The 56,812-nt window shown below is 70.4% G+C and carries 55 protein-coding genes (1 of these 55 cut by a window edge); 38 read left to right on the top strand and 17 right to left on the bottom strand.

All coding sequences use genetic code 11. The features are described 5' to 3' along the window. Positions 1–401, top strand: the 3' portion of a protein-coding gene (locus BM424_RS00280; RefSeq protein ID WP_093412768.1) for an SAM-dependent methyltransferase. Its footprint begins 832 nt before the window's first position; the window shows 401 of its 1,233 coding nt (coding positions 833–1,233); its start codon lies off the left edge, out of view; the stop codon is at positions 399–401. Positions 402–473: 72 nt separating this feature from the next. Further along, positions 474–956, top strand: a complete 483-nt coding sequence (locus BM424_RS00275) for a VOC family protein (RefSeq protein WP_093412766.1) — start codon at positions 474–476, stop codon at positions 954–956. A 30-nt stretch (positions 957–986) separates the two neighbouring features. On the opposite strand, the gene BM424_RS00270 is transcribed toward BM424_RS00275, so the two are convergent. After that, a complete protein-coding gene (locus BM424_RS00270) occupies positions 987–2,375 on the bottom strand; it encodes a lipase maturation factor family protein (RefSeq protein WP_093412763.1) in 1,389 nt (462 codons plus the stop codon). Between the two features lie 58 nt (positions 2,376–2,433). Here BM424_RS00270 and BM424_RS00265 point away from each other — a divergent pair, with 58 nt between their 5' ends. Then, entirely contained in the window at positions 2,434–3,261 is an 828-nt protein-coding gene (locus tag BM424_RS00265; RefSeq protein ID WP_245775510.1) for a putative RNA methyltransferase, read from the top strand. A gap of 7 nt (positions 3,262–3,268) precedes the next feature. Here BM424_RS00265 and BM424_RS00260 read toward each other — a convergent pair whose 3' ends face one another. Beyond that, a complete protein-coding gene (locus tag BM424_RS00260) occupies positions 3,269–4,738 on the bottom strand; it encodes an aldehyde dehydrogenase (NADP(+)) (protein WP_093412758.1) in 1,470 nt (489 codons plus the stop codon). A 194-nt stretch (positions 4,739–4,932) separates the two neighbouring features. After that, entirely contained in the window at positions 4,933–6,093 is a 1,161-nt protein-coding gene (locus tag BM424_RS00255) for an RsbRD N-terminal domain-containing protein (RefSeq protein WP_093412755.1), read from the bottom strand. A 74-nt stretch (positions 6,094–6,167) separates the two neighbouring features. Between BM424_RS00255 and ureA the strand changes: the two genes are divergently transcribed. From ureA to BM424_RS00235, 4 genes are read left to right on the top strand one after another with little or no spacing between them, the layout of a single operon-like run. After that, positions 6,168–6,743: an urease subunit gamma gene (ureA, locus tag BM424_RS00250; RefSeq protein WP_093412752.1), complete on the top strand. Its 576-nt coding sequence runs from the start codon at positions 6,168–6,170 to the stop codon at positions 6,741–6,743. Then, positions 6,740–8,413, top strand: coding sequence for an urease subunit alpha (locus BM424_RS00245; RefSeq protein ID WP_093412749.1), 1,674 nt, complete (start codon positions 6,740–6,742; stop codon positions 8,411–8,413). Before ureA ends, BM424_RS00245 begins: the two co-directional genes overlap by 4 nt. A 13-nt stretch (positions 8,414–8,426) precedes the next feature. Next, complete coding sequence (locus tag BM424_RS00240; RefSeq protein WP_093412747.1) at positions 8,427–10,055, top strand: amidohydrolase; 1,629 nt, start codon at positions 8,427–8,429, stop codon at positions 10,053–10,055. A 14-nt stretch (positions 10,056–10,069) separates the two neighbouring features. Beyond that, the gene (locus tag BM424_RS00235) at positions 10,070–11,356 is read left to right on the top strand and encodes an MFS transporter (RefSeq protein WP_093412744.1); all 1,287 of its coding nucleotides are present in this window, start codon (positions 10,070–10,072) and stop codon (positions 11,354–11,356) included. Between the two features lie 274 nt (positions 11,357–11,630). Here the strand turns inward: BM424_RS00235 and BM424_RS00230 are convergent, their stop codons facing one another. After that, complete coding sequence (locus tag BM424_RS00230) at positions 11,631–12,980, bottom strand: FAD-dependent oxidoreductase (RefSeq protein ID WP_093412741.1); 1,350 nt, start codon at positions 12,978–12,980, stop codon at positions 11,631–11,633. A 417-nt stretch (positions 12,981–13,397) separates the two neighbouring features. Here BM424_RS00230 and BM424_RS00225 point away from each other — a divergent pair, with 417 nt between their 5' ends. From BM424_RS00225 to BM424_RS00205, 5 genes are all read left to right on the top strand, one after another. After that, complete coding sequence (locus tag BM424_RS00225; protein WP_245775509.1) at positions 13,398–15,476, top strand: putative bifunctional diguanylate cyclase/phosphodiesterase; 2,079 nt, start codon at positions 13,398–13,400, stop codon at positions 15,474–15,476. Positions 15,477–15,624: 148 nt separating this feature from the next. Next, a complete protein-coding gene (locus tag BM424_RS00220; RefSeq protein ID WP_093412738.1) occupies positions 15,625–16,434 on the top strand; it encodes an SAM-dependent methyltransferase in 810 nt (269 codons plus the stop codon). A 187-nt stretch (positions 16,435–16,621) separates the two neighbouring features. After that, the gene (locus BM424_RS00215) at positions 16,622–18,733 is read left to right on the top strand and encodes a putative bifunctional diguanylate cyclase/phosphodiesterase (protein WP_093412736.1); all 2,112 of its coding nucleotides are present in this window, start codon (positions 16,622–16,624) and stop codon (positions 18,731–18,733) included. 157 nt (positions 18,734–18,890) lie between these two features. Next, the gene (gene thrS, locus BM424_RS00210; RefSeq protein ID WP_093412733.1) at positions 18,891–20,888 is read left to right on the top strand and encodes a threonine--tRNA ligase; all 1,998 of its coding nucleotides are present in this window, start codon (positions 18,891–18,893) and stop codon (positions 20,886–20,888) included. Between the two features lie 17 nt (positions 20,889–20,905). Beyond that, positions 20,906–21,448 carry an HIT family protein gene (locus BM424_RS00205; RefSeq protein ID WP_093414483.1) on the top strand — a complete coding sequence of 181 codons (543 nt, stop codon included), beginning with the start codon at positions 20,906–20,908 and terminating at the stop codon, positions 21,446–21,448. 65 nt (positions 21,449–21,513) lie between these two features. Here the strand turns inward: BM424_RS00205 and BM424_RS00200 are convergent, their stop codons facing one another. After that, positions 21,514–22,038, bottom strand: a complete 525-nt coding sequence (locus BM424_RS00200) for a YceI family protein (protein WP_093412731.1) — start codon at positions 22,036–22,038, stop codon at positions 21,514–21,516. Between the two features lie 215 nt (positions 22,039–22,253). Between BM424_RS00200 and pgsA the strand changes: the two genes are divergently transcribed. After that, positions 22,254–22,856 carry a phosphatidylinositol phosphate synthase gene (gene pgsA / locus BM424_RS00195; RefSeq protein ID WP_093412728.1) on the top strand — a complete coding sequence of 201 codons (603 nt, stop codon included), beginning with the start codon at positions 22,254–22,256 and terminating at the stop codon, positions 22,854–22,856. Positions 22,857–22,971: 115 nt separating this feature from the next. Here the strand turns inward: pgsA and BM424_RS00190 are convergent, their stop codons facing one another. Then, the gene (locus BM424_RS00190) at positions 22,972–25,080 is read right to left on the bottom strand and encodes an elongation factor G-like protein EF-G2 (protein ID WP_093412726.1); all 2,109 of its coding nucleotides are present in this window, start codon (positions 25,078–25,080) and stop codon (positions 22,972–22,974) included. A gap of 199 nt (positions 25,081–25,279) precedes the next feature. Between BM424_RS00190 and pdxS the strand changes: the two genes are divergently transcribed. The 12 genes from pdxS to BM424_RS00130 all read left to right on the top strand — a co-directional run bounded on the left by pdxS (position 25,280) and on the right by BM424_RS00130 (position 37,324). After that, positions 25,280–26,182 carry a pyridoxal 5'-phosphate synthase lyase subunit PdxS gene (gene pdxS, locus BM424_RS00185; protein WP_093412723.1) on the top strand — a complete coding sequence of 301 codons (903 nt, stop codon included), beginning with the start codon at positions 25,280–25,282 and terminating at the stop codon, positions 26,180–26,182. Between the two features lie 60 nt (positions 26,183–26,242). Continuing rightward, complete coding sequence (gene pdxT / locus BM424_RS00180) at positions 26,243–26,887, top strand: pyridoxal 5'-phosphate synthase glutaminase subunit PdxT (RefSeq protein WP_093412720.1); 645 nt, start codon at positions 26,243–26,245, stop codon at positions 26,885–26,887. Positions 26,888–26,922: 35 nt separating this feature from the next. Beyond that, on the top strand, positions 26,923–27,675 hold the full coding sequence (locus tag BM424_RS00175; protein ID WP_093412718.1) for a YebC/PmpR family DNA-binding transcriptional regulator: 753 nt from the start codon (positions 26,923–26,925) through the stop codon (positions 27,673–27,675). Between the two features lie 104 nt (positions 27,676–27,779). Continuing rightward, positions 27,780–28,247, top strand: coding sequence for a DUF4262 domain-containing protein (locus BM424_RS00170; RefSeq protein ID WP_093414482.1), 468 nt, complete (start codon positions 27,780–27,782; stop codon positions 28,245–28,247). Between the two features lie 110 nt (positions 28,248–28,357). Next, positions 28,358–28,960, top strand: coding sequence for a crossover junction endodeoxyribonuclease RuvC (locus BM424_RS00165; RefSeq protein WP_093414481.1), 603 nt, complete (start codon positions 28,358–28,360; stop codon positions 28,958–28,960). Next, a complete protein-coding gene (gene ruvA / locus BM424_RS00160) occupies positions 28,957–29,556 on the top strand; it encodes a Holliday junction branch migration protein RuvA (protein ID WP_093412715.1) in 600 nt (199 codons plus the stop codon). Before BM424_RS00165 ends, ruvA begins: the two co-directional genes overlap by 4 nt. Positions 29,557–29,564: 8 nt before the next feature. Further along, positions 29,565–30,644, top strand: coding sequence for a Holliday junction branch migration DNA helicase RuvB (ruvB, locus tag BM424_RS00155; protein ID WP_093412711.1), 1,080 nt, complete (start codon positions 29,565–29,567; stop codon positions 30,642–30,644). A gap of 163 nt (positions 30,645–30,807) precedes the next feature. Further along, complete coding sequence (yajC, locus tag BM424_RS00150) at positions 30,808–31,188, top strand: preprotein translocase subunit YajC (protein ID WP_093414480.1); 381 nt, start codon at positions 30,808–30,810, stop codon at positions 31,186–31,188. Positions 31,189–31,527: 339 nt separating this feature from the next. Further along, positions 31,528–33,084: a protein translocase subunit SecD gene (gene secD, locus BM424_RS00145; protein ID WP_093412708.1), complete on the top strand. Its 1,557-nt coding sequence runs from the start codon at positions 31,528–31,530 to the stop codon at positions 33,082–33,084. Beyond that, entirely contained in the window at positions 33,081–34,253 is a 1,173-nt protein-coding gene (gene secF, locus BM424_RS00140) for a protein translocase subunit SecF (protein ID WP_093412706.1), read from the top strand. The genes secD and secF overlap by 4 nt, the downstream gene beginning before the upstream one ends. Then, a complete protein-coding gene (locus BM424_RS00135) occupies positions 34,253–34,810 on the top strand; it encodes an adenine phosphoribosyltransferase (RefSeq protein ID WP_093412703.1) in 558 nt (185 codons plus the stop codon). The genes secF and BM424_RS00135 overlap by 1 nt, the downstream gene beginning before the upstream one ends. A gap of 201 nt (positions 34,811–35,011) precedes the next feature. After that, positions 35,012–37,324 carry a RelA/SpoT family protein gene (locus tag BM424_RS00130; RefSeq protein ID WP_093412701.1) on the top strand — a complete coding sequence of 771 codons (2,313 nt, stop codon included), beginning with the start codon at positions 35,012–35,014 and terminating at the stop codon, positions 37,322–37,324. A gap of 210 nt (positions 37,325–37,534) precedes the next feature. On the opposite strand, the gene BM424_RS00125 is transcribed toward BM424_RS00130, so the two are convergent. After that, complete coding sequence (locus BM424_RS00125) at positions 37,535–38,362, bottom strand: peptidylprolyl isomerase (protein WP_093412698.1); 828 nt, start codon at positions 38,360–38,362, stop codon at positions 37,535–37,537. A 157-nt stretch (positions 38,363–38,519) separates the two neighbouring features. On the opposite strand from BM424_RS00125, the gene BM424_RS00120 reads away from it, so the two are divergent. From BM424_RS00120 to BM424_RS00110, 3 genes are read left to right on the top strand one after another with little or no spacing between them, the layout of a single operon-like run. After that, complete coding sequence (locus BM424_RS00120) at positions 38,520–39,203, top strand: MBL fold metallo-hydrolase (protein WP_093412696.1); 684 nt, start codon at positions 38,520–38,522, stop codon at positions 39,201–39,203. A gap of 21 nt (positions 39,204–39,224) precedes the next feature. Beyond that, the gene (gene hisS / locus BM424_RS00115) at positions 39,225–40,493 is read left to right on the top strand and encodes a histidine--tRNA ligase (RefSeq protein ID WP_093412693.1); all 1,269 of its coding nucleotides are present in this window, start codon (positions 39,225–39,227) and stop codon (positions 40,491–40,493) included. After that, positions 40,490–41,122: a hypothetical protein gene (locus tag BM424_RS00110; protein WP_093412690.1), complete on the top strand. Its 633-nt coding sequence runs from the start codon at positions 40,490–40,492 to the stop codon at positions 41,120–41,122. The genes hisS and BM424_RS00110 overlap by 4 nt, the downstream gene beginning before the upstream one ends. Positions 41,123–41,140: 18 nt before the next feature. On the opposite strand, the gene BM424_RS00105 is transcribed toward BM424_RS00110, so the two are convergent. Genes BM424_RS00105 through BM424_RS00095 form a run of 3 tightly spaced genes read right to left on the bottom strand, consistent with a single transcriptional unit; the run spans position 41,141 to position 43,568 of the window. After that, complete coding sequence (locus BM424_RS00105) at positions 41,141–41,530, bottom strand: hypothetical protein (protein WP_093412688.1); 390 nt, start codon at positions 41,528–41,530, stop codon at positions 41,141–41,143. A gap of 38 nt (positions 41,531–41,568) precedes the next feature. Continuing rightward, positions 41,569–43,134 (bottom strand): YibE/F family protein, encoded by a 1,566-nt coding sequence (locus tag BM424_RS00100; RefSeq protein WP_245775508.1) that lies wholly within the window; start codon positions 43,132–43,134, stop codon positions 41,569–41,571. A gap of 47 nt (positions 43,135–43,181) precedes the next feature. Continuing rightward, positions 43,182–43,568, bottom strand: a complete 387-nt coding sequence (locus BM424_RS00095) for a winged helix-turn-helix transcriptional regulator (RefSeq protein ID WP_093412685.1) — start codon at positions 43,566–43,568, stop codon at positions 43,182–43,184. A 96-nt stretch (positions 43,569–43,664) separates the two neighbouring features. Here BM424_RS00095 and BM424_RS00090 point away from each other — a divergent pair, with 96 nt between their 5' ends. Next, a complete protein-coding gene (locus BM424_RS00090) occupies positions 43,665–44,522 on the top strand; it encodes an SDR family oxidoreductase (RefSeq protein WP_093412683.1) in 858 nt (285 codons plus the stop codon). 15 nt (positions 44,523–44,537) lie between these two features. On the opposite strand, the gene BM424_RS00085 is transcribed toward BM424_RS00090, so the two are convergent. Next, on the bottom strand, positions 44,538–45,023 hold the full coding sequence (locus BM424_RS00085) for a DUF4188 domain-containing protein (protein ID WP_093412680.1): 486 nt from the start codon (positions 45,021–45,023) through the stop codon (positions 44,538–44,540). Between the two features lie 67 nt (positions 45,024–45,090). Here BM424_RS00085 and BM424_RS00080 point away from each other — a divergent pair, with 67 nt between their 5' ends. After that, positions 45,091–45,678: a TetR/AcrR family transcriptional regulator gene (locus BM424_RS00080; protein WP_093412677.1), complete on the top strand. Its 588-nt coding sequence runs from the start codon at positions 45,091–45,093 to the stop codon at positions 45,676–45,678. Here the strand turns inward: BM424_RS00080 and BM424_RS00075 are convergent. From BM424_RS00075 to BM424_RS00065, 3 genes are read right to left on the bottom strand one after another with little or no spacing between them, the layout of a single operon-like run. Next, complete coding sequence (locus BM424_RS00075; protein ID WP_093412675.1) at positions 45,644–46,213, bottom strand: dihydrofolate reductase family protein; 570 nt, start codon at positions 46,211–46,213, stop codon at positions 45,644–45,646. The two genes, BM424_RS00080 and BM424_RS00075, sit on opposite strands and share 35 nt — an antisense overlap. 9 nt (positions 46,214–46,222) lie before the next feature. Next, on the bottom strand, positions 46,223–46,612 hold the full coding sequence (locus tag BM424_RS00070) for a DUF6157 family protein (RefSeq protein WP_093412672.1): 390 nt from the start codon (positions 46,610–46,612) through the stop codon (positions 46,223–46,225). Between the two features lie 39 nt (positions 46,613–46,651). Then, positions 46,652–47,101: a DUF6194 family protein gene (locus BM424_RS00065; RefSeq protein ID WP_093412670.1), complete on the bottom strand. Its 450-nt coding sequence runs from the start codon at positions 47,099–47,101 to the stop codon at positions 46,652–46,654. Between the two features lie 46 nt (positions 47,102–47,147). On the opposite strand from BM424_RS00065, the gene BM424_RS00060 reads away from it, so the two are divergent. Next, entirely contained in the window at positions 47,148–47,849 is a 702-nt protein-coding gene (locus BM424_RS00060; protein ID WP_093412667.1) for a MerR family transcriptional regulator, read from the top strand. A gap of 3 nt (positions 47,850–47,852) precedes the next feature. Here BM424_RS00060 and BM424_RS00055 read toward each other — a convergent pair whose 3' ends face one another. Beyond that, a complete protein-coding gene (locus BM424_RS00055; protein WP_093412664.1) occupies positions 47,853–48,071 on the bottom strand; it encodes a hypothetical protein in 219 nt (72 codons plus the stop codon). A 104-nt stretch (positions 48,072–48,175) separates the two neighbouring features. Next, positions 48,176–48,841, bottom strand: a complete 666-nt coding sequence (locus tag BM424_RS00050; RefSeq protein WP_093412662.1) for a TetR/AcrR family transcriptional regulator — start codon at positions 48,839–48,841, stop codon at positions 48,176–48,178. Positions 48,842–48,965: 124 nt separating this feature from the next. Here BM424_RS00050 and BM424_RS00045 point away from each other — a divergent pair, with 124 nt between their 5' ends. From BM424_RS00045 to BM424_RS00015, 6 genes are all read left to right on the top strand, one after another. Further along, the gene (locus BM424_RS00045) at positions 48,966–50,189 is read left to right on the top strand and encodes an oxygenase MpaB family protein (RefSeq protein WP_093412659.1); all 1,224 of its coding nucleotides are present in this window, start codon (positions 48,966–48,968) and stop codon (positions 50,187–50,189) included. Positions 50,190–50,284: 95 nt separating this feature from the next. Next, on the top strand, positions 50,285–51,436 hold the full coding sequence (locus tag BM424_RS00040) for a beta-ketoacyl synthase N-terminal-like domain-containing protein (protein WP_175547880.1): 1,152 nt from the start codon (positions 50,285–50,287) through the stop codon (positions 51,434–51,436). Between the two features lie 277 nt (positions 51,437–51,713). Further along, on the top strand, positions 51,714–52,301 hold the full coding sequence (locus BM424_RS00030) for a RelA/SpoT domain-containing protein (RefSeq protein ID WP_139273973.1): 588 nt from the start codon (positions 51,714–51,716) through the stop codon (positions 52,299–52,301). Positions 52,302–52,441: 140 nt separating this feature from the next. Next, positions 52,442–52,717, top strand: a complete 276-nt coding sequence (locus BM424_RS00025) for a hypothetical protein (RefSeq protein WP_093412652.1) — start codon at positions 52,442–52,444, stop codon at positions 52,715–52,717. A 186-nt stretch (positions 52,718–52,903) separates the two neighbouring features. Further along, entirely contained in the window at positions 52,904–53,164 is a 261-nt protein-coding gene (locus tag BM424_RS00020) for a radical SAM family protein (protein WP_245775507.1), read from the top strand. Between the two features lie 73 nt (positions 53,165–53,237). Then, positions 53,238–54,290, top strand: coding sequence for an Rv2578c family radical SAM protein (locus BM424_RS00015; protein ID WP_245775506.1), 1,053 nt, complete (start codon positions 53,238–53,240; stop codon positions 54,288–54,290). A 253-nt stretch (positions 54,291–54,543) separates the two neighbouring features. On the opposite strand, the gene BM424_RS00010 is transcribed toward BM424_RS00015, so the two are convergent. Further along, positions 54,544–55,515: an HNH endonuclease gene (locus tag BM424_RS00010; protein ID WP_139273972.1), complete on the bottom strand. Its 972-nt coding sequence runs from the start codon at positions 55,513–55,515 to the stop codon at positions 54,544–54,546. 95 nt (positions 55,516–55,610) lie between these two features. Here BM424_RS00010 and BM424_RS00005 point away from each other — a divergent pair. Beyond that, positions 55,611–56,770 (top strand): IS3 family transposase gene (locus BM424_RS00005; protein ID WP_093412644.1). Its coding sequence is split into 2 segments (ribosomal slippage): positions 55,611–55,883 and positions 55,886–56,770, totalling 1,158 coding nucleotides; the frame shifts between segments, so codons are not numbered across the junction. Positions 56,771–56,812 lie beyond the last annotated feature (42 nt).

Raw genomic sequence — 56,812 nt, 5'->3', positions numbered from 1 at the left:
TGGTGCCGGGCGGGCGGATGCTCAACCACTGCATCACCCGGCCGCACGGTCACCAGAAGGCCAAGCCGGGCAAGTTCATCGGCCGCTACGTGTTCCCCGACGGCGAGCTGGAGCCGGTGGGCACGCTGGTGTCGGCGATGAATGACCACGGGTTCGAGGTGCGCCACGAGGAGAACTTGCGCGAGCACTACGCGCTGACGCTGCGCGACTGGTGCCGCAACCTGGAGCGCAACTGGAAGTCCGCGGTCGCCGAGGCCGGTCTCGCGCGGGCGCGCGTCTGGCGGCTGTACATGGCCGCGTGCCAGCTGGGCTTCGAGCGCAACAACGTGCAGCTGCACCAGGTGCTGGGCGTCAAGCTCGACGGCACCGACGCGGGGATGCCGCTGCGCCCGGCGTTCTAGTTGCGATGAGTTCCGCTGCGTGAGCGGGTCTATCCCTTCAACCTGGTTCTCCCGGGAGGAAGGGATAGACCCATGTACGAGTTCACCCAGAAGATCACGCCGAACCTGTGGTTCGACGACCAGGCCGAGGAGGCCGCGCAGCACTACTGCTCGATCTTCCCGGAGTCGCGGATCGTGCACGTGATGCACCACGGCGAGGCCGGCCCGGGCGAGCCGGGCACGGTGCTGGTGGTGCAGTTCGAGCTGCACGGGCAGCAGTTCGTCGCGCTCAATGGCGGCCCGCAGTTCCACTTCACCGAGGCGGTGTCGCTGGAGGTGCTGTGCGAGTCGCAGGAGGAGGTCGACCGGCTCTGGGACCGGCTGGGCGAGGGCGGCGAGCACGGCCCGTGCGGGTGGCTCAAGGACCGCTACGGCCTGTCCTGGCAGATCACCCCGCGCCGCCTGCTGGAGCTGATCACCTCCGCCGATCCGGCGGTCGCCGACCGCACCATGAAGGCCATGATGCAGATGGGCAAGATCGACATCGCCGAGATCGAGGCCGCTGCTCAGGGGTGAGTGTCAGTTTTCATGAAAACTGCACCCCCATCACCCCACGTCGTCGAGGGAGGTCGGGGGGATGAGGTCTGAGGATCTGGTCCTGGTCCAGTGGTTCCCGGTGGCGCGGCGCTCGGCGCGGGTGGTGAAGCGGTAGCGGTGCAGATCGGCCCGGACCAGCTTCGGCGGCGCGTCGGGGAACGGGTTGTGCCGCAGCAGGCCCAGCACCTCGGGTTCGCCGCGCAGCAGGGCGCGCAGGAAGGCCGGTAGCCAGCCGCGGCCGTAGGACGGGTTGATCGCGACGAACCACATCAGCCAGTCCAGCCGCAGGTGGTACGGCGCGATCTGCGGCGGCCTCCGGGCGGGATCGCCGGGCTTGGCCGGGAACTCGTACTCCCGCCACGGCCCGTCGGGGGAGTGCGCGCCCAGGACGATCACCTCGTAGCGGACGCGCGTGACGCTGCCGAAGGCGCCGTAGGTGTTGCCGAGGTGCAGCCGGTTGAAGCTGCGGTTCATCACCTGGTCGCGGCCCAGCATGTTGCGGATCGGCCAGTACGCCAGCACCACGAACAGGACCGTCACCGCCAGCACCGGGACCGCGAACCAGCCCGGCGGGTCCGGGCGGACGACCGGCGGGGCGCTGATCGCCGCGCACGCCAGGGTGATCGTCAGCAGGTTCAGCCAGGCGAAGTTGCCGCTGAGCATCAGCCACAGCTGCGTCACCACGACGATCACCGCCGCGACGCTCGCCACCGGTTGCGGGGCGAACAGCAGGAACGGCGCCACCAGCTGCGTTCCGTGGTTGGCCAGCACCTCGACGCGGTGCAGCGGGCCCGGCAGGTGGTGGAAGGCGCGGCTCAGCGGTCCCGGCATCGGCTGGGTCTCGTGGTGGTAGTGCAGCGCCGTGAGGTCGCGCCAGCAGGAGTCGCCGCGCAGCTTGATCAGCCCGGCGCCGAACTCGACCCGGAACAGCAGCCAGCACAGCAGCCACAGGATCGGCGCGGGCGCGGCAAGGTGCGCCGGGCCGAGGAAGATCACCAGGAAACCGGCCTCCAGCAGCAGCGACTCCCACCCGAAGCCGTACCAGACCTGGCCGACGTTGACGATCGACGAGTACAGCACCCACAGCAGCGTCCACAGCACCAGCCACGCCCACAGCGGTGCGAGGTCGGCGAACTGGGCCAGCAAGCTCGCCACGACGCCCGCCCAGCCCGCGCCCGCCAGCCAGCGGTCGGAGCTGCGCAGGTGGAACAGGCTCGGAGCCCGCCGGAACGGCACCCGCTCGACGAACCGGGCGACCGGGGTGAGACCGCGCTCGCCGAGCAGACCGCGGAACTGGCGCAGGAAGCAGGCGAAGCCGATCAGGTAGGTCAAGGCGATCAGGTGGGTGACGGCGAACCGCGCCGCCTGGTACTCGGGTGCGCTCAGCCAGTGCCCCATCGCCGCACCTCCTCTCGCCCGGGGCGCCCCCGACTAGAATCGCGCATCTGCGAGCGGTGTGGAGGGCAAGGCTGTGCTGGACGACGTGGTGGAGCTGCTGGCCTGCCCGCACTGCGGCGGTGACCTGGGGCGGGACGGCGGCGCGCTGCGGTGTCCCTCGAACCACGCGTTCGACTTCGCCCGGCAGGGCTACGTCAGCTTGCTCTCCGGCCGCAGCAAGGTCGTCGGCGACACCGCCGAGATGGTCGCGGCCCGCGCCGGGTTCCTCGAAGCCGGGCACTACGACCCAATCGCGGACGCGGTCGCCGACGCGGTGACCGGCGACGGCCCGGTCGTGGACATCGGCGCGGGCACCGGTTTCTACCTGAACCGGGCCCTGGGCGAGCGGCTCGGCGTGGCGCTGGACGTCTCCAAGTACGCCTGCCGCCGCGCCGCCAAGGTCCACCCGCGCATCGGCGCGGCCGTCGCCGACGCCTGGCAGCCGCTGCCGATCCGCACCGGTGCCGCGGGCACCGTCCTCAACGTCTTCGCACCGCGCAACGCCCCGGAGATGCGCAGAGCCCTGCGCCCCGGCGGCGAACTGGTCGTCGTGACCCCCGAGCCCGGTCACCTGACCGGGCTGGTCGACCGGCTCGGGCTGCTGCACGTCGACGAGTCCAAGCAGGACCGGCTCGCCGACCGGCTCGCGGGCCACTTCACCCCGGTCGACCAGCGTGCGGTGGAGTTCCGGCTCCACCTGACCCGCGACGAGGCCCGCGCCGCGATCGCGATGGGACCCAACGCCTGGCACACCACGCCCGAGGCGCTCGACGCCGCGATCGCGGAGCTGCCCGCCCCGCTCGTCCCGGCGGTGGCGGTCACGGTCGCCCGCTACCGCCGGGTCTGAGCATTGGTCAGCGCGGGGTGTGGACCGCGCGCGGCAGGTTCCAGGGGTTGTCGTCCCGCAGCGCCGGCGGCAGCAGCGCGGCCGGGACGTTCTGGTAGGTGACCGGGCGGAGGAAGCGGTCGAGCGCGGCCGTGCCGACCGAGGTGAAGCGGGCGTCCGTGGTGGCCGGGTAGGGGCCGCCGTGCTGCATCGCGGGGGAGACGGCCACGCCGGTCGGCCAGCCGTTGAACAGCACGCGACCGGCGCGGTCCCGCAGCAGCGGCAGCAGGGTCGCGACGAAGTCGGTGTCGGCGTCGTCCGCGTGCACCGCGGCCGTCAGGTTGCCCTCGAACGCCTCCGCCGCGCGCCGGGCCTCGTCCTCCGAGGAGTAGGTGACCACGATCGACAGCGGCCCGAAGACCTCCTCCAGCAACGCCTCCCGGTTCGCCAGCAGCGTGTCGACGTCGGTGGCCAGCAGTGTCGGCACCGCGCCGTCCGCCGCGTCACCGGCGGCGCCCTCGGCCAGCACCCGCACGCCCGGGACCTCGGTGACCGCCGCGCGGCGTGAGCAGTAGCCCTCGTGCAGCCGGTCGTTGAGCAGCCGGTGCGCGGCCACCGCGGCCGACTCCTCAGCGAGTGCGGTCTCCAGGCCGTGGTCGGCGGGCAGGAACAGCAGGCCCGGCTTGGTGCACAGCTGGCCGGCGTTGCCCGAGTAGGAGGTCACGTAGCCCTTCGCGATGTCCGCGCCGCGCGCGGCCACCGCCCCCGGGGCCGCGAACACCGGGTTGAGGCTGCCCAGCTCGCCGAAGAACGGGATCGGCTTCGGCCGCGAGTTCGCGATGTCGAACAGAGCCCGCCCGGCCGGGACCGAGCCGGTGAACGCCGCCGCCTTGATCCGCTCGTCGCGCAGTGCGGCCGTGCCGATCTCGAAGCCCAGCACGACGCCGAAGGTGCCCTCCGGCGCGCCCGCCGAGCGCAGCGCGTCGGCGACGATCTCGCCGGTGCGCACCGACAGCTCCGGGTGGCCGGGGTGGCCCTTGAGCACCACCGGGCACCCGGCGGCCAGCGCGGCGGCGGTGTCGCCCCCGGCCACCGAGAACGCGAACGGGAAGTTGCTGGCGGCGAACACCAGCACCGGGCCCACCGGCAGCAGCATCCGCCGCAGGTCCGGCTTCGGGCCCAGCGCGAAGTCTGCGTCGGCCTGGTCGAAGGTGACCCGCAGGTGCTCGCCGGTCTCGATGGTCTCGGCGAACAGGCGCAGCTGGAACGTGGTCCGCTTGAGCTCGCCGGTCAGGCGGCCCTCCGACAGGTGCGACTCGCTGATGGCCAGCGGGATCAGCTCACCGGCGGCCGCGTCCAGCGCGTCGGCGACGGCCCGCAGCTGGCGGGCCCGCTCGGCCGGGGGCTGCGCGCCGAACGGCTCGGCGGCCTCGGCCGCCCGCTGCAGCGCGGCGTCGAGTTCGGCCTGGGTGGTGTCCGGGATCTGCGTCGCGGTCAACGTCCCATCCTTTGCGCGATCGAGAGAAGTCCGCCACCACCGTAGTACGCCGGACAACCGACACGCCGCACACCGTTCGGCATGACGTATGGGCGTCCGACATCCCGCATGGGCGTCAGGCATGACGTAAGGGGGTCCGACATCCCGCATGGGGGTTCGTGGGAGGTGACAGTTTTCATGAAAACTTCGAGGTCTCACGGACCGCACTCGCGTGCCACCGCGAACAGCGCCGCCTGCTCCGGGCGGGTGAGGTCGCAGCCGGTGAGCTCGGCGATCCGGCGGAGCCGGTTGAGCACGGTGTTGCGGTGGCAGTACAGCTCGGCCGCCACCGCCCCCGCCGACCCGGTGCGCAGGTAGCACGCGGCGGTCTCCAGCAGCCGGGCCCGCTCGCCCGCGCCGATGCCGCGCACCCGCCCGAACACCTCCGCCGCCAGCGCGTCGCCGGTCTCGCCCAGCCGTCCCGCCACCACCGACGCCCACGCGTCGGTGAGCCCGCGCGGACCCGCCTCGGCCACCTCGGTCCCGGCGAGCTCGGCGGCGATGCGGACCGCGCGCGGCACGCCCGCGAGGGTGCGCGCGACCGGTGCCAGTCCGCAGGGGACGTCGCGCAACCAGCGCGACGGCACCGCGGTCGTCCCGGCGGGCAGCTGCGCGATGAGCACCGGGCGCCGGTCGACGTCCTGCAGGTGCACCGCGATACCGCGCTCCGCCAGCTCGTCGACGGCGTCGCGCAGCGGCCGGGTCGCGGCCAGGGGAGCGGCGGCGACCGCGAAATCGGCCTCGGCGGAGACGTCCAGCGCCGTCGCGACCTGCGCGACGACCTGCGGGTCGCGGGCGTCGGTGGTCAGCAGCCGCGCCACCAGCTGCGCGCGCTCGTGCTCCTGCTCGCGCGCGACCACCGCGGCCTCGGCCAGGTAGGCGAGGTGGATGCGGGTGGTGTGGTGGTCGACCGCCGCCCATACCCGCGAGGCGCTGCGCACCAGCGAGGGGAGTTCGTCGTCGGACACGCGGCGGGTGAAGGCGTCCCACAGCACCCGGAAGTCGAAGCGCACCGCGTGCAGCAGCACTTCCAGCGGCACCCCGGCCTGGGCGCGGTTGCGCCCGACCCGCTCGCACAGGTCGGCCAGCCGGTCCGGCACCGGCATCCCGCCGATCAGCCGCAGCAGCAGCTCCATGCTGCCCTCGGCGTGCTCGCGCAGCTCGGTCCAGGGCACCGCGTCGCTGGCGTAGGGCTCCATCGAGCGCAGCTCGGCCAGGAACACCGCGACCAGCTCGTCGAGGTCGTCCAGGCAGGAGTGCACGAGCCTGCGCAGCGGGCCGTCGGGTGTGACCGGCGCGTGAAGGGAACTGTGCATCCGCCCAATCTAGGGCGATCAAGTGGCGTCGATCCATCATTGTGCTGGGCCGGTGACCAGAGGACCGTGCTCTCATGCACCTGACGCCCCGCGAGCAGGAGCGGCTGACCCTGTTCGGCGCCGCGGAGCTGGCCCGCCGCAGGCTGGCGCGCGGCGCGCTGCTCGGCGCCCCCGACGCCGTGGCCTACGTGTGCGACGAGATCTGCGAGATGGCTTGGGACGGAACGGATCTCGACGAGATCGTGGATCGCGCGGGGGAGCTCCTCGCCCCCGATCAGCTCCAGCCCGGCGTGGCCGCCGCGGTCCCGTCGATCCAGGTCGAGGCGCTGTTCCCGCACGGCAGCTCGCTGGTCCACGTGCCGCAGCCGTTCGGCCCGCCCGGCCCCGACGCGCCCGGTGCGGTGCGTCCCGCGCGCGGCGAGATCGAGCTGGCCGCCGGCCGGGAGCAGCGGACGGCGCGGCTGCACAACACCGGCGAGCGCCCGGTGTGGATCTCCTCGCACTTCCCGCTGGAGAAGCTCAACCCGGCGGTGCGCAGCGACGTCGACCTCACCGGCTTCCGCCTCGCCGTCCCGGCCGGGACCGCGGTGCAGCTGGAAGCCGGGGAGCGCAAGGAGATCACCGCCGTGGCGCTGGGAGGGCACCGATGACGAGCATGTCCCGCGAGCGCTACGCCGCGCTCTACGGGCCGACCACCGGTGACCTGGTGCGGCTGGCCGACACCGACCTGTGGGTGCGGGTCGAGGCCGACGACTCCGAGCCCGGCGAGGAGCTGCTCGGCGGCTGCGCCAAGACCACCCGCGACGGGCTGCTGGTGGCGCCCAAGGCGGGCCGGGACAGCGCGCTGGACATGGTGATCCTCGGCGTGCTGCTGCTGGACCCGGTGCTGGGCGTGCGCAAGACCAACATCGGCATCAAGGACGGCCGGATCGCCGGGGTCGGCCGGGCCGGGAACCCGCACGTCATGGACGACGTGGAGCTGGTCGTCGACTCGCACACCGGCATGATCACCGGCGAGGGGCTCATCGCCACGCCGGGTGTCGTCGACTCGCACGTCCACCTGTCCAGCCCGGAGGTGGTGCCGGCCGCGCTGGCCGCGGGGGTGACCTCGCTGGTGGGCATGGGCATGGGTGGCGTGTGGGACGTCGGCGCCAACCCGGCGACCAACCTGCGCACGATGATCGAGGCCTGGCGGGACGTGCCGATCAACGTCGCGTTCCTCGCGCGCGGCTCGTCGTCCTCGAACGACCTGCTGGAGCGGGCGGTGCTCTCCGGCGCGGGCGGGTTCAAGATCCACGAGGACTGGGGCGCCACCCCGCACATCGTCGACACCTGCCTGGGCGTCGCCGAGCAGGCGGACCTGCCGGTCGCGCTGCACACCGACACGCTCAACGAATCCGGTTTCCTGGCCGACACCCTCGACGCCACGCGGGGGCGCACGGTGCACGCCTACCACGTCGAGGGCGGTGGCGGGCATCCCGACCTGCTGGAGGTCGTGGGCAGCCCGCACGTGCTGACCTCCTCGACGACCCCGACGCTGCCGCTGACCCCGGCGACGGTCTCGGAGCTGCTGCCGATGACCATGACGGTCCACAGGGGACACTCCATGATGGACAGCGACCGGGGCATCGCGGGCAGCCGGGTGCGGGAGCACGGCATCGCCGCGGAGAACGCGCTGCACGACTCCGGGGCGATCAGCATCGTCAACTCCGACTCGATGGGAATGGGCCGCATCGCCGAAACCGCCCGCCGCACCTGGCAACTCGCCCACGTCCAGGCCGCGCTCGCCGGGGAGGCCGGGCCCGAGCACGCCGACAACGAGCGCGTGCTGCGCTACCTCGCCAAGATCACCCTGAACCCGGCGATCGCGCACGGCATGGCCCACGAGGTCGGCTCGCTGCAACCCGGCAGGCTCGCCGACGTCGTGCTGTGGCAGCCGTCCTGGTTCGGCGCCCAGCCCGATCTCGTGATCAAGTCCGGGTTCGTCGCGTGGGGCGCCGGCGGGTCCGGATCCGGGTCCACCCGGCTCACCCAACCGAGGGTCATGCGGCCCTTCTTCGGCGGACTCGGGGCCGCAGCCCGCAGGCTGTCGACGGTGTTCGTCGCCGACGCCGCCGACCGCGCGCACCTGCCCAGCGGCCCGAACTACGCCTCCGCCCGCCGCAGCAGAGGCCTGACCAGGGCGGACATGGTGCGCAACACCGCGACCCCGCGCGTGGAAGTCCCGCGCGAACCGGGGCCGGTGATGGTCGACGGGGTTGCGGTCGACGTGCACCGGGCTGCCACGCTGCCGTTGACCCGAACGCACCACCTGGCCTGAAGAAGGGAACGACGTGCTCGATCTAGTCCTGCGCGACGTCCGCGCGCTGACCATGAACCCGGACCGCCCCACCGCGCACACCATCGGCGTGCTCGGCGGGCGCATCGTCGGGGTGGACGAGGAGATCGCCGACCTGCCCGCGCGCCGGGTGGTCCACGGCGACGGCGCGGTCGCCGCACCCGGCTTCGCCGACTCGCACAACCACATGGTCTGGTACGGGCTCTCGCTGGCGGAGCTGGACCTGTCCGGCTGCCGGAGCGCCCAGGAGCTCTACGACCTCGTCGCCTCCCAGGCCGCGTCGCTGCCCTCGGACGGCTGGGTGATCGGATCGGGCTACGACGACTTCGTCATCGGCGGGCACCCCGACCGCGCCGCGCTGGACCGGGCGGGCGGCGGCAGGCCCGTGTGGCTCAAGCACCGGTCGGCGCACATGTGCGTGGCCAGCAGCGCGATCCTGGACCAGGCGGGCGTTCTCGACGGATCGGCCCGCGTCCCGGAGGGCGGCGTCGTCGAGCGCGACGCCGACGGGAACCCGACCGGACTGCTCGCCGAGCAGGCCCAGCAGCTGGTCGACGCGCTGGTCAAGCCCTACCCGGTGGAGGAGCTGGCGGCCGCGATCGCCCGCGCCGCCAAGCGCTACGCCGCCGAAGGCCTCACCCACGTCACCGAGGCCGGCATCGGCGGCGGCTGGATCGGGCACAGCCCCGCCGAAGCCGCCGCCTACCAGCTCGCGCGCTCGCGCGGGGACCTGCTGCAGCGGGTCGAGCTGATGCCGGCGACCGAGGTGCTGCACCCGGTCGGACCCGACGCGTTCGGCCTGGATCTGGGGCTGCGCACCGGTTTCGGCGACGAGTTCCTGCGCATCGGGCCGATGAAGATCTTCACCGACGGCGCCCTGTCGAGCCGCACCGCCGCGGTCACCGAGCCGTTCCACGGCCACGGCGGGCACGGCGTGCTCGGCGACGACCCGGACGTGCTGCGCGAGCGCATCCTGGCCGCGCACCGCGGCGGCTGGCGGATCGCCGCGCACGCCATCGGCGACCGCGCGATCGACCTGACGCTGGAGGCCTTCGAGGCCGCGCAGCGCGAACTCCCGCGCCCGGACGCGCGGCACCGCATCGAGCACTCGGCGATGGTGCGGCCCGACCAGCTTCCCCGGATGGCCGCGCTGGGCGTCATCCCGGTGCCGCAGTCGCGGTTCCTCCACGAGATCGGCGACACCATGATCGAGGCGGTCGGCGACGAGCGGGAACCCTGGCTGTACCGGCAGAAGTCCTTCGTCGACGCCGGTCTCGTGGTGCCCGGCAGCTCCGACCGGCCGTGCGTGTCCAACGGCGCGCCGCTGCTGGGGATGCGGGCGATGGTCGACCGCACCACCAAGGCCGGGCGCGTGCTCAGCCCCGACGAGCGGGTCGACGCGACCGAGGCGCTGCGCGCCTACACCACCCACGCGGCGTTCGCGGCGGGCCAGGAGAACGAGCGGGGCCGCATCGCCGCGGGCATGTTCGCCGACCTCGTGCTGCTCGACGCCGACCCCACCACCGCCCCCACCGCGGAGATCGGCGACATCGGCGTGCGCGCCACGTTCGTCGCCGGGCATGCGGTGCACGGGGCCGAGGAGTTCGCAGCAGATCCCACCTGATCCAGGGAGGCTCCGTGGCCGAGTTAGCGAGCACGGCACGCATCGAACCCACCGAGGCGCGCAAGGTCGCGTTCGCCGCTTTCGTCGGTACCGCGCTGGAGTGGTACGACTACTTCCTCTACGGCACGGCCGCGTCGATCGTGTTCGACCGGCTGTACTTCGCCACCGAGGACCCGGCGGTGGCCACGCTGGCCGCCTTCGCGTCGTTCGCGATCGGTTTCGTCGCCCGGCCGGTCGGCGGGGTGATCTTCGGGCACCTCGGCGACCGGATCGGGCGGCGGCGCTGCCTGCTCGTCACGGTCACGCTGATCAGCGTCGTCACGGGCCTCATCGGTCTGCTGCCGGACTTCGTGTCGATCGGGCTGGCGGCGCCGCTGCTGCTGACCGCGCTGCGGGTGCTGCAGGGCATCGCGGTCGGCGGCGAGTGGGGCGGCGCCGTCACCCTCGCCGTCGAGCACGCGCCGCCGGAGCAGCGCGGGCGGTTCGCCGCGCTGCCGCAGATCGGCTCGCCCGTGGGCACGCTGCTGTCCTCGGGCGGGTTCTACCTGGTGGCGATGCTGCCGGACTCGTCGTTCGACGCGTGGGGCTGGCGGCTGCCGTTCCTGGCGGCGTTCCCGCTGCTGGGCGTGGCGCTGTACCTGCGTCGCCGGGTGGGGGAGTCGCCGCTGTTCGAGCGGATGCTCGCCGAGCACGACCGCGCCTCGGTGCCCGCGCTGGAGCTGTTCCGCACCGCCTGGCGGCAGGTGCTGATCGGCGTCGCGGCGTCGCTGATCGGCATCGGCGGCTTCTACCTGCTGACCACGTTCGTGATCAGCTACGGCTCGGGGACGCTGGGGCTGCCGAAGTCGCTGATGCTGATCGCGACGCTGGTGGCCGCGGCGGCCGAGGTGGTGACGCTGATCTTCGGCGGCAGGCTCGCCGACCGCTTCAGCCCCGGCAAGGTCTGCCTGTGGGGCGGCGTGGTCTCCGCGCTGGTGGCGTTCCCGGTGTTCTGGATGATCGACACCCGCAACCCGGTGCTGGTGGTCATCGCGGTGACGCTGGGCATCAACTGCCTGTCGATCCCGTACGCGGTCTCGGGTTCGCTGCTGGCGGGCCTGTTCCCGGTGCACCTGCGCTACAGCGGCGTCGCGATCTCCTCCAACCTCAGCGGCACCCTCAGCGGCTTCGTCCCCCTCGCGGCCAGCGCCCTGCTCCTCGCAGGCGACCACCGCTCCTGGCCAGTGGCCGCCCTCCTCCTCACCCTCGCCCTCATCACAGCCCTGGGCGGCCTCCTCGGCCACCAACACACCCGCCCCTGACCCGCGTCAACCCCCGGAACCTCATCCCACCGAAAAACCCCTCCCCCCACCCGATCCCGTAACCCCGCGAAACCCGCGGTTTTCATCGGGTCAAAACCTGCGGTATTCGACCGGTCGAATCCTGCGGTTTTTGACCCGACAAAACCTGCGGTATTTGACCCGGGTCGCGGTCGCGGGCCTGCGGGTGCCGGTGGTCTGCGGGGTGGGGACGTGAGAACGCCCCTGCTCTCCCGGGGGAGGGCAGGGGCGTTCTCGGGGGTGCGGGGAGGTTCGGTCACTCGGCTCGGGAGATCTTGACCATGTCCTCGCGGGGGACGACCTTGATGCGCTCGCGGCCGTGGGGTTCGCCGAGGGACTTCTCGTGCGCGTCCAAGCGGGTCCAGCCCTCCCACGTGGTGTAGGAGACGCCGCGCTCCTCGAGCAGCTCGATGATGCTGTCGGAGGTGGGCTGCTCCGGCTTGGGCAGCGCGTCGAGGTCCTCGAGCAGGTTGTTGATCGTCTCCAGCGCGTCGCCCTTGGTGTGGCCGATCAGGCCGACCGGGCCGCGCTTGATCCAGCCGGTCGTGTAGACGCCCGGGATGTGCTCGCCGTCGAGGTCGAGCACCCGGCCGCCCGCGTTGGGCACCGTGCCGGACTTGGTGTCGAAGGGCAGGTCGGCGACCGGGGAGCTCAGGTAGCCGACGGCGCGGTAGACCTGCTGGACCGGGTAGGTCTCGTACTCGCCGGTGCCGCGGACGTTGCCGTCACCGGTGAGCTCCATGACCTCGACCTTGAAGCCCTCCACGCGGTCGGTGCCGGTGACCTCGACCGGGGCGCGCAGGAAGTGCAGGTGCAGGCGGCGCTTGGTGTCGTGCTTCGGGTCGCGCAGCGCCCAGTCCTGCAGGGTCTTGACGATCGTCTTGACCTGGTTGTTGGTCTGGGCTTCCTTCTCGCTGGCCTCGTCCATCTCGAAGCCCTCGGGGTGCACGATGATCTCGACCTCGTTCTGGTGGTCGAGCTCGCGCAGCTCCAGCGGCGTGAACTTCGCCTGCGCCGGGCCGCGGCGGGCGAACAGGTGCACGTCGGTGACCTTCGAGTCCTTCAGGCCGCGGTGGACGTTGTCCGGGATCTCGGTGCTGAGCAGGTCGTCGGCCTGCTTGGCCAGCACCCGGGCCACGTCCAGCGCGACGTTGCCCGCGCCGATGACCGCGACCTGCTCGCCGTCCAGGGTCCAGTCGCGCGGGGCCTCCGGGTAGCCGTCGTACCAGTAGACGAACTCGGCGGCGCCGTAGCTGTGCGGCAGGTCGATGCCCGGGATGTCCAGCGGGCGGTCCTGGTCGGCGCCGGTCGAGAAGATCACCGCGTCGTAGTGCCGCTGCAGGTCCTCGAGCTTGACGTCGACGCCGTACTCGACGTGGCCGAGGAAGCGGATCTCGGGCTTCTCCATGACGCGCTGCAGGGCGTTGATGATGCCCTTGATGCGCGGGTGGTCGGGCGCCACGCCGTAGCGGATCAGCCCGTAGGGTGCCGGCATCCGGTCCAGCAGGTCGATCTCGACCGGGGTCTCGGACTTGGTCAGGATGTCGGCGGCGTACACGCCGGCCGGGCCGGCCCCGACGATCGCGACACGCAACGGGCGGGTCATGCATCTCCTCCAGGTGCGCCGGGCTCGGCGCGCTCGACTGCGAAGCCGCGCGGCACCGCGCCCGGAAGCGGTCCGGGCCGGGCCATGCGCGGAATCGATACCAGCTTAGGGATGCCTTACCCCCGATCCCGCATTGCGGACCGGTGACAATGCTCATAGACGATCTGGGGCATCACCTCGGTGAACCACGCCACTCAAGATCATCTTCGCTGGCCGGGCGCGCAAACCCGACATCGCGGACTCGACCATTCAGCGCTGAGTGCGTGACCGAACGCGGTGAGTGACAGTAAGATCGGTCCCGGATCGACCGCGTCGGTGCGCATCGTGCCGCGCCGGCTCCACGCGGTGACGAAAATGTCGAGGACAGGGTGGGCGAGTGCGTCGAACGCCACACCGGAGCGCCGACGGAGCCGAACCGTGATCACCAGGGTGGATCGCCCCGAGTTCATCCAGCGGTGGAAGCGCGAGATCGCGCACAACAGCTACGCACCGCTGAACCGCGGCGATGTCGAGGAGCTGCTGAGCGCCTGCTTGGAGCACCTGCTGGGCGAACTGGCCTGCCCCGACCGGGCGGGCGAGGCCAAGAAGGCGGGCGTGGAGCTGCTGCCGCTGCACCGCGACAACCCGATGGTCCTGCCCGGGACCCTGAAGCTGCTGGCCGCCGAGCTGCCGGTGCTGCTGCCCGAGGTCCCGCCGGACCGGATCGTGGCCGCGCTCGGCCACCTCGCCGCCGGCTTCGCCGAGAACCTGCCGACCGGAGCCGTGGAGCGGCGCTCCGGCCGCGACCTGCGGGCCCGCACCGAGGCGCTGTTCAACGCGCCGCACGTCGGCATCGCCGTGGCCAGCACCGCCGGAATCGTCGAGGAGACCAACGCCGCCCTGCGCCGCATCTTCCGGCTCTCCGAGGCCGCGCTGCACGGCGCCTCGGTCGGCGACCTCGCCGACGACCGCTGGCGTCCCGAGCTCATCAGCGCGCTGGCCGAGCTGGCCGACGGGACGGGTGAGGAGGTCAACCTCGACACCCGCTGCACCACGGCCGACGGCACGCACGTCTGGACGCGGCTGACCGCGACGCTGGTCCGCGACGGCCTCGACCGGCCCGATCACCTGGTGCTGCACTACGAGGACATCACCGACCGGCACATGCTCCAGGAGCAGTTCCGCCGCCAGGCCGTGCAGGACCCGCTGACCGGGCTGGCCAACCGGGCGCAGCTGGAGTCCTGCCTCGACGCCGCGCTGACCACCGTCTACCCGGGCCGCCGGGTGGGTCTGTGCCTGTTCGACCTGGACGGGTTCAAGGCCGTCAACGACAGCCTCGGCCACGGCATCGGTGACCGGATGCTGCGCGAGGTCGGCCGCCGGATGCAGGCGCTGGCCTCGACCGAGAGCGCCGTGGTGGCGCGCACCGGCGGCGACGAGTTCGCCGTGATCATCCCCGACTCCTACGACGCCGCCCACGTGATCGACCTCGTCGAGCGGATGCTGCGCGAGCTCACCCGGCCGATGTGGATCGGCGCGCACGAGCTGACCGCCTCGGCCAGCGTCGGCATCGTCGAGCGCGAGGTCGTCGGCACCGACACCGGTTCGCTGCTGCGCGACGCCGACATCACGCTGTTCCGCGCCAAGCGCGACGGACGCGCGCTGTGGGTGCTCTTCGACGCCGAGCGCAACGCGGTGGCGCACGAGAACTTCCGGCTCTCGGCGGCGCTCCCGGCCGCGCTGGAGAAGCACGAGCTGTTCGTCGAGTACGACCCGGTCGCCGACGTCGAGACCGGCGAGGTGCTGGCGGTGCTGGCCAACGTGCGCTGGGACCACGAGGAGTTCGGCGAACTGCCCTCCAGCCGTTTCCTCGGCCTGGCCGAGGAAACGGGGCTGATCACCCGGCTCGGCGGCTGGACGCTGGAGCAGGCCGGCGCGCACGCGGCCCGCTGGGTGCGCGACCTCGGCGAGCACGCCCCGCTGCTCGGGCTGACCCTGTCCGCCCGCCACTGCCGCGATCCCGAGCTGGTCCGCGGCGTGCGGGAGGCGCTGGAGAACACCGGTCTGCCCGCCGAATCGCTGGTGCTGAGCCTGCCGGAGCCGGCGCTGTTCGACTACCAGGGCGATCCGGTGGACACCGTCGAGATCTTCGCCGAGATGGGCATCCGGCTGTTCGTGCACGAGTTCGGCTCCGACTACACCCGCGTCGACCGGCTCAAGGACCTGCCGCTGGCGGGCGTGCTCATCAACGGCCCGCACATCGCGGGCCTGGCCGATCCCGGCGGGCCGGAACCGATCAGCGAGTACCTGGTGCGCAGCGCCGTCGGCGCGGCGCTGCTGATGGATCTCCCGGTGCTGGCCACCGGTGTGACGAGCGCGGAGCAGGCCCACCGGCTGGGGGAGATCGGTGTGCGCCTGATCCAGGGTCCGCACGTCTGCGACCGGGTTTCGGCGATGGAGGTCGTCGAGCTCGTGGGCGGTGCCCGCTACGAGCCGAATCCGGCTCAGCAATCCTGAAAAAGCCGACGAAACCCCGAAAAGAGCTGGTACCGCTCAGTTTCGAATATCCACTCTGGGTGCATGTTCAGAAGCGGTGCGTGACAGTACGATGAGGCTTCTTGATCACCTTTTCGGGTGTCGAATCCACGTGCAGGAGGCTGAATCTATGGAGCAGCGACCCGACTGGCTGACCGAGGGCGTCGACCTGGACAAGCCCAGCGCAGCCCGCTGCTACGACTTCTACTTAGGCGGGGCGCACAACTTCGCCGCCGACCGCGAGCTCGGCAAGAAGGTCCTGGAGGTGGTGCCCAACGTCAAGGAGGTGGCGCTGAACAACCGCGCGTTCCTGCGTCGCGCGGTGCGCTACTGCCTCGACCAGGGAATCCGCCAGTTCCTCGACATCGGCTCGGGCATCCCGACCGCGGGCAACGTGCACGAGATCGTGCACGCCGTCGACCCGCAGGCCCGCGTGGTCTACGTCGACAACGAGCCGGTCGCCGTCGCCCACAGCCGCTCGATCCTGGACGGCAACGACAACGCGACGATCGTGCAGGCCGACCTGCTCGACGTGCCCGGTGTGCTCGAAGCGCCGGAAACCCAGCGGATGCTGGACTTCTCGCAGCCGGTCGCGGTGATGATGGTGGCGCTGCTGCACTTCGTGCCGGAGAGCGCCCGGCCGCGCGAGATCATCCGGCAGTACCACGACAAGCTCGCCCCCGGCAGCTTCCTCGGCTTCTCGCACGTCACCGGCGAGGAGTTCCCCGAAGGCGTGCAGGGCCTGGTCAACCTCTACGAGAACAGCACCAACCCGGTCACCCTGCGCACCCGGACCGAGGTCGCCGAGCTCGTCTCCGACTTCGAGCTCGTCGAGCCGGGCGTCGTCTACGTCCCGGAGTGGCGCCCGGACTCCCCGGAGGACGTCGGCGATCGCCCCGAGGAATCCATCGTCTACGGCCTGGTCGGTCGCAAGGCGTGAACAACGCTCGTCGTGCGAGGACCCGGCAAGATCGCCAGACTGGCCCCGACCGCACCCCGGCGTCGAGAACCGCACCATCCGTCGCGCGAAAACCGGGGTTTTCGACGCGATGAAAACCGGGGTTCTCGACGCGACGGGGTGGGAGTTCATCGTGACCGGCGGCGTGGCCGGGCAGAAGGTGTGAGGGATGGCTGACAACGAGGAACGACCCGGCGGGGCGGACGATCGCCGGCACGTGGTGGCGCAGTGGACGCGCGAGATCATCCACACCAGCTACGTGGCGATGGGCCGTCCCGAGATCGAGGCGTTCCTGGAGACGTGCTTCGACGACGTCCTGACCGCCTGCGACGGGCCGCTGGAACCCGCTCGCCAGGCCGGGGAACGCCTCGTCGGCGTGCACTTCACCAACCCCGTCGTCGTCCACCGCACGATCAACCACCTGGCCGCCGAGCTGCCCCGGTACCGCGAGCTGGACCGGACCGCGCTGGTCGACGTGCTGGGTGCGATCGGGTCCGGTTACGCCGGGGCGCTGCGCGAGCAGACCCTGTCCGAGCAGGAGATCATCAAGCAGTCGGTGCTCGACGCCCGCGACGCCGCCGAGGAGGCCCTGCGCGCCTCCGAAGCGCGGTCGCGGGCGGTGTTCACCTCCTCGGCGCTGGGCATCGCCATCGTCACCCTCGACGGCATCGTCGACGAGATCAACCCGTCGATGACCAGGATCTTCCGGCTCAGCGGCGATGCGCTGGTGGGCCGGACGATCTTCGACCTCGCCGACGCCGCCTGGGTCGGCGAACTGGCCGCGGCCAACGCCGACCTGGTGCGCGGCGAGGTCGACCGCTACCAGCTGGAGATCCGCTTCACCGAGAAGCACGGCTCGCACATCTGGACCCAGCTGTCGGCCTCGCTGGTGCGCGACGCCCACGACAACCCCGACTACCTGGTGATGCTGTTCGAGGACATCACCGACCGGCACATGCTCCAGGAGCAGTTCCGCCGCCAGGCCGTGCACGACCCGCTGACCGGCCTGCCCAACCGCACCCAGCTGCAGACCAGCATGGAACGCGCCCTGGAGCCCACCCACCCCGGTCGCCGGGTGGGGCTGTGCTTCTTCGACCTGGACGGCTTCAAGGCCGTCAACGACAGCCTCGGCCACCCCGTCGGCGACCAGCTGCTGCGCGCCGTCGCCCAGCGGTTGCAGGCCCTGACCGCCGAGTTCGGGGCGCTGGCCGCGCGGATGGGCGGTGACGAGTTCGTCGTCCTGGTGCCCGACACCGATGGTGCCGCGGGCCTGGTCTCGCTGGTGGAGAAGATGCTGGCCGAGGTCACCCGGCCGGCCCGGATCGGCGCGCACGAGCTGGCGGCCTCGGCCAGCGTCGGCGTCGTCGAGCGCGAGGTCGTCGGCACCGACGCCGAGTCGCTGCTGCGCGACGCCGACATCACCCTCTACCGGGCCAAGCAGGACGGTCGCGCGCAGTGGGTGCTGTTCGACGCGGAGCGCAACGCCGAGGCCCGCGACCGCTTCAAGCTCTCCGCGGCCCTGCCCGCCGCGCTGGACCAGGGCGAGCTGTTCGTCGAGTACGAGCCGGTGCGGGTGCTCGCCGACGGCTCGCTGTTCGCCGCCGCCGCGAGCATCCGCTGGGACCACCCCGAGTTCGGCGAGCTGGGGGAGGAGTCGTTCCGGGACCTCGCCGAGGAGACCGGGCTGATCACCCGGCTCGGCGGCTGGGCGCTGGAGGAGGTCTGCAGGCACGCCGCGCAGTGGACCGAGCGCTTCGGCGAGCGCGCGCCGATCGCGGCGATGAACCTCTCGCACCGGCACTGCCGCGACCCCGATCTGGTCAACGAGGTGCAGCGGGTGCTGCGCGAGACCGGGCTGCCGCCGGAGTCGCTGGCCCTGGGCATGCCCGAGCCGGCGCTGTTCGACCACCAGGGCGACGCGGTCGACACCGTGGAGATCTTCGCCGAGATGGGCATCAAGCTGATCGTCTCCCAGTTCGGCGACGACTACACCCGCCTGGCCAGGCTGCGCGGGCTGCCGCTGTACGGGGTGCGCATCGACGGCCCGCACCTGGCCGGGTTCGCCGACCCGGACGGTCCCGATCCGCTCGACGAGTACCTGCTGAGCGCGGCGGCGGGGGCGGCGAAGCTGATGAACCTGCCGGTGGTCGCCGGCGGCGTCGGCGACGAGCTGCAGGCGCAGCGGCTGGGCGCCCTGGGCGTGCGCTGCGCGATCGGCCCCTTCGCAGGTGAGCGGGTGTCCGCGCTGGAGCTCCACGAGCTCATCGCCGAGCCGGAGTGAGCGGTCACGACGCGTGACCGTCGGCGCTGGGCTGGGCGTTAATGGGTTGGGCGTCACCGATAGCATCGGGTTGCGCAACGTATCCGCGCCGGTGAAACGGCCCAGTCTAGGAGTGATCGTGTCGGTACAGCCTTCCCACGCCCAGCAAGCACCCCGGGTGAAGGTTCCGGCGGGCACTACCGCGGGGGCGGCCGTCGCCGAGGCGGGGCTGCCGTCGAAGGGCCCGGAGGCGATCGTGGTGGTCCGCGACGCCGAGGGGGACCTGCGCGACCTGGACTGGGCGCCGGAGTCCGACGTCGAGGTCGAGGCGGTGGCCGCGGAGACCGATGACGGCCGCAACGTCATCCGGCACTCCGCCGCGCACGTGCTCGCCCAGGCGGTGCAGAACCTGTTCCCGGACGCCAAGCTGGGCATCGGCCCGCCGGTCCGGGACGGCTTCTACTACGACTTCGACGTCGACAAGCCGTTCACCCCGGAGGACCTGCAGGCGCTGGAGAAGCGCATGAAGCAGATCCTCAAGTCCGGCCAGAAGTTCTCCCGCCGCCGCTTGGAGTCGGTCGAGGCCGCCAAGCAGGAGCTGGCGAGCGAGCCGTACAAGCTGGAGCTCGTCGACATCAAGTCCGATGTGGACGACGTGGACACCTCCGAGGTGATGGAGGTCGGCGGCGGCGAGCTCACCGTCTACGACAACATCGACCGGCACGGCGAGCGGGTCTGGGGCGACCTGTGCCGCGGCCCGCACGTGCCGCACACCCGCTTCATCCCGGCCTTCAAGCTGACCCGCGTCGCCGCCGCCTACTGGCGCGGTGACCAGGCCAACCAGCAGCTCCAGCGGGTCTACGGCACCGCCTGGGAGTCGAAGGAGAAGCTGGAGGAGTACGTCGAGCGGCTCGCCGAGGCCGAGCGGCGCGATCACCGCAAGCTGGGTGCCGAGCTGGACCTGTTCTCGTTCCCGGACGAGATCGGTTCGGGTCTGCCGGTGTTCCACCCCAAGGGCGGGATCATCAAGCGCGAGATGGAGGACTACGTCCGCCAGCGCCACATCGAAGAGGGCTTCGAGTACGTCGGCACCCCGCACATCACGAACGACCAGCTCTTCCACACCTCGGGTCACCTGCCCTACTACGCGGACACGATGTTCCCGCCGATGGACTTCGACGGGTACCAGTACCGCCTCAAGGCGATGAACTGCCCGATGCACAACCTGATCTTCCGCTCGCGCGGGCGCTCCTACCGGGAGCTGCCGCTGCGGCTGTTCGAGTTCGGGCACGTGTACCGGTACGAGAAGTCCGGCGTCATCCAGGGCCTGACCCGGGTGCGCGGTTTCGCGCAGGACGACTCGCACAGCTACTGCACCAAGGAGCAGGCGCCGGACGAGGTCAAGCACCTGCTGAACTTCATGCTCTCGGTGCTGCGCGACTTCGGCATGGACGACTTCTACCTGGAGATGTCCACCCGCGACGACTCCAAGCCCGACAAGTTCGCCGGGTCCGACGCCGACTGGGCGGAGGCGACCGCGATCCTGGAGCAGGTCGCGCACGACAGCGGCCTGGAGCTGGTGGCCGACCCGGGCGGGGCGGCGTTCTACGGCCCGAAGATCTCGGTGCAGGCCAAGGACGCGATCGGCCGCACCTGGCAGATGGGCACCGTGCAGTACGACTTCAACCAGCCCGAGGGCTTCGAGCTGGAGTACCAGGCGGCCGACGGCGAGCGGAAGCGCCCGGTCATGATCCACTCGGCGAAGTTCGGGTCGATCGAGCGGTTCTTCGGCGTGCTCACCGAGCACTACGCGGGCGCGTTCCCGGCGTGGCTGGCCCCGGTGCAGGTGGTGGGCATCCCGATCGCCGACGAGCACGTCGACCACCTGGAGAAGGTGCGCAAGGCGTTGCGCGCCAAGGGGATCCGCGTCGACATCGACACCAGCGACGACCGGATGCAGAAGAAGATCCGCAACCACACCACGCAGAAGGTCCCGTTCATGCTGCTGGCAGGCGGCAAGGACGTGGAGGCCGACGCGGTGTCGTTCCGGTTCCGCGACGGTTCGCAGATCAACGGGGTCGGCGTCGACGACGCGATCACGGCGCTGGTCGACTGGGTGCAGCGGCGCGAGAACGCCTCGCCGTCGGCCGACAACTTCCGGGCGGGTCAGGCGTGAGCGGTGACGGCGTCGAGATGACGCAGCAGGACGGTGTCGGGGTCGAGGACGCGTTGCAGCGGCTGTGGACCCCGCACCGGATGGCCTACATCCAGGGCGAGAACAAGCCGGTCGGCACCGACAGCGACGGCTGCCCGTTCTGCCGGCTGCTGGAATCGGGTCAGCCGGACGAGGATTCGCTGATCGTGGCCCGCGACGAGCTGGTGTTCGCGATCCTGAACCTCTACCCGTACAACCCGGGGCACCTGATGGTGCTGCCGTACCGGCACGTCGCCGACTACACCGAGCTCACGCCGGAGGAGACGGTCGCGGTCGCCGAGTACACGCAGCGCGCGATGCGGGTGATCCGCGCGATCTCCGCGCCGCACGGCTTCAACATCGGCCTGAACCAGGGTCCGGTGGCCGGGGCGGGCATCGCCGCGCACCTGCACCAGCACGTGGTGCCGCGCTGGGGCGGCGACTCCAACTTCATGCCGGTCATCGGCCACACCAAGGTGCTGCCGCAGCTGCTGGGCGACACCTGGAAGCTGCTGTCCGACGCCTGGTCGGAAGTGGACTGAGGTTCTTCCGAGCGCGAAAAAGCAGGACCGGCGCGATGCCGGTCCTGCTTTTTTCTGCGAGGGGGTCAGCTCCGCAGCTGGGCCTCGATGTCCAGCGTGATGGCGATCTTCTCGCCGACGACGGCACCGCCGGCCGGGCCGACGCCGAAGTCGCTGCGGTTCAGGGTCGTGGTGGCCGAGATGCCCAGCAGGTTGTCGCTGAAGCCGTTGAGCTCGGCGGTCAGCGTGACCGGCTTGGTGACGCCCTTGAGGGTGAACTCACCGTCGATCAGGTAGTCCTCGCCGTCCTGCCGGATGCCGGTGGAGCGGAAGGTCGCGGTGGGGTGCTGCTCGGCGTCGAAGAAGTCGGCGCTGCGCACGTGGGCGTCGCGGTCGGCGTTGCGGGTGTCGATCGACGAGACGTCGATCGACGCGGTCACCGAGGACTGCAGCAGGTCTTCGGCGGTGACGATCTCAGCGGAGAAGGCGCCGAAGCGGCCCCGGGACTTCCCGACGCCCATGTGGCGCACGGAGAAGGTGACGTCCGAGTGCACCGGGTCGATGTCCCAGGTGCCGACGGTGTAGCCGGGGATCTGCGCGGTCGCGGTCATGATCGTGTGCCTCCAGGCAAGCCGTTGGGGTGTTGCTCTCACTGTGGACCAACTAGGTTGAAGCTTCAACCATTCCTGGGTGTGTGCCGGCTCACCGAAGTGGATCGAGGAACGGCGCACCGGCGGCCTCGAGTCGATCGAGATCCGGTTAATCTGCAAGAACGCGTCGCGTGCGCGGACCCGACCCCCGACCCACGGCTGGCACCTGAAGGCACATGCTCAACATCTTCGCGCGGGCGTCCCTGTCCCGGCTGACCAATCCGATCGGCCTCGGCCTGGTCCGGGTCGGCCTGACGCCGAACGCGGTGACCGTCCTCGGCACGGTCGCCTCGGCCGCGTCGGCGCTGTGGTTCTTCCCGCGCGGTGAGCTGTTCACCGGCACTGTGGTGACCGCGCTGTTCCTGCTGTTCGACCTCGTCGACGGCGCGATGGCGCGGGTCGGCGGTCGTGTCACCCGCTTCGGCGCGGTGCTCGACGCCAGCTGCGACCGCATCGTCGACGGCGTCCTGTTCGGCTCGCTGGTGTGGTGGGCGCTGGTCGTCGACGGCGACCGGGTTCGCGGCCTGGGCCTGCTGATCTGCCTCGCGGGCGCCCAGGTCGTCTCCTACGTCAAGGCCAGGGCCGAGGCCAACGGCCTCAGCGCCGACGGCGGTCTCGCCGAGCGCGCCGAGCGCTTCCTCATCGTGCTCACCGGGGCGGGCCTGCACGGCCTCGGCGTCCCCTACGTCCTCGACGTCGCCATCTGGCTCCTGGTGGCCCTCACCCTCATCACCATCGCCCAACGCCTCCACACCGTCCACGCCTCGGCCCAGGCGTGACTCCCGCCCCGGAGGGGTGTTCCGGGAGCGCCGTGCGTTGCCAGGGGACAGTTTTAGTCCAAATTGCCCAGGGTTGATGCCCGAAATGCCCGGTCAATTCGGGCAAAAACTGTCCTCACTTGGGGACGAGGTTCTCCGGCATCGGCTCGTAGCTCTCGAAGTGCCGGGTGAAGGTCGCGCTGCCGGAGGTCAGCGAGCGGACGTTGACCGGGTACCGGATGAGCTCGCTGGCGGGCACGTGCGCGCGCACGACGGTCCACCCGCCGTCCTCGGGCTCGGTGCCCACGACCTTGCCGCGACGTCCCGACAGATCGCCCAGGATCGCCCCCAGGTGCTCGTCGGGGATGTGCACCGCGACCTCGTCGACGGGTTCCAGCGTCGTCAGCCCGGCCTGCTCGGCGGCGGCCTTGACGCCCAGGGCGCCGGCGGCCTGGAACGCCGCGTCGGAGGAGTCGACGCTGTGCGCCTTGCCGTCCACCAGCGTCACCCGCACGTCGACCACCGGGCAGCCCTCGGTGATGCCCTTCTCCAGCTGGGCGCGCACGCCCTTCTCGACGCTGGGGATGAACTGCCGCGGCACCGCGCCGCCCACCACCTTCTCGGCGAACTCCACCCCGGAACCCGGCGGCAGCGGCTCGACCTCCAGGTCGCAGACCGCGTACTGGCCGTGCCCGCCGGACTGCTTGACGTGCCTGCCGTGACCCTGGGCGGCCTTGGCGAAGGTCTGTCGCAGCGCCACCCGCACCGGCACGGTGTCCACCTCGGCGCCGCCCTCGCGCAGCCGCTGCAGCACGACGTCGGCGTGCGCCTCGCCCATGCACCACAGCACGAGCTGGTGCGTCTCGCTGTCGCGTTCCAGGCGCAGGCTCGGGTCGGCGGCGATGAGCCGGTTGAGGTTGCGGGCCAGGGCGTCCTCGTCGCTGCGGTTGTGCGCGGTGACCGCGATCGGCAGCAGCGGTTCCGGCATCGGCCACGGCGTGAGCAGCAGCGGGTCCGACGGGTCGGAGAGCGTGTCGCCGGTCTCCGCCGAACCGATCTTGGTCAGCGCGCACAGGTCACCGGCCACGCAGTGCGGCACCTCGCGCAGGGCGGCTCCCAGCGGTGAGTACAGGTGCGCGACGCGCTCGTCCTCGTCGTGGTCGGGGTGCCCGCGCTCGGCCATGCCGTGCCCGGAGACGTGCACCGGCCGCTCCGGGCGCATCGTCCCGGAGAAGACCCTGGCCAGCGAGACGCGGCCGACGTAGGAGTCGACGGAGGTGTGCACGACCTCGGCGGCCAGCGGCCCGTCCGGGTCGGGGCCGAGCAGTCGCGGATTCCCGCCGTGCGGGTCGGTGAACTCGGGCAGCTGGTGCTCCAGCGGTGAGGAGAAGCCGCGGCGGATGCCGTCGAGCACCTCGGGGATGCCGACGCCGGTCAGCGCCGACACGGGCAGCACCGGGTGCAGCCCGCCGCGCGCCACCGCGGTCTCGAGGTCGCCGATGAGCGCGTCCTCGTCGATCCGCTCGCCCGCGAGGTAGCGGTCCATGAGCGTCTCGTCCTCGCTCTCGGCGATGATCGCCTCGATCAGCTCGCCGCGCTGCTGCTGCACCCGGGCGCGCGCCGCCTCGTCGGCGGGCCGGATCTCGCCGTCCTGGTAGACGCTCTCGGTGACCAGCCCGAGCAGCCCGGTGATCTCGCCGCCCTCGACGTGCGGCACGTACAGCGGAAGGACGCCTCCTCCGAAGGCGTCCTGGCAGGTCAGCAGTGCGGTGTCGAAATCGGCGCGGGGCTGGTCGAGCCGCGCGATGACCACCGCCCGCGGCATTCCCACCGCCGCGCACTCGTGCCAGATCGCGCGGGTGGCGGCGTCGACGCCCTCGGCGGCGGCCACCACGAACAGGGCGGCGTCGGCGGCGCGCAGGCCCGCGCGCAGCTCACCGACGAAGTCGGCGTAGCCGGGGGTGTCGATCAGGTTGATCTTGGTGTCGCCGTAGCCGAGCGGCGCGATCGACAGCGCGATGGAGCGCTGCTGGTCGATGGAGGCGGGTTCGTGGTCGCAGACCGTGGTGCCCTCGGTGACGGCGCCCGGGCGCGGGATGACCGAGGTGGCGTTCAGCAGCGCCTCGGCCAGCGTGGTCTTGCCCGCGGCGGAGGGGCCGACCAGGACGACGTTGCGGATCTGAGCGGGATCGGTGGGGGCCGGTACGTCCGGCCCGGCTGCTGTGCCGGCTTGTTTGCTTCCCATGGCGAGCTCCTGCACTACCCAGCGAGCAGAGGTGTGTCTCCGATCACACACCCGGTGGTGTGCTCGTGCAAGGCCGCGCCCGGGGGACTCCGGTGTCAAGTGGACTACTGAAATCGGCGTTGAGTGGACCGTTGCGGTGGTCCAGTTCGTGTCTAGGTTGGTTACGGGAACAACACCGGAATGTGAAGGAAGATCAACGTTGACTACCGCAGCGGACACCGCCGCCACCGGCACCGACGGCGTGAAGCGGGGCATGGCCGAGATGCTCAAGGGCGGCGTGATCATGGACGTGGTCACCCCCGAGCAGGCCAAGATCGCCGAGCAGGCGGGCGCGGTCGCGGTCATGGCGCTGGAGCGCGTGCCCGCCGACATCCGCGCCCAGGGCGGCGTGGCGCGGATGTCCGATCCGGACATGATCGAGGGCATCGTCAACTCGGTGTCGATCCCGGTAATGGCCAAGGCCCGCATCGGCCACTTCGTCGAGGCCCAGGTGCTGCAGTCGCTCGGCGTCGACTACATCGACGAGTCCGAGGTCCTCACCCCGGCCGACGAGGCCAACCACATCAACAAGTGGGCCTTCACCGTCCCGTTCGTCTGCGGCGCCACCAACCTCGGCGAGGCCCTGCGCCGGATCGCCGAGGGCGCGGCGATGATCCGCTCCAAGGGCGAGGCGGGCACCGGCAACGTCGTCGAGGCGACCCGGCACATGCGTCAGATCCGCGCCGACATGCGGCGGCTGTCCACCCTGGAGTCCGACGAGCTCTACGTGGCCGCCAAGGAGCTGCGCGCCCCGGTCGAGCTGGTCCGCGAGGTCGCGCGCACCGGTGAGCTGCCCGTCGTGCTGTTCACCGCAGGCGGCATCGCCACCCCGGCCGACGCGGCGATGATGCGCCAGCTCGGCGCCGAGGGCGTGTTCGTCGGCTCCGGCATCTTCAAGTCCGGCGACCCGGCCAAGCGCGCCGAGGCCATCGTCAAGGCCACCACCTTCTACGACGACCCCGACGTCGTCGCCAAGGTCTCCCGCGGCCTGGGCGAGGCGATGGTCGGCATCAACCTCGACGACCTGGGCGACAACGACCGCCTGGCCACGCGCGGCTGGTGAACGAGGTCGTGGCCGGGCGGTGCGAGCGCGCCGCCCGGCCGCCTCACGTGAGGAGGAACGATGGCTGAGCCCCTCATCGGCGTGCTGGCCCTGCAAGGGGGAGTGGCCGAGCACCTGGCCGCGCTGGAGCGCAGCGGGGCGCGCGCGATCCCGGTGCGGCGCGTCGAGGAGCTCGACGCGGTCGACGGCATCGTGCTGCCGGGCGGCGAGTCGACCACCATGACCCGGCTGCTGGACACCTTCGAGCTCTACGACCCGCTGCGCGCCCGGCTGGCCGAGGGCCTGCCCGCCTACGGCTCCTGCGCGGGAATGATCATGCTGGCCTCGAGCGTTGACGACGACCGGGCCGCCGCGGTCCGGCCGCTGGGCGCGCTGGACGTGGTCGTCCGCCGCAACGCCTTCGGGCGGCAGGTCGACTCCTTCGAGACCGACCTGGACTTCCAGGGCGTCGACGGCCCGGTCCACGCCGTGTTCATCCGGGCTCCGTGGGTGGACAAGATCGGGGCCGGCGTGTCCGTGCTGGCCACGCTTCCCGAGGTCCCGGACGCGCTCGGGACCCCCGACGCCACCGAGCGCGAAGGGCTCGCCGGTAGGATCGTCGCGGTTCAGCAGGGAGCGGTGCTCGCCACGGCCTTCCACCCGGAACTGGTCGAGGGGGACGAGCGAGTGCACCGCTGTTTCGTACGGATCGTTCGCGAGCGGTGACAAGCCCGCCGCGGGCGTGGAAAGACGGAGGAGAGATGAGCGGCCACTCCAAGTGGGCCACCACCAAGCACAAGAAGGCCGCCGTCGATGCCAAGCGCGGCAAGCTCTTCGCGAAGCTGATCAAGAACATCGAGGTCGCCGCCCGCACCGGCGGAGGTGACCCGGAGGGCAACCCGACCCTCTACGACGCGATCCAGAAGGCCAAGAAGAACTCGGTCCCTGGTGACAACGTCGAACGCGCGCGCAAGCGCGGAGCTGGCGAAGAGGCCGGTGGCGCCGACTGGCAGACGATCATGTACGAGGGCTACGGCCCCAACGGCGTCGCCGTGCTGGTGGAGTGCCTGACCGACAACCGCAACCGGGCCGCGGGCGAGGTCCGCACGGCCATGACCCGCAACGGCGGTTCGATGGCCGACGCGGGCTCGGTGTCGTACCTGTTCACCCGCCGCGGCGTGGTGCTGCTGCCCAAGAACGGCCTCAGCGAGGACGACGTGCTCGCGGCCGTGCTGGAGGCGGGCGCCGAGGAGATCAACGACCTCGGCGAGAGCTACGAGATCCTGTGCGACGCCTCGGACGTGGTCGACGTCCGCAAGGCGCTGCAGGCCGAGGGCATCGAGTACGACTCGGCCGAGACCAACTTCCTGGCCTCGGTCAACGTCGAGCTCGACGCCGAGGGCGCGCGCAAGATCTTCAAGCTGATCGACGCCCTCGAGGACTGCGACGACGTCCAGAACGTCTACGCCGCCTTCGACGTCAGCGACTCCGTGATGGCGGAAGTCAACGCCTGACGCGTTCTGACGAACCGCTCCTCCGGGAATCCCGGGGGAGCGGTTCTTGCGTTGACGTGCAGAATGACGCCGTGGTCGACACCGATGAATCACTGCGCAAGTGGATGGTCAACACCGCGGAGCAGCACGGCGCCGCGGTCATGCACGTGGCCGGCGACGACAGCGGCCCGGCCTACGCCTTCTCGGTGGGCGCGTGGCGGCGCTTCGGCAAGCCCGAGGTGGTCGTGATCGGGCTGCCGCAGGAGGTCGCGCACTCGGTGGTCAACACCTACGTGCAGCGCGCCGGTCAGGGCGAGCGCTTCCAGCCCGGACAGCTCTACGAGGGCTTCCTGCAGGGCTGCCCGGTCACCTTCGAGAAGATCGCGCTGCAGCACTACCCGGAATACCTCGGATCGGCGTTCCTGGTCTACAACGGCCCGGACTTCCCGGCCGTGCAGCTCATCGTGTCCAGCCCGGAGGACGCCAAGTTCCCCTGGCAGCCCGACGCCCCGGGCGGCTTCCGCGAGTACCAGCCCGTGCTCACCGACTCCGGCCTCCCGGAGTCCTGGACGCCCGGGGTCGACGGCCCCTGAGGTCCACCCCGCCGGGTGACGGTGAGGGCGTGTCGGGTGTGGTCGGTGGGGCCGGGTTCGCTAGGGTTCGAACGAGTGTTCTCGATGGCTTCGGCTGAGTGGGTGGCGGCGTGCGCGTGTTGGGAGTCGACCCGGGGCTGACCCGCTGCGGGCTCGGCGTGGTCGACGGCGGCAAGGGCCGGTCCGTGGCCTGCGTGGCCGTCGGGGTGGCGCGGAGTCCGCAGGAGGACGAGCTCGCCACCCGGCTGCTCACCGTCGCCACCGAGGTTGAGCGCTGGATGGACCTCCACCGGCCGCAGGTGGTGGCCATCGAGCGGGTGTTCAGCCAGCACAACGTGCGGACCGTGATGGGCACCGCGCAGGTCTCCGGAGTCGTCGCGCTCGCGGCGGCCCGGCGCGGTCTGCCGGTCGCGTTCCACACGCCCAGCGAGGTCAAGGCCGCGATCAGCGGCTCCGGCCGCGCCGACAAGAAGCAGGTCACCACGATGATCACCAAGATCCTCGGGCTGGCCGAAGCGCCGAAACCGGCCGACGCCGCCGACGCGCTGGCACTGGGCGTCTGCCACCTGTGGCGGGCGCCGATGATGGACCGGATCGCCCAGGCCGAAGCGCGCGCCGCCGAGGCCGCGCGCACCCACCGCGCGAAGATCAAGGCGGCCCAGGAGAAGGCCCAGCGGGCGCAGGGCCCGAGAACAGGAGGCAAGACCCGATGATCTCCACGGTGCGCGGACCGGTGCTGTCGATCGGCCTGGATCACGCCGTGGTCGAGGTCGGCGGCGTCGGCATGGCGGTGCACGCCACCCCGAACACGCTCGCCGGGCTGCGGCGCGGCGAGGAGACCCGGCTGTGGACCTCGCTGATCGTCCGCGAGGACTCGCTGACCCTCTACGGCTTCGCCGACGCCGAGGCCCGCGACCTGTTCGGCCTGCTGCAGACCGCCTCCGGCGTCGGCCCGCGCCTCGCGCTGGCCACCCTCGCCGTGCTCACCCCCGACCAGCTGTGCACCGCGCTGGCCGACGGCAACCTCACGGTGCTCACCCAGGTCCCGGGCATCGGCAAGAAGAGCGCCGAGCGGCTGATCCTGGAACTGCGCGACAAGGTCGGCGTCGTCGCGGGCGCCACCGTCGAACCGACCGCCACCGTCGACCGCAGCCGCATCCGCACCGAGGTCTCCGAGGCCCTGGTCGGGCTGGGCTTCTCCGCCAAGCAGGCCGAGCAGAGCGTCGAGGCCGTGCTGTCCAACGGCGGCGGCGACCTGGACACCTCGGCCGTGCTGCGCAAGGCCCTGGCCACCCTCGGGCCCAAGTGAGGTAGCCGATGTACGAGGAAGAGGACTGGGCGGCGGCCCCCGCGGAACCCCTGGAGCCCGTGTCGCTGGCCGCGCACGAGGACCAGGGCGACAGCGACGTCGAGACCACGCTGCGGCCCCGCAAGCTCAGCGAGTTCGTCGGCCAGGCGCGCGTGCGCGAGCAGCTCGAACTGGTCCTGCACGGGGCGCTGCGGCGCGGCGACCAGCCCGATCACGTGCTGTTCTCGGGTCCTCCGGGGCTGGGCAAGACGAGCCTGTCGATGATCATCGCGGCCGAGCTGGGCTCGGCCATCCGCGTCACCTCGGGCCCGGCGCTGGAGAAGCCGGGCGATCTGGCGGCGATGCTGTCCAACCTCACCGAGGGCGACGTGCTGTTCATCGACGAGATCCACCGGATCGCCCGCCCGGCCGAGGAGATGCTGTACCTGGCGATGGAGGACTTCCGGGTCGACATCGTCGTCGGCAAGGGGCCGGGGGCGACCAGCATCCCGCTGGAGCTCGCGCCGTTCACGCTGGTCGGGGCCACCACCCGGTCCGGTGCGCTGACCGGCCCGCTGCGCGACCGCTTCGGCTTCACCGCGCACATGGAGTTCTACACGCCGGGTGAGCTCGATCAGGTGGTTCGCCGCTCGGCCGGGATCCTCGGGGTGGACCTGCGCGACGACGGCGCCGCCGAGATCGCCGCCCGCTCCCGGGGCACGCCGCGCATCGCCAACCGGCTGCTGCGCCGGGTCCGCGACTACGCCGAGGTCCGCTCCGACGGCGCGGTGACCCGCGAGGTCGCCCGGGCCGCCCTGGAGGTCTACGACGTCGACGAGGTGGGCCTGGACCGGCTGGACCGGGCGGTGCTGCGCGCGCTGATCAAGTCCTTCCACGGCGGTCCTGTGGGCATCTCCACGCTGGCCGTCGCCGTCGGCGAGGAACCCAGTACGGTGGAGGAGGTGTGCGAGCCGTACCTGGTCAGAGCCGGGTTCCTGGCCCGCACGCCCCGAGGTCGGGTGGCCACCGCCGCCGCCTGGTTCCACCTGGGCATGACGCCGCCGGCGAACGCCCCCGGTGATGGTCAGCCAACGCTTTTCGCGGAGTGACCGAATGGTGACAATCCGCCGTTACGGTGGCGGCGGACCAGCCGATTGCCACGCGTCAACCTGGCACTTTCGTTGACCTGGCAGACTGGGGCTACGAACATCCGAACAAACCGGGCGCGGACTGCGTGGTTGGTCCTGTCGTGCGCCCGCTGAACGGAGCATGATGCAACTCCAATCCCTGATCCTGCCGCTGCTGATCGTCCTGCTCGCGGTGCCGCTGTTCCTGCAGGCCCGCAAGCAGAAGCGCGCGATGGCCGAGCAGCAGAAGCTGCAGAACTCGATCACCGCAGGTGACCGGGTGATGACGACCTCCGGTGTCTTCGGCACGGTCGTGTCGACCAGCGACGACACCATCGACATCGAGATCGCCCCGGGCATGACCACCACCTGGGTGCGTCAGGCCGTGCGCGAGAAGGTCAACACCGAGGCCGAGACCCCGGCCGTCGAGGAGACCCCCGCCGCCGAGGCTCCCGCCGAGGAGACCAAGGTCGAGGACGCCAAGACCGAGGACGCCGAGTCGGCCGAGAAGCAGAAGACCAGCTGACGCATCGGTCGATCCCGGCGACGGGCCCGCACGTCGGTGGCCCGCCGGGAGACCGCGCGACCATCGCAGCGACGCGGGCACCGGGGCGCGACGACGCTCCGGTCCCGCGTCGCTGCGTTTCGGCCACCCCACGTAGTCGTCGCCCGTTCCGGGCCTGCGAGACTGGGGTGCTGTACGTGGCGGGCGGTGTTGGCGAAGATCGCCACAAGATCGCATCGATGGGCGGAACCCGGTAGGACCGGCGGTACGTTGTCGACGGCGAGACCGCTCGTCGCTCGCGCGCTCGGTTCCGGCCGGGTGGCGCGTCCGAACAGACCCTGAACAGGAGACCGACGCACCGTGGCACCTCCGGCCGGGCAGCTGCGCCCAGGGCGTTATCTCGCGATCTTCGCGCTGATCGTGGTGGCGCTGTACGCACTGGTGTTCTTCACCGGTGATGGAAAGCCCAACCCGAAACTGGGCATCGACCTGCAGGGAGGCACGCGGGTCACGCTGACCGCGCGCACCCCGGACGGGCAACCTCCCAGCAAGGAATCCCTGAACCAGGCGCGGCAGATCATCGAGACGCGCGTCAACGGCATGGGCATCGGCGGCTCCGAGGTCGCCCTCGACGGGTCGAACCTGATCATCACGGTGCCCGGCGCCGGCGGCGAGGAGGCCAAGCAGCTCGGGCAGACCGCGGAGCTGAACTTCCGCAAGGTCGTCCAGCAGCTCCCGGCCACCCAGCCCCCGGCCCCGACGACGCCGCAGCAGGCGCAGCCGCCGGGCGACTCGCAGCAGGAGATCGAGGCGGCGAAGGCCACGCGCCAGAGCACCGACCCGAACGTGCTGATGCAGGCCGCTCAGGCGCTGGACTGCAACGCCGAGGACCCGCTGCGCGGCAACGACGACCCGAAGCTCCCGCTGGTCACCTGCGACCGCGAGGGCACGGCGAAGTACGTCCTCGAGCCGGTGTTCCTGGAGGGCAAGGAGATCGCCGACTCGATGGCCCAGCCACCGAGCACGCAGCCGGGCGGGACGCCGGCCTGGACGGTCAACCTGAACTTCAAGTCCGCAGGCGCCAAGACCTGGGCGGATTTCACCTCCGCCAACGTCGGACAGCGGGCCGCGTTCGTGCTGGACGGTGAGGTCGTCTCGGCGCCGTCGATCTCCGTGCCACTGCTGGGCGGCAACGCCGAGATCAACGGCCAGTTCAACCAGCAGTCCGCCACGGACCTGGCGAACATCCTCAAGTACGGCTCGCTGCCGCTGGCCTTCGACCAGTCCGAGGCCGAGACGGTCTCGGCGACCCTCGGCGTCGCCTCGCTGGAAGCGGGACTGATCGCGGGCGGCATCGGCCTGCTGCTGGTGGCCGTCTACTGCCTGGCCTACTACCGGCTGCTGGGCATCCTCACCGTGCTGTCGCTGATCCTGTCCGGCGGCGTGGTCTACGGCGTGCTCGTGCTGCTCGGGAGGTGGATCGGCTTCACCCTCGACCTCGCCGGTGTCGCCGGGTTCATCGTCGCCATCGGCATCACCGCGGACTCGTTCATCGTGTTCTTCGAGAGGCTCAAGGACGAGATCCGCGAGGGCCGCACGTTCCGCTCCTCGGTGCCCCGGGCGTGGGTCCGGGCGCGGCGCACGATCCTGTCGGCCGACGCGGTCAGCTTCCTGGCCGCCGCGGTGCTCTACGTGCTGGCCGTCGGGCAGGTGAAGGGCTTCGCGTTCACCCTCGGCATGTCCACCGTGCTCGACCTCGTGGTGGTCTTCCTGGTTACCCACCCGCTGGTGGCGCTGGCCTCGAAGAGCAAGTTCCTGTCCAAGCCGTCGGTCTCCGGGCTGGGCGCCGTGCAACGCATCGGCAACCGGGCCCGCGCCGAGCGCAAGGCCACCGCGACCACCTCCAAGGAGGCGTGAAGGTGACGACTCCTCCCACCGAAGAGGTCCAGAAGCGCGAGAGCGTCTTCCACCGGCTCTACACCGGGACCGGTGCCTTCGACATCGTCGGCAAGCGCTCCCGCTGGTACATCGCGCTGGGTCTGCTGGTGCTGGTGTGCATCGGCGCGATCGGGTTCAAGGGCTTCAACCTCGGCATCGACTTCGAGGGCGGCACTAAGATCTCCATGCCCGCCGTCGGCGCGCAGGGCCCGATCGAGACCGACCAGGTCCAGTCGGCCTTCAGCAAGGCCGTCGGGCACCCGGCCGAGACGGTGCAGGTCGTGGGCACCGGTGCGAACCAGAGCATCCAGATCCGGGCCTCGTCGCTGACCGTCGACCAGGTTCTCAAGGTCAAGCAGGAGATCTTCACCGAAACCCGGCCGCTGGACGCGGCGGGCAAGCCCAGCCAGCAGGTGATCAGCGACAGCGCGGTCTCCGGCACCTGGGGTGGGGAGATCACCACCCAGGCGCTGCTCGCGCTCGGCGTGTTCCTGGTGCTGGTGACGATCTTCCTGGCGTTCTACTTCGAGAAGTGGATGGCGGTGGCGGCGCTGATCGCGCTGCTGCACGACGTCGTGGTCACCGCGGGCGTCTACTCGCTGGTGGGCTTCGAGGTCACGCCGAGCACCGTGATCGGTCTGCTGACGATCCTCGGGTTCTCGCTGTACGACACGGTGGTGGTCTTCGACAAGGTCAAGGAGAACACCCGGGGTCTGCTGAGCATGACCCGCCGCACCTACCCGGAGGCCGCGAACCTGGCGGTCAACCAGACGCTGATGCGCTCCATCAACACCTCGGTCATCGCGCTGCTGCCGGTGCTGGGCCTGCTGGTGGTCGGCGCCGGTCTGCTGGGCGTCGGCGTGCTGCGCGACCTGGCGCTGGTGCAGCTGGTCGGCATGATCGCCGGTGTCGTCTCCTCGATCCTGCTGGCCACGCCGCTGCTGGTGGACCTCAAAATGCGCGAGTCGAAGTACCGCTCGCACGCCAAGAAGGTCGAGCAGCGCCGGACCAGGGCCGCCGCCCGCGAGGCCGGCGAGGAGGTTCCGGAGGAGCCCAAGCGCCCGGTCGCGGCCGGTGCCGCGCGTCCGCAGCCGGGCGCGCGCCCGGCGGGCAAGGCCGGACGCCCGAGTGGAAAGCGTCGTCGTTGATGTCCGAGGAGAACGCCGCCGTCGAGGTCGTCGACGGCGATGATGTCGCGCTCAAGGAGTCGGTGCGCCTGATCCGGGAGGTCCCCGACTTCCCGGAGCCGGGCGTGCTGTTCCGCGACATCAGCCCGATGCTGGCCGACCCGGCCGCGCTGCGGGCGATCACCGACGCGCTGGGTCGCGGCCTGGAGTTCGACGTCGTCGCCGGGGTGGAGGCCAGGGGCTTCCTGCTCGGCGCGGCGGTCGCCCAGGCCTTCGGCACCGGCGTGATCGGCCTGCGCAAGCCCGGCAAGCTGCCGGAGGTCGCCGACCGGATCGAGTACGAGCTCGAGTACGGCCGGGCGACCCTGGAGCTGCCCGCCGACACCCTTCGCGCAGGTCAGCGCGTGCTCGTCGTCGACGACGTGCTGGCCACCGGGGGTACCCTGGGTGCTGCCTGCCGGTTGATCCGCCAGGCGGGCGCCGAGGTCGCCGCGGCCACCGTGGTCATGGAGCTGACGGCCCTGGAGGGCCGCGACAAGATCGTCGGCGAGCACGTCCGAGCCCTGCTGCGGTCCTGATGGTGGCGCTGCTCCGCGGCAGCGCCACCGCGGTCGGTGATCGGTTCGACCGAAGTTCCAAGGTCATCTCGACTGCAGGAGGTGACCGTTGGGCGTATCGACGACCACACCAGGGATGGGTCGTCGACCCGTCGGCGTTATTCTCAGTGTCCGGGTCCCCCGGACCTGGGATTGAGCAACGCCTGAGCCCGGGAGCGTGCGGTGAGCCACCACGTTGATTCTCCTTCGGCGACCGATCCGGTCGCCGAGCCGCGTGCGACCTCGGCCACGCGCCGAGTGCGCGCCAGACTGGCCAGGAGGATCACCGCCCAGCGCGCCGCCCAGGTCAAACAGGTTCTGGAGCCGTTGGCGGCGGTTCACCGCGAGCTGCACCCGCAGGCCGACCTGGCGCTGCTGCAGCGCGCCTACGACGTGGCCGAGGAGAAGCACCGCAGCCAGAAGCGCAAGTCGGGCGACCCGTACATCACGCACCCGCTCGCGGTGGCCACGATCCTCGCCGAGCTGGGCATGGACACCACGACGCTGGTGGCGGGCCTGCTGCACGACACCGTCGAGGACACCGAGTACTCGCTGGAGCGGCTCGGCGCGGACTTCGGCGACGAGGTGTCGCACCTGGTCGACGGCGTCACCAAGCTGGACAAGGTCAAGCTGGGCGCGGCGGCGGAGGCCGAGACCATCCGCAAGATGATCATCGCGATGGCCCGGGACCCCCGGGTGCTGGTGATCAAGCTGTCGGACCGGCTGCACAACATGCGCACCATGCGCTTCCTGCCGCCGGAGAAGCAGGCCCGCAAGGCCCGCGAGACGCTGGAGGTGCTGGCCCCGCTGGCGCACCGGCTCGGGATGGCCACGATCAAGTGGGAGCTGGAGGACCTGGCCTTCGCCATCCTTCAGCCCAAGAAGTACGACGAGATCGTGCGCCTGGTCGCCAACCGCGCGCCCTCCCGCGACACCTACCTGCGCACCGTGATCGACGAGCTGTCCACGCAGCTCGACGCCGCCCGGCTGGCCGCCAAGGTCGAGGGCAGGCCGAAGCACTACTACTCGATCCACCAGAAGATGATCGTCCGCGGTCGCGACTTCGACGACATCCACGACCTGGTGGGCGTGCGGATCCTGGTCGACGAGATCCGCGACTGCTACGCGGCGATGGGCGTGGTGCACGCGCTGTGGCAGCCGATGCCCGGCCGCTTCAAGGACTACATCGCCCAGCCGCGCTTCGGCGTCTACCAGTCGCTGCACACCACGGTCATCGGTCCCGAGGGCAAGCCGCTCGAAGTGCAGATCCGCACCCACGAGATGCACCGCACCGCCGAGTACGGCATCGCCGCGCACTGGCGCTACAAGGAGACCAAGGGCCGCAACAGCGGCGGCGGCGTCGAGGTCGACGAGATGGCCTGGATGCGCCAGCTCCTCGACTGGCAGCGCGAGGCCGCCGACCCGGGCGAGTTCCTGGAGTCGCTGCGCTACGACCTGGCGACCCGCGAGATCTTCGTGTTCACCCCCAAGGGCGACGTGATCACGCTGCCGTCCGGGTCCACGCCGGTGGACTTCGCCTACGCCGTGCACACCGAGGTCGGGCACCGCTGCATCGGCTCGCGGGTCAACGGCCGGCTGGTGGCGCTGGAGCGCAAGCTGGAGAACGGCGAGGTCGTCGAGATCTTCACCTCCAAGGCGGAGGGGTCGGGACCGAGCCGCGACTGGCTGTCGTTCGTCGCCTCGCCGCGCGCCAAGGCGAAGATCAAGCAGTGGTTCGCCAAGGAGCGCCGCGAAGAGGCCATCGAGTCCGGCAAGGAGCTCATCACCAAGGAGATCCGGCGGCTCGGGCTGCCGGTGCAGCGGCTCGTCTCCGCCGAGGCGCTGGGAGCGGTGGCCCGCGAGCTGCACTACGTCGACGTCACCGCCCTGTACGCGGCGGTGGGGGAGAAGCAGCTCTCCGCGCAGCACCTGGTGCAGCAGCTGGTGCAGCACATCGGCGGGCCGGAGCAGGCCGCCGACCAGATCGCCGAGCGCTCCACGCCGTCCACGCTGGAGGGTGCCGGGAAGCGGCGCAGCAGCGGCGATTCGGGCGTGGTCGTCAAGGACGCCGGGGACGTGTGGGCGAAGCTGGCCCGCTGCTGCACCCCGGTCCCGGGCGACGAGATCCTGGGCTTCGTGACCCGCGGCGGCTGGGTCAGCGTGCACCGCACCGACTGCACCAACGCCGACGACCTGCGCAAGACGCCGGAGCGGCTGGTCGAGGTGCACTGGGCGCCGTCGTCGTCCTCGGTGTTCCTGGTCGCCATCCAGGTCGAGGCCCTGGACCGGCACCGCCTGCTGTCGGACGTCACCAAGGTCCTCGCCGACGAGCGGGTCAACATCCTCTCGGCCTCGGTCACCACCTCCAAGGACCGGGTCGCGGTCAGCCGCTTCTCCTTCGAGATGGGCGACCCCAAGCACCTCGGCCACGTCCTCAAGGCGGTCCGCAACATCGAAGGCGTCTACGACGTCTACCGAGTCACCTCCGCCGCCTGACCCACCCTCACCCCGCGGTCAAATACCCCGGTATTCGACCGGTCAAAAACTGCGGTATTCGACCGGTCGAATACCGCAGTTTTTGACCCGACGAATCCTGCGGTATTTGTCCCGCGGGTGTGTGAGCAGGGAAAAGGGGCATCGTTCGGGTGAACGATGCCCCTTTTCGGGTCCGCGTGCCGGGTCCGCGTGCCGGGTCCGCGTGGCGGGTCAGGCTTGGACGGTGATCTTGTTGAAGGTGACCTTCTTGTTGGGGTGGCCGCCGCCGGCGGAGGAGTCGAAGGCGCCGTCGTGGCCCGCGCGGGCGACGTCGTCGATGACCTTCAGGCCCTCCGGCGAGATCGTGCCGAAGACCGTGTAGTCCGGCGAGAGCTGCGCGTCGCCGAAGACCATGAAGAACTGGCTGCCGTTGGTGTTCGGACCCGAGTTCGCCATCGCCAGGTAGCCGCGGCCGTACTTCAGCTCCGGGAACGTCTCGTCGTCGAAGGCGTAGCCGGGACCGCCGGAGCCCTGCCCGGTCGGGTCACCGCACTGCAGCATCTGCAGGCCCTCGGTGCTGATCCGGTGGCAGTTCGTCCCGTCGTAGAACGACTGCTTGGCCAGGCTGATGAAGCTGTTGACGGTGCACGGCGCCAGCGACCGGTCCAGGGTCAGCGGGATGGCGCCCTGGTTGGTGTCGATGGTGGCCTGCACGGTGCCCTTCGAGGTGACCTCGCCGTTGGCCGGCGGCTGCACCGGCTTGCTGGCCTGGCCGTCCGGGCGGTAGGTGCACGAGACCGGGTCGGCCAGCGGCGCCGGGCGCGCGGGCGGCGGGGCGAGCTCGGTGGGGATGTTGACCTGCGGCTGCGGCGGCTGCTGAGCTGCGGGCTCGTCGCCGCTGCGGCTGAAGTAGAAGACCCCGATCACGACCGCGACGACCACGACGATCGTCACTCCGATGGTGATCACCCGGCGTCGCTTGGCCTGCTGCTCGCGCCGCTCCATCTGGCGCTCGAGCTTGCGCTTGGCCGCTTGCCGCCGCTGCTCGTTGCTGGGCACTTGCTCCCCTCCCCGCACTTCATGATCTGATGTTGTCCGGCGAGTTTATGAGGTGCCCCGGGAGCGCTTCCTGAGAGCCCACGCCGGTGTGCGCAGGCGGATCGGCGGCGGACGATAACCTGGGGTTCGCCCATCCTCGACGAAAGGCCCATCTGACGTGCTTGTCCTCGGGTTCCCGGTCGGACCGCTGCAGGCGAACTGCTACGTGCTCGCGCGCGGCGAGGGCGAGCCGTGCGTGGTCGTCGACCCAGGTCAGGATGCCGTCGAGCCGCTGAACGAGCAGCTGGCCAAGCACCGGCTCACGCCCGCCGCGGTGCTGCTCACCCACGGGCACTTCGACCACGTGCTCTCGGCCGCGACGATCTGCGCCGAGCACGACGTGCCCGCCCACATCCACCCGGACGACCGGTTCATGCTCGCCGACCCGGGCGCGGCGCTGGGGCCCGCGGGCCGCCAGCTGTTCGGCGACGGCATGACCGGTTCCGAACCGGCCGAGGTCCGCGAGATCGCCGAGGGCGATGTGCTGGAGCTGGCCGGGCTGAGCTTCGAGGTCACCCACACCCCGGGCCATACCGGCGGGTCGGTGCTGTTCGGCGTCGGCACCGAGGAGGGCGGGCGGCTCGTGCTGTCCGGCGACACCCTCTTCGCCGGCGCCATCGGGCGCACCGATCTGCCCGGCGGCGACCACGGCCGGATGCTCGAGTCGCTGAGCACCAAGGTGCTGCCGCTGGACGACGAGACCGTCGTGCTGCCGGGCCACGGACCCACCACCACCATCGGGCGCGAGCGCGCGGGCAACCCGTTCCTGCAGGAACTCCCCGCGCCCGGCGCTTCCCACTGACGAGGACGAATCGCACATCAGATGAGCACGTTCAACGCCCCCAAGGGCATCCCGGAGTACTTCCCGCCGGATTCGGCGGGCTTCCTCGCCGTCCGCGAGACCCTGGCCGACGCCGCCCGCCGCGCCGGGTACGGCTACATCGAGCTGCCGTTGTTCGAGGACACCTCGCTGTTCGCCCGCGGTGTCGGCGAGTCGACCGACGTGGTCAGCAAGGAGATGTACACCTTCGCCGACCGCGGCGGCCGGTCGGTGACGCTGCGGCCGGAGGGCACGGCCGGTGTCATGCGCTCGGTCATCGAGAACGGTCTCGACCGGGGCCAGCTGCCGGTGAAGCTGTACTACAGCGGCGCGTTCTTCCGCTACGAGCGCCCGCAGGCCGGTCGCTACCGGCAGCTGCAGCAGGTCGGGGTCGAGGCGATCGGCGTGGACGACCCGGCGCTGGACGCCGAGGTCATCGCCATCGCCGACGAGGGCTACCGGCGGCTGGGCCTGACCGGGCACCGCATCGAGCTGACCTCGCTGGGCGACAACACCTGCCGCCCGGCGTACCGGGCGAAGCTGCAGGAGTTCCTGCGCGGGCTGCCGCTGGACGAGGACACCCAGCGCCGCGCCGAGCTCAACCCGCTGCGGGTGCTCGACGACAAGCGGCCCGAGGTCCGCGAGATGGTCGCCGACGCGCCGCTGATGGTCGATCACCTCTCGACCGAGGCCAAGGAGCACTACGAGGCGGTCAAGGCGCACCTGGTGGACCTGGGCGTGGCGTTCGTGGAGAACCCGCGGCTGGTGCGCGGCCTCGACTACTACACGAAGACGACCTTCGAGTTCGTTCACGACGGGCTCGGCGCGCAGTCCGGCATCGGCGGCGGTGGCCGCTACGACGGGCTGATGGCCGAGCTCGGCGGTCAGGAGCTGTCGGGCATCGGGTTCGGGCTCGGCGTGGACCGCACGCTGCTGGCCTGCCAGGCCGAGGGCCTGTCGGTCGGTGACCTGGCGCGCTGCGACGTCTACTGCGTGCCGATGGGCGAGACCGCCAAGACCAGGCTGGTCGCCGCGGCCGGTGGGCTGCGGGCGCACGGCGTGCGCGTCGACCTCGCCTACGGCGGCAAGGGCCTCAAGGGTGCGATGAAGGCCGCCGACCGCTCGGGCGCCCGGTTCGCGCTGGTCCTGGGCGAGCGCGACCTGGAGTCGGGCAGCGCCCAGCTCAAGGAGCTGGCCACCGGCGAGCAGCGCGCGGTGTCGCTGGAATCGCTGGTCGACGAGGTGCGCGCGGCGGTCGCGGAGAGCCGATGAGCGACGTCGAGACGGTGCCGCTGGACCTGCTGGACCGGCGCACCGTGCGGGTCCGGGCCCGCAACGTGGCGATCGCGGCGGTCATCGTGGCCGCCGCGTTCGGCGGCGTCGTCAGCCTGTTCGCGGGGCCCGTCGGGTTCCTGACGACGCTGGTGATCGTGGCCGTGCCGCTGCTGCTGCTGGCCTGGACCGAGTCGCGCAAGACCATCACGCTGCGCGGCCACGAGGTGGTGGCGCGCGCCCTGGGCAGCCGGGTGGTCGACGTGCGCGCGGCGACGCGGCTGGAGCTGTTCGTCACCGACATGCGCGGCGCGCGCACCGTCAACGTGCTCATCGGGGGCGCGCCGAAGGGCAAGGCGATCAGCGTCGCGCTGGCCATGTACGCCGGGACGGGCGGTCGTGAGCTGGGCGTCTACTCGCTGCGCCGCCTCGCCGACGTCCTCGCGGGCAACGCCGACACCCGGGCCCTGGTGCTCTCGCAGCTGGTCGTCGCCCAGCTCCGCGCCGAGGCCCGGGGCGAAGCCCCGCCGAACCGGCCGCTCTACCAGCTCGCCTCGCTGGCGCCGCAGGGCCGCATGGCGCAGCGGCTGCAACCGGAGGCCGTCGCCCAGTTCGTCGCCGCGCTCTGACCTCGCCGGGAGCGCGGTTCAGGCCCGGTCGAGGGCTTCGATGAGCAGGGTGGCGGTCTGGTCGAGCCGGGCCGTGGTCTTGCCGAGGTTCTCGACGTCGGGTTCGAGGGCACGCAGGTCGCAGGCCAGCTGGACGACCTGCTCGTGCAGGAAGCGGAGCTGGTCGGTCGTGGGCCCGAGGTCGTGGCCGCTGTCGGCGAGCTCGCGCAGGGCGTCGCGGGTCTCGCCGAGCGTGTCGGCGAGCGGACCGAGCCGCTCCAGGGCGACCACCAGGCGGGGCAGGGCGTGGATCGCGGCGAGGACGGCCGTCGCCTCGCGGAGCACCGCTCCGCCGAGGGACGTCAGCCCGCCGACGACCCGGGCGGGCGCGCTCAGGACGTCGCCGAACGCGGGTAACGGCGTGGACATGCCGTCAGTCTGCGGCAGCTCGGGGCCGTCGCGCAGCCCTATTCACCACCTGTTCTCGCGGCGCTGCGGCGCCGCTTCGCCCGTGGCGCACCGGCCTCGCCGGGTCGTCCGGCGGGTTCCTGGCTGGCGACCAGCGCGGCGATGGCGGTGGTGATGGGCACGGCCGCGACGAGGCCGACGCTGCCGGCGAGGGTGCGCACGACCTCCTGCGCCACGGCCTGCGAGCTGACGATCTCGCCGAAGGTCCGGCCGGACAGCGTGTAGGCCAGCAGCATCGGCAGCGCCGCACCCGCGTAGGCCAGCACCAGGGTGTTGACCGCCGAGGACACGTGGTCGCGGCCGATGCGCAGGCCCGCGCCGTAGAGCTGCCGCCAGGTCAGCGTCGGGTTCGCGGCACGGAGCTCCCAGACGGCGCTGGTCTGGGTGACGGTGACGTCGTCGAGGACGCCGAGCGCGCCGATGACGATCCCGGCCAGCAGCAGCCCGCGCGCGTCGATGGGCGCGCCGAGCGCCCCCATCAGGCTGGAGGTGTCCTCGTCGAGCCCGGTCAGGCTGGTGGCGGCGGAGAAGACGGTGCTCAGACCCCCGATGAGCGCCAGGCTCAGCATCGTGCCGAGCACGGCGGTGGAGGTGCGCGCGGAGAACCCGTGGGTCAGGTAGAGCACCACGAACATGATCAGCCCGGCACCGACGACCGCTACCAGCAGCGGGTTCTGCCCGGCGAGGATCGCCGGCAGCACGAACCCGACCAGCATCACCAGGCTCAGCCCGAGGCCGACGAGTGCGGCCAGTCCCTGCCAGCGACCGAGCACGAGGACGGCGGCGGCGAACACCAGCGCCAGCACCATCAGCGGGGTGCCGCGCTGGAAGTCCACGACCTGGAACGACGTCGGTTCGTCGGGGTTGTCGCCCGCGTAGGAGAGCACGACCTGGTCGCCGACGGCGAAGCGCGGCGTGCCCGGGTCGGTGGGCATGAGCTGGTCGATGGTCTGGTTCGGCCGGGGACCGTCCTGCATCTTCACGGAGAGCTGGACGCAGTCCGAACCGGACTCGCCTTCGTTGCAGGAGGCGCTCCGGGCGGCGACGACCTCGCCGTTGACCGGGTACTGCCCGAACCCGAGGTCGGCGCCGGTCTTCTGGTGGTGTCCCCACGGGTAGAGCACGGCGATGCCGACGACGGCGGCGACCGCGAACGGGATCAGCAGGAACGCCAGCAGCCGCTTGACCTGCTTCGACGCGGGCGCGGCCGGGGTGTGCCCGTGGCCATGACCGTGGCCGTGTCCGGCGGGTTCCTCGCGGCGGTGGTGGGAGCGCGGTTCCTCCGGCGGTTCCGGCGCGGGGTCCGGGGGAGCGGGCTGGGGACGCGGCGGGCGTGCGCGCTGCGTCTCCTGCCGCTGCGTCTCCGGACGTTGCGTCTCCGGACGTTGCGGCGGGGCCTGCCGGGGGTCGCGCGGTGCTTGCCCGGGAGCGCGCGGGGGCTGGTTCTCGCGGGGAGGCTGGGGTGGCCGGCGGCCGGGCTGCTGCGGAGCTGGCGGCTGCCACGCGCCCTGTCCCGGCTGTCGATGGCGAGGCCGACGTCCGGGGATCTCGGGTGGCTCGGTCACCGGGCAATTATGCGGGTCGCTCTCCCGGGATCGGCGAACCCGGTCGGTCAGCTCCGGTCGTCGTAGCCGGCCCGCGCGGTGAGCACGTCGGTCACGTGCGCTTCGGACCACCGGGCGAGCCCGGCGACCAGGCGCGCGGCCTGCTCACCCAGCTCGGTCAACGAGTAGTCCACGCGCGGGGGGATGACCGGGTGTGCTTCGCGGTGCACGAAACCGTCCCGTTCGAGGGTCTGCAGCGTCTGGGCCAGCATCTTCTCGCTCACCCCACCGATGAGGCGGCGCAGTTCGCTGAACCGGCGCCCGTCCTCCAACAGGGCGGCGAGGACGAGCACGCCCCAGCGGCTCGTGATGTGCTCGAGCACGCTGCGCGAGGGGCAGTTCGCGGCGTTCACATCCGGCCGCTCGGTGGTGGTGACCTCGTTGCTTACCGGCATGCCACTACCTTACTTCAAAGTGGGTACTAACCAGAAGTTAGTGACACGGCTACCGTCGGTCCGAAGCGCATCGCGCACGACTGGAAGGTGGAGAACATGAGCATCGTCGTCACCGGGGCCACCGGGAACCTGGGATCGCTGGTGGTGGAGGGCCTGCTGCGGAAGGTCCCCGCGGACGAGGTCGCGGTGGTGGTCCGGAACGCGGCCAAGGCCGCCGAGCTGGCGGCGCGCGGCGTCGAGCTGCGCATCGCCGACTACGACACGCCCGACACCTTCAGCGAGGCGTTCAACGACGGCGACGTCGTGCTGCTGATCTCCAGCCCCGACGTCGGCAAGCGGATCCCGCAGCACCGCGCGGTGATCGACGCGGCGGCGGAGGCGGGCGTGGCCAGGATCGTCTACACCGGCGTGCTCGGCGGCCCGAACGCCGACTTCCTGCTCGCCGACGACCACAAGGCCACCGAGCAGGCCATCCTCGACTCGGGCCTGACCTGGACGTTCCTGCGCAACGGCTGGTACAGCGAGAACTACACGAGCCAGATCCCGACCCAGCTGCAGCACGGCGTGGTCGGCAGCGCGGGCGGCGGCAAGGTCGGTTCGGCGACCCGCCAGGACTACGCCGAGGCCGCGGTCGCGGTGCTGACCGGATCCGGGCACGACAACCGCAGCTACGAGCTCAGCGGCGACCAGGCCTGGACGCTGCCCGAGTACGCCGCTGAGCTCTCCCGCCAGTCCGGCAAGACCGTCACCTGCAGCGACGTCCCGCCGGAGACCCTCAAGGGCATCCTCACCGGCGCCGGTGTCCCGGACGGCTTCGCCGACGTCCTGGTCGACGTGGACGTCTCGGCGATCGCCAAGGGGCTCCTGCAGGGCGGCACGGGTGATCTCTCGCGCCTGATCGGCCGCCCCACCACGCCCATCGCCGACACCATCGCGGCGGCCCTGCGCGGATGATCCAGCGGGGATGACTCAGTAGGCCGGGGCGCCGAGCCGCTGCTTCGCGCTGCCGGTGCGCCGCGTGACGCGGACCTTCTCGGTCGCCTCGGCCAACCCGAACGCGGGCATGTTCACGTAGACGGACTCGGCGCTGCCGGGTGCGACCACGTAGGTCTCGTGCCAGATGCCGACCGAGCCGGACTTGGCGAGCCGCTGGTAGAAGCGGCGCCAGGCCGGCCGGTGCGGCGCGTCGTCGTCGGCGGCGAAGCGCATCAGGTCCTCGACGCTGCGCCAGTAGCCGACCTGCATGGTGGTGCGCCCGAACCAGTTGCGCGCCTTGATCATTCCGCGTTCGGGGTGCTTGGCGAGGTGGGTGAGCATGCCGCCCATCGCGGCGAACATCCACAACCAGTGGTCGATCCGCCAGGGCTTGTTGATGCGCATGCCGATCAGGAACAGCACCACGCCGTCGTGCTCGTCCAGGTTCGCGGTCCATCGTCCTCGGTCGATCTTTGCCATCGTGCGCTCCTTCACGCGCCGAGTTTGCGAACACTGTTATGAAACACCGTTACGGTATGATGGGCAAGTGCCCAGGCCGAAGATTCACGACGAGAAGCTGCGCGACCGACTGATCGAGGAAGCGGGACGACTGCTGGCCGAGGAGGGGCCGACGTCGCTGTCGCTGAGACGTCTGGCCGCCGACGCGGGCACCTCGACCTCGGCGGTGTACTCGCTGTTCGGCGGCAAGTCGGAGCTGATCCGCGCGGTGTTCCTGGAGGCGTCGCGGCGCTTCGGCGAGCGGCTGGCGAGCGTGGAGCGCAGCGACGACCCGGCCGACGACCTGCGCAGGCTGGGCCTGGCCTACCGCGAGTTCGCGGTGGCCAACCCGAACCTCTACGCGGTGCTGTTCTCCCGCCCCATGCCCGATTTCGAGCCGGACGAGGACGCCAAGCGCGAGTCCCTGGGCAACTTCACGCCGCTGGCGGAGATGGTCGGCGTCGCGATCGAGCAGGGCGTCGTCGACGGCGAGGCGAGCACGGTCGCGATGGGGCTGTGGGCCATCGTCCACGGCCTGGTCACCCTCGAACTCCAGGGCAACCTGCCCGAAGGGCTCGACCCCGCGGCTCAGTACGAGGAGGTCATGATGCGGACGCTGCGGGGCTGGCTGGCCTGACCCGGTAGTGCTCGTAGATCACGCCGTTGTCGAAGCTCCGCGTCTCGGCCAGGTCGAGCCCGAGGGTGACCGGTGGCAGGAACGGCGTGCCACCGCCGAGGGCGATGGGGTAGCGGAACGCGCGCAGGTCCTCGACCAGGCCCTGCTGCACGGCTTGCGCGGCCAGGGTCGCGCCCCCGATCGCGACGTCGAGCTCCGTCGAGGCCGCCTGCGCGGAGACCTCGTCGGCCAGCGGTCGCTCGGCGAGCCGCGCGTTGCCCTCGACGCGGTCGAGCGTGCGGCTGAAGACGACCTTGGGCAGCGCGCACCAGACGTCGGCGAAGGCGTCGGTGTGCTCGTCGGAGCGCATCGACGGATCGGTCTCCCACACCAGCATGGCCTCGTACACCCCGCGGCCGCACAGGTATCCGCCGAGCTCGCGGGTCCGGTCGAGGTGGAACCGGAACACCTCCTCGCTCGGCGCGCTCCAGGTGAGCTCCCCGGCCGGGCCGTTGATGAACCCGTCGACCGACACCGTCATCGAGTAGACCAGCACGACGTCCTCCTAACGCCGGGAGCGCACGGCCGTGACGTGGGCGAGGTCCGGGTCGTCGGCGAACCGGCGGTACTCCGGCGATCCGGCAGGCACGAGGGCGATGCGGCCGCGCGCATCGCTGTGCACGCCCCAGCCGTAGCGCTTGGTCAGCGGCGATGCCCGCAGGCACGGCTGGCCCTTCGCGAAGAACTCCTCGCGGCTCAGCCCCTTGCGCCGCCCCTGCGACTCGTAGACCACGTCGTCGGAGGTGTACCGGTACGGCGCGTCGACCAGCATGTCGAACTGGACGCGCGCCACCGAGGGCGACGCCCGCAACGGCGGCTCCTCCGCCTGCGCCACCGGACAATCGGCGGCCACCTCGATGAACGTGTCGCGGTAGTTCGTCGTGTGCACTTCCATGCCGGAAATGTACGACCCCACCCCGACAACGGCCCGCCGTCAGGCCCGGCGCTGCCGGGCGTCCTCGTGCGCCTGACGGAGGAGCCGGATCGCGAGGGCATGCGTGCGAACACCGGGATTGATGATCGACACCCAGCCCTGCGCGCGGTACAGGGGGTGCCCGAAGACGACGTCGGTCGCGGTGAGATCCCGCTCCGCCGCTTCGCTGCGCGGATCTTCCCCGGTGAGTTCGGTGAACATCGCCCTGCCCACGTGGATGTTCCACCGCTGCCGATCGGGTTTGTCGAGGTCGCACCGGTCGTCGCCGGGGTAGTTCTTGGTGATGATCGTGGCGTAGGGCTGTTCGCGTTGCGGCACGACACCGTCCGGCGCGTAGTAGAAGAAGTGGTCGCCCCAGGCGATCTCGGGGAACTCGCCGCCTTCGGTCGGCGCTAGTTCGAGCACGCCGTCGAACGCGCGCACGGTCTCCAGGATCTGCTGCACACTCATGGTTCAAGCATGTGGTTGAAGTGCTTCTGGAGGGTTCGTGGCGGGGATGAGCACGCGCGACGTCGCGGAGGCGTCCGGGTATTCCGTCCAGCAGGTGCGTGACCTGGAACAACAGGGAGTTCTGCCGCCTGCGGCCCGGCGCGACAACGGGTACCGGTCGTTCTCCGGAGCGCACGTGCGGTCGCTGCGCGCCTATCGCGATCTCGCGTTCGCGGTGGGCCCCGCGGAGGCCCGGCGCGTGATGCGGGACCTGCGCGCGCTGCCGCTCGCGGACGGTGCGGCGCTCGTCGCGTCCGCCCACGCCGGGCTGAACCGCGAGCGCGAGCGGGAACTCGCCGCCCGCCGGGGCCTGGAAACCGTTCGGGCGGAGGAGGAATCCGATGTCGAGGCGGACGACGCGGACCGCATGACGATCACCCAGCTCGCGCACGCGGTGGGCGTCCGGCCCTCCGCCCTCCGGTTCTGGGAGGCCGAAGGGCTCGTCGAACCCGACCGGATCGTCACCCGCGCCGGCACGGCGCGCAGCTACGGGCTCGCGGCCATCCGGGAAGCGCGGATCGTCGCGGCCCTCCGCGAGGGCGGCTACCGCGTTCCGGAGGTCCGCGAGGTGATCACCGCGATCCGGGAGCTGGGCGACGTGAGCCGTTCGCTGGCCGCGCTGGACGCCCGGTTGGACGCCATCGCGCGGCGGACGATCGCGCTGCTGCGGGCGGGAACCCTGGTCGCCGAGATCGTCGAACCGGCCTGACGGTCACTCCTCGCCGGTCATGGCGATGGTGATCTCGTGGTCGGTGGGGTGGGTGTGGGTGGTGTCGTCGTCGCAGGTGATCGTGATCGTGCCGGCCGGGCCGGGGGTGACGGCGGTGATCGCGCGGGTCTCGTTGGTGGGGCGGGGGCCGATCCAGAGGTCGCCCGCGGTGAGCTCGCCGCACGTGATCTTCCGCCGCGGCGTGGTGTTGGTGGCGCGCACGCGTGTTCCTTCCTGCCCCGTCCGGGTTCGGGCTGTCCGGGTGTCGTGCGCACATCATCCTGCACGTTCGAAAGGTGTTGGCGGGCAACCCCGTCCGGAGTTGATCATGCAGGTGGTTCGAGCATGGGCAGCAGGAAGCGGCGGGCGATGTCGCGGACCTGCTGCTCGTCGTCGAGGTCGATGAGCTCGCTCGGGGTGAGCAGGAACGACGTCGACACGCGCACCATCATCTCCGCGACCAGGTCCACGTCGACCTCGGCGGCGACGTGCCCGGTGCGCTGCTCGATGCGCAGGCGTTCGGCCAGGAAGCGGCTGACCGTGGCCATCGTGCGGCCGCCGTCGCTGATCATCGACGGCACCACCACGTCCGGCTCGACCTCCATCAGGCCGCCGATCAGCGGGTTCTCGCGGATCGCGCGCAGCGAGCCGGCGAAGCCCAGCTCCAGCCGCTCGGCCAGGGTCCGGGCCTGCCGGATGTCGCGCAGGAACCGGTCGAAGTAGCGGCGGAACTCGCGCCGGACCACGTGCTCGACCAGCGTGTCCTTGTTGGCGAACCGGCGGTAGACGGTGATCCGCGAGACCCCGGCGCGCTTGGCGACGTCGTCCATCGTGGACCGCCGGATGCCGGTGCGGCAGAACTGCTCGTAGGCGCCGTCGAGCACGCGCGCGGTGGTCTCGTCGCTGTCGTCGACCTGGTCGACGGCGTCGGAGAACGCGCGCTCCAGCAGCGTTTTCGTGTTCTCGGACGCCAGCGGTGGTGCGGGATCCACGAATCGCCTCTTTCGTCCCGGGCCTGGTGTTTCGTCCGGATCTGTGCTGTCCTTGATACAAGGAAGCAAGACGCGTATCAGAGTATCAACCAGTTCGCTCGTCGCTCAAGGAGGAGTGCGCGGCATGGACGAACTCAGCAGACGCAAGGCATTGCTCTCCGGCGGGGCCCTCAGCGCGCTCGGTGCGCTGGGATTCACCGCACCCGCTCACGCGAGCCGGACGTGGACCTGGTCGGCGCAGGGATCGGTGGCCGGCAGCGGCGCGGGCGTGGACCCGCGCTGGATGTGGGACGAGGAAGCAGATCCCGTGGTCGAGGGGCTCTTCGAGCGCGGCGAGGTGAGCAGGGTCAACGAGATCCTGAGCGCCTGGACCAAGAACGGTCAGCCGCTGCCCGACGGTCTTCCCGCCGACCTGCGGGACTTCATCGAGCACGCCCGGCAGGTCCCGGCGTGGACGGACTTCGACAAGCTCGGCCAGGCCTACGACTTCAACGAGCGCCGCGGCCTCTACCTCGGCGTTCTCTACGGCATGGCCAGCGGCATGATGAGCACGGTCATCCCGAAGGAGGCGCGGGCGGTCTACCACTCCTACGGCGGCGCGAACATGAAGGACCGCATCGCCAAGACCGCCAAGCTCGGCTACGACATCGGCACCCGCAACGCCTACTCCCCGGACGGCGAGATGGCCGTCACCTGCGTGAAAACCCGCCTGACGCACGCGGGTGTGCGCCACCTGCTGCCGCAGTCGCCGCACTGGAACGCCGCGGCGCCGGAGGACATCCCGATCAGCCAGGCCGACATCATGGTCACCTGGCACAGCCTGGCCACCACGGTCCGGCAGAAGCTCACCGAGTGGGAAGTGCCGGTGGCGCCGGAGGATTCCGCGGCGTACCTGCACTCGTGGCAGGTCACCGGGCACATGCTCGGCGTCAGCGACGAGTACATCCCGGCGTCCTGGGAGGAGGCCAACAACCAGGCCGCCCAGGTGCTCACCCCGATCCTCGCTCCCACACCGGAGGGCGTGAACCTCGCCGACATCCTGCTGGACCTGGGCGCCCCGATCGACGGCGCGCTGCTGAGCAGGCCCGTGCTGGGGGCCTTCACCCGCTACACCCTCGGCGACCAGATCGCCGACTGGCTGTCGATCCCGCGCGAACCGGTGTGGTCGCCGCTGCTGGAGACGTTCTGGCGACCGTTCATCATCGCGCGCGAAACCGGCCTGAACTTCCCGGGATCGCAGGAGACCTACTTCCTGTTCGACGAGTTCCTGCGCAAAGCGGTGCTGATCTACCTGAACGACGGCAAGCCGATCAACATCGAGATCCCCACGACCAACCGACCGTCCTGACGCCATCGGCTCGGTCACCCGGGCGTAGCGGAACACCTCGCCGCCGCGACGGTCTGCGTGGAAGCGCAACCGTCGCGACGTGCGAGGTGAGAGACATGGTGTCCGGTTTAGGTGTTCGCGGACTCGGTGCCGTGACCGGCTACGGATGGGGAGTCGAACCGCTGTGGGAGGGGCTGCTCGGCGGCAAGCACGCGGCGAGCCTCCTCGACGGCTACGGCGAGGACCGCGACCGCGCGGCGTGGGTCGCCGCCGTCCCGCCCGGCGGTGACGACGCGGACGGTCCGAGCCGGTTCGGGCGGGCGATGCGCGGCGCCGCCCGCGAGGCGATCGCCGACGCCCGCGCCCGGGGCTGGCGCGAAGGCCGCCGCGTCGGCCTGCTGCACGCGGTGGTGCTCGGCGAAGTGGACCTGTGGAAGGACTTCTACCTGCGGCGCGGGGGAGACCTCAGCAAGCGCGAGTACCTGCGGCTGATGCCGTCGACGCCGATGTCGTTGCTGATGCAGGAGTTCGACTTCCACGGTCCGGCGATGAACGTCTCGGCGATGTGCTCGTCGGGCAACGCGGGCCTGCTCACGGCGAAGGCCTGGCTGGACGCGGGCATCGTCGACGACGTCGTGTTCGTGGCCACGGACGTGTCGGCGACGCCGGAGAACGTGCTGCACTTCGAGCGCCTCGGCGTCGCCTTCACCGAGTCCGAACCGCCCGAGGTGTGCCGGCCCTTCCAGGAGGGCAGCAGCGGTTTCGCGATGGGCGAGGCATCGGTGGCGATGGTGCTCTCCCGCAGCGGCGGAGCCTCGTACCTGAACGTCCTCGGCGGTGCGATGTCCCACGACGCCCACCACGTGACCTCGATCGACCCGGACCTGACCGACGTCACCCGCTGCTTCGAGGAAGCCCTCGACAACGCGGGCGTCTCCCGCTCGGACCTGCGCTACCTCAACGCCCACGGTCCCGGCACCGCCCAGTGCGACCGCGCCGAGTCGGAGATCTTCGACGCCCTGTTCCCGCCGGAAGCCGAGCTGTACTCGGTGAAACCCCTCGTCGGCCACTGCCAGGGCGCGGCCTCAGCGGTCGAGCTCGCCGCCACCGCCCTGGCCCACGACCGAGGCACCCTCCCGGCACCGCCGAAGGTCGCCACCGGCCACCCCCGCCTCCTCGACGGCCCCACACCCCTCGCCGACGGCCTCACCCTCAAGTCCTCCCTCGGCATGGGCGGCCACAACTCGGTGGTGGTCCTCAGCCCCTGACCCCGAACCCCTGAACGCCCGCCCAACCCGGGCGGGCGTTCAGGTCTGCCGAACCCGGTGCTCCGGTAGCTGGTTTGCCTCGTGGCGAGGATCGAGGCGAGCGAAGCGGTGTTGAACAGCTTCCTGCGGTCGTACTCGGCGCTCATCTCGAGGGACCGGCGGGCGAAGCGCTCCGCGGCACGGCGCTCTCCGAGTTCGCGCATGCAGTGCGCCATCTTGGCGGCGAGGTTCGCTGCCCCGCATTCGCTCAGGTTGGACTACCTGCGATAGTCGATCAGTGACTGGTAGTGAGAATGCGCCGTCGAAAAATCAACTCAACGTAACCGGACGGCGGATCCGCAAGCGTCTGGAACCCGGCACGTTGGTGCTGGACGGTGATCAGCTCGATGAGGATGAACGGCTGGTCAGGCGCTGGCGGTCGATGCACTCTTCGTCGCTCGCGAAGACGCGAAATGGACTCGGAACCTGTGTCAAACGTTCTCTAGGTCGTGACTCCCAGGCCGGTCTGGTCGTCCAGCGTTTGAAGCGTTACGACAGCATCGTCGCCAAGCTGGTTCGAGACAAAGCGCGTCTGAGCGAGATCCAGGACATCGCGGGTTGTCGCGCGGTCCTGCCGGATCTTCGAACGGTGGGTGTAGTGGCAGCCTGCATCGAGGGCGCGCGGAAAATGACAGTGGAAGGGGTTCGGGACTACAACGAGAATCCGCACGCAGGCGGGTACAGAGCACTGCACTTGTGGTGTCGACGGGATGACTTCAAGGTCGAAGTCCAGCTCAGGACGGGGCGTCAGCAGCAGTGGGCTGAGCTCGTCGAGGAGTGGGACACCACTCTCGGTACCGACATCAAGCACGAGCTGGCTCCGTGACAGGCTCTTGACTATTTCCGTCAGCTGAGTGACTACTTTTGTCATCTGGACAATGATGTCGCTCCAGCGGAGGCGGATACGTCTATGCTGTCGGAATCGACAGCTGTTGTACGTCGTTGGCTGACGGAGGAGGCGTTCGCATGACCACCAGTGATACGTGGTTCCTGCTCGTGCGCTATCCGGACGCGGGCAAGACCGAGGTTCGGCGGTTCGACGACAGCAAGGTCGCGGCCCAGGCGTACAGCGATGCGGAGGCGGAGCAGCAGCACTCCACGGGGCGAGCGGATGTCCTTCTGGTGGGTGCTCCGAGTCTCGACGTGGTGAAGGAGCGCTACCCCAGCTACTTCATCGACGCGACGTCCGCGCAGTCGAAGCTCGCCTACCTTCTCAGCATCATGCCTCCTTTGCCCGCTTAGGTGATCAGAGGGTCGACCAAGATCACTAGCCGGTAGCTGGCTCCGCTAGGTCGCGTAGCGAACTCAGGGCACTTTTCTCTTCTGTTCGTCGCTCGGGTGGCATTGTGCTGCCTGCTTTGCCGCTCGAAAGGGTGAGCGGAAGGGTGTCCGCTCGACAGCGAGTCGAATCTGTGTTCGAATCTGGGTATGCGTTGGGAAGAGCAGCGGGTTGATGCAGGTCGGGTGGGGGAGTTGCCGCTCGGTCTGCCGGAGCCTGTTCAGCGTGGGAGTGGTCGGGCCGGGTTGAAGTTGCCCGAGCCCGTGCCGATCGAGGCCGGGACCGATGACGCGTTCGCGATCGAGATCCAGGCGAAGTCGATCATCAACCGGGTGCCAGGGGAGTCGCAGGTGCCGTTCCAGTGGACGGTGAACCCGTACCGCGGCTGCACGCACGCCTGTCAATACTGACGCCAACTACTGAGGAATGAGGGCTTGAGTCATGCGGTGGGAACGTCAGCGGGTGGTGCCTCCGAAGGAAGCCATGGGCGCTCCCCAGCTGCCCTTGGGCTTGTCTGAGGGTGCCTCTGGCTCGCCGGAGCAGCGTCCGCGTGCGGGGCTGCGGTTGCCGGATCCGGTGCCGATCGAGGCGGGCTCGGATGAAGCCTACGCGATTGAGATCCAGGCGAAGTCGATCATCAACCGGGTGCCGGGGGAGGCGCGGGTGCCGTTCGGGTGGACGATCAACCCTTTCAGGGGTTGCACCCATTCTTGCATTTATTGTTTTGCGAGACGTACTCATCAGTATTTGGATCTGGATTCGGGCCACGATTTCGACAGTAAGATCGTGGTGAAGGTGAATGCCGGGGCGTTGCTGCGTAGGGAGCTCGCCGCGCCTGGTTGGCGTGGCGAGGCTATTGCGATGGGGACCAATACTGATCCTTATCAGCGGCCGGAGGGCCGTTACCGGTTGATGAGGGAGATCATTGCGGCGTTGCGTGACCGTGCGAATCCGTTCTCGATTCTCACCAAAGGCACCTTGATCCTGCGTGATCTAGATCTGATCTCGGAGGCGGCCGAGGTAGCCAAGGTCTCCGTCGCGGTTTCGGTGGGTTCCGTGAATGAGGCGCTGTGGCGGGAAGTGGAGCCGGGAACGCCATCGCCGCTGCGCCGGTTGGATGTGGTGCGCCGGTTCACGGAGGCGGGTATCGGGTGTTCGGTGCTAATGGCGCCGATCCTGCCGGGGCTCAGCGATTCGCCGGAGCAGATCGACGAGACGGTGGCCGCGATCGCTGAGGCGGGCGCGACGAACCTGACGCCGATCGTGCTTCACCTGCGTTCGGGTGCGCGCGAGTGGTTCCAACAGTGGCTGAGTGCTCGGCGGCCGGATCTGCTGCCGCTCTACGAGCGGTTGTACTGCAACGGTGCCTATGCGCCGAAGTGGTACCAGCGAGAAGTCCTGCAACTGGTCGAGCAGGCCAAGGAGCGTCACGGGATGGCGCGCCAGCAAAGATCGGAGAACTTCCGAACGCAGCAGGAGAATCCCCTGCAGTCCGATGCCGATCGAGATAGCACGCGCCAGCTTGCCCTGCTGTGATGCCGGGTGGTGAGGCCACGATGGCAGCTGCACACGGTTGTATCTGACGTCCGAACCCGAGAACGCGCCCGCCGATCACACCCGGACCCGTCTCGGATTCGCCAACGTAGCCGGTGACCACACTGTCAACGGCATCTTCGTGATCTCCGATTACAAGGGGCCTGGCAAGCACCGAGCTGTCTACGTACGTCAGCTCGGGTAGGACTCACCCTGACCGCCGCGTATCCACGACCGCACCCATGGAACGGGCCTCCTACGGCCCTTGGGTGAGCCAGACGGTGGCCCAGATGAGCAGCACGCACAGGACGACGCCGAGTCCGAGGCCGGTGAGGAAGACGTGCTTGGTGTCGAAGCTCGATTCCACGGGTGCTGGTGTTGACCGTTGCGGCTCAGAAGTCGGCCGGCGCTCGTCGCGCTCGGACAGGGTGGCCGTGACTTGATGAGCGACGGCGTGCGAGAGCTCGCGGGTATCGGGGCCGGTGTCGAACGAGGTGTTGTCGATCGCCTCGGCAGCTTCCTTAGCGTCACTTGCCGCGGCGAGAAAGGCATGGAGTGGGAAGTTTTCCAGCATGGAAGCGCCCGCATTGAGCTGCCCTGCGTCATCGCTAAAGTTGTCGAGTCGGCCCACAGCTCCGTTGAGCGTGTGAACGGTATCAGCGAAGTTTCCCGAGGCCAGCCGCTCAGAGGCAGTGTTCAGCATGGCCGCGACCTCGTAATCGCGGCGCTTGTCGGTGAACTGCTCATAGAGCACCGTGAGAACCTTGGCAGTTGCCGAATCGACCTTCGTGCCAAGCTCACCGATACCCGACATGATCACCTCGGTACCCTGCGACGTGGCGAGCGTGATCATGTCCTGGATCTCGGTGTAGCTGTAGCGGTCAATTCCCTTGAACTTCTCCCGCAACTCGTGCTCAGCCGTCCCCTTCCACTCCAGCAGCATCTCTTCGGTGAACTCGCGAGCGCGGGGACTCTTGTCCACCAGGTCGTGATGCGCCTTGCACAGCAAGACCAGGTTCACGTAGTTGTCCCGGACAACCGCGTCCATCGGCCGCCACCGCGGCATCGACGGAGAAATCGGCACGATATGGGCGGCCTGCACGTTCTTATCGGCCCGCCGATCGGCGGTCAGCTCGACCGTAGGAGTACGACACGTCGGGAACGCACACCGCGTGGACACAGCAAACAAAAACGCCTCGGCAGCAGCATTCGGACGTCGCTCACGCATAACAGGGCCACCCACCCTCATCCCAGATGGGTCTGCCCAGGGTTTGGTTGACACCTGATGTGTGAGGCTTCGGCCTCGCTTGGAAGGATGTCGTCGTGCCCAAGCCCTACCCGCAGGAGTTTCGTGATGACGTGGTCGCGGTGGCCCGTCGTGGCGAGACATCGTTGAAGCAGGTCGCCGCTGATTTCGGGATCTCGATCGGTTGCCTGAAGAACTGGATGCGTGCCGCTGAGGTCGCCGAGGGCACCCGTGAGGGTGTGACTCGTGAGGAGCCGGCTGAGCTGCGGGAACTCCGCAAGCGCAACCGGCTGCTGGAGCAGGAGAACGAGGTCCTGCGTAAGGCCGCGGCGTATTTGTCCCAGGGTGCTCTGCGGGGAAAATAGCTTTCCCGCTCGTCCGTGACCTGGCCGCCGCCGACGCCCCGATCAGGGTGCCGGTGGCGGTGACGTGCAGGGTGCTGGGTATCTCCCGGCAGGCCTACTACCAGTGGGAATCCGACCCGGTCTCGCAACGCGACTGGGACGACGCCCATCTGATCAAGGCCGCCCTCGAGATCCATTCCGATGATCCGACCGAGGGGTATCGGTTCATCGCCGACGAACTCGCCCGGCGAGGCTTCGCGGCCTCGGAGAACCGGGTATGGCGGATCTGCTCGATGCAGAAGATTTTTTCCTTGCATGCCAAGAAAAAGGCACGCAATCCGAAGGCCGGACCGCCGGTGCACGACGACCTCGTGGACCGCGATTTCACCGCTACCGCACCGAATACCAAGTGGTTGACAGACATCACAGAGCATTCCACCGCCGAGGGCAAGCTGTACCTGTGCGCGGTCAAGGACTGCTACTCCAACCGCATCGTCGGCTACTCGATCGGCCCCCGGATGCGCTCGTCGTTGGCCGTGGCCGCGTTACGCAACGCCATCGCCCTGCGCAACCCGCAGGGCGTGATCGTGCATTCGGACAGGGGCAGTCAATTTCGATCCAGAAGCTACGGGCGTCTGCTTCGCTCGCACGGGCTGACCGGCTCCATGGGTCGGGTCGGCGCCTGCGGCGACAACGCCGCCATGGAGTCCTTCTTTTCCTTACTACAGAAGAACATTCTCAACACCAGACGCTGGAAGAGTCGGGAGGAACTACGGCTGGCGATCGTGTCCTGGATCGAGACCAAATACCACCGCCGGCGACGGCAACGCCGCCTCGGCAAACTCACCCCAGTCGAGTTTGAGACCATCTACACCGCCGCTACAGCGGCCTGACACCACTCAACCCCGCGTGTCAACCAAAGCCTGGGCAGTCCC

This window comes from Saccharopolyspora flava, assembly GCF_900116135.1.
GTDB classification, from domain to species: Bacteria; Actinomycetota; Actinomycetes; order Mycobacteriales; family Pseudonocardiaceae; genus Saccharopolyspora; species Saccharopolyspora flava.
Note: the sequence above shows the minus strand (reverse complement) of the source record. Positions and strands in the feature narration are given on the sequence as shown.

Bases quoted from the DNA above. Each gene is read 5' to 3' on its own strand.
- BM424_RS00025 (WP_093412652.1), top strand. From the start codon at position 52,442: ATGACCACCAGTGATACGTGGTTCCTGCTCGTGCGCTATCCGGACGCG.
- BM424_RS00135 (WP_093412703.1), top strand. From the start codon at position 34,253: ATGTCCGAGGAGAACGCCGCCGTCGAGGTCGTCGACGGCGATGATGTC.
- BM424_RS00020 (WP_245775507.1), top strand. From the start codon at position 52,904: ATGCGTTGGGAAGAGCAGCGGGTTGATGCAGGTCGGGTGGGGGAGTTG.
- BM424_RS00255 (WP_093412755.1), bottom strand. From the start codon at position 6,093: ATGCACAGTTCCCTTCACGCGCCGGTCACACCCGACGGCCCGCTGCGC.
- BM424_RS00215 (WP_093412736.1), top strand. From the start codon at position 16,622: ATGGCTGACAACGAGGAACGACCCGGCGGGGCGGACGATCGCCGGCAC.
- hisS (WP_093412693.1), top strand. From the start codon at position 39,225: ATGAGCACGTTCAACGCCCCCAAGGGCATCCCGGAGTACTTCCCGCCG.
- BM424_RS00220 (WP_093412738.1), top strand. From the start codon at position 15,625: ATGGAGCAGCGACCCGACTGGCTGACCGAGGGCGTCGACCTGGACAAG.
- BM424_RS00190 (WP_093412726.1), bottom strand. From the start codon at position 25,080: ATGGGAAGCAAACAAGCCGGCACAGCAGCCGGGCCGGACGTACCGGCC.
- BM424_RS00040 (WP_175547880.1), top strand. From the start codon at position 50,285: ATGGTGTCCGGTTTAGGTGTTCGCGGACTCGGTGCCGTGACCGGCTAC.
- BM424_RS00270 (WP_093412763.1), bottom strand. From the start codon at position 2,375: ATGGGGCACTGGCTGAGCGCACCCGAGTACCAGGCGGCGCGGTTCGCC.
- BM424_RS00015 (WP_245775506.1), top strand. From the start codon at position 53,238: ATGGGCGCTCCCCAGCTGCCCTTGGGCTTGTCTGAGGGTGCCTCTGGC.
- BM424_RS00060 (WP_093412667.1), top strand. From the start codon at position 47,148: ATGAGCACGCGCGACGTCGCGGAGGCGTCCGGGTATTCCGTCCAGCAG.
- BM424_RS00090 (WP_093412683.1), top strand. From the start codon at position 43,665: ATGAGCATCGTCGTCACCGGGGCCACCGGGAACCTGGGATCGCTGGTG.
- BM424_RS00065 (WP_093412670.1), bottom strand. From the start codon at position 47,101: ATGAGTGTGCAGCAGATCCTGGAGACCGTGCGCGCGTTCGACGGCGTG.
- yajC (WP_093414480.1), top strand. From the start codon at position 30,808: ATGCAACTCCAATCCCTGATCCTGCCGCTGCTGATCGTCCTGCTCGCG.
- BM424_RS00045 (WP_093412659.1), top strand. From the start codon at position 48,966: ATGGACGAACTCAGCAGACGCAAGGCATTGCTCTCCGGCGGGGCCCTC.
- ureA (WP_093412752.1), top strand. From the start codon at position 6,168: ATGCACCTGACGCCCCGCGAGCAGGAGCGGCTGACCCTGTTCGGCGCC.
- BM424_RS00230 (WP_093412741.1), bottom strand. From the start codon at position 12,980: ATGACCCGCCCGTTGCGTGTCGCGATCGTCGGGGCCGGCCCGGCCGGC.
- BM424_RS00275 (WP_093412766.1), top strand. From the start codon at position 474: ATGTACGAGTTCACCCAGAAGATCACGCCGAACCTGTGGTTCGACGAC.
- pgsA (WP_093412728.1), top strand. From the start codon at position 22,254: ATGCTCAACATCTTCGCGCGGGCGTCCCTGTCCCGGCTGACCAATCCG.
- BM424_RS00010 (WP_139273972.1), bottom strand. From the start codon at position 55,515: ATGCGTGAGCGACGTCCGAATGCTGCTGCCGAGGCGTTTTTGTTTGCT.
- BM424_RS00170 (WP_093414482.1), top strand. From the start codon at position 27,780: ATGGTCAACACCGCGGAGCAGCACGGCGCCGCGGTCATGCACGTGGCC.
- BM424_RS00175 (WP_093412718.1), top strand. From the start codon at position 26,923: ATGAGCGGCCACTCCAAGTGGGCCACCACCAAGCACAAGAAGGCCGCC.
- BM424_RS00200 (WP_093412731.1), bottom strand. From the start codon at position 22,038: ATGACCGCGACCGCGCAGATCCCCGGCTACACCGTCGGCACCTGGGAC.
- BM424_RS00070 (WP_093412672.1), bottom strand. From the start codon at position 46,612: ATGGAAGTGCACACGACGAACTACCGCGACACGTTCATCGAGGTGGCC.
- BM424_RS00245 (WP_093412749.1), top strand. From the start codon at position 6,740: ATGACGAGCATGTCCCGCGAGCGCTACGCCGCGCTCTACGGGCCGACC.
- BM424_RS00095 (WP_093412685.1), bottom strand. From the start codon at position 43,568: ATGCCGGTAAGCAACGAGGTCACCACCACCGAGCGGCCGGATGTGAAC.
- BM424_RS00205 (WP_093414483.1), top strand. From the start codon at position 20,906: ATGACGCAGCAGGACGGTGTCGGGGTCGAGGACGCGTTGCAGCGGCTG.
- ruvA (WP_093412715.1), top strand. From the start codon at position 28,957: ATGATCTCCACGGTGCGCGGACCGGTGCTGTCGATCGGCCTGGATCAC.
- pdxT (WP_093412720.1), top strand. From the start codon at position 26,243: ATGGCTGAGCCCCTCATCGGCGTGCTGGCCCTGCAAGGGGGAGTGGCC.
- BM424_RS00105 (WP_093412688.1), bottom strand. From the start codon at position 41,530: ATGTCCACGCCGTTACCCGCGTTCGGCGACGTCCTGAGCGCGCCCGCC.
- BM424_RS00085 (WP_093412680.1), bottom strand. From the start codon at position 45,023: ATGGCAAAGATCGACCGAGGACGATGGACCGCGAACCTGGACGAGCAC.
- ruvB (WP_093412711.1), top strand. From the start codon at position 29,565: ATGTACGAGGAAGAGGACTGGGCGGCGGCCCCCGCGGAACCCCTGGAG.
- BM424_RS00110 (WP_093412690.1), top strand. From the start codon at position 40,490: ATGAGCGACGTCGAGACGGTGCCGCTGGACCTGCTGGACCGGCGCACC.